We start from the raw sequence: 56112 nt of genomic DNA, 5'->3' as shown, positions 1-56112 counted from the left end.
CCACGCTGATGCCAATGGCACGGGTATCAATGGCGCTGACCACTCCCGACACGGGCGCCAGGACCGGGAGCACCACTTCGGCGCTCGGCAAGTAGGCTTCTGGTCGCTCAACCAGATCAGCCGGGCCGCCGAGGGCTTGGACCATGCGTGAGAAGCGGCGCAGGGCTTCACCGTTGCGCCAGACCGTGAGCAACTGCTCACGGGCCTGTTCGGCGGTCGTCGCCAGACCCGCACACAACAGCACCTGGATGGCCAGCGCCAGGGTGACTTCCCACAGGCGTTCACTGCGCACTTCGCCGCGCAACAGGGCGATGGCTTCCTCGACTTCCAGCGCATTGCCCGCCGAGCGTGCCAGGGGCTGATTCATATCGGTGATCAGTGCACGGGTTCGCACTCCGGCACCGTTGGCCACAGACACCAGTGCATCGGCCAGGGCCATGGCATTGTCGGCGGTGGACATGAATGCACCATTGCCCACCTTGACGTCGATCAGCAGCACATCAAGACCTGCGGCGAGCTTTTTGCTGAGGATCGAGGCGGTGATCAGGTCAATGGATTCCACAGTCCCGGTCACGTCGCGAATCGAATACAGGCGCTTGTCTGCCGGGGCCAGATCGCCGGTCTGACCAATGATCGCGCACCCGACGTCAGCGACGATGGCCTGCAAACGCTCAGGGGAGGGCAGGCTGTCGTAACCGGGGATGCTGTCGAGTTTGTCGAGGGTGCCGCCGGTGTGGCCAAGGCCGCGCCCCGAGATCATCGGTACGTAGCAGCCGCAGGCCGCCAGCAGCGGCGCCAGCGGCAGGCTGACCATGTCACCGACGCCGCCGGTGGAATGCTTGTCGACCACCGGACCCGGCAGGTTCCAGGTCATGACCTGGCCAGAGTCACGCATGGCCATGGCCAGGGCGACGCGCTCCTCGACATTCATGCCTTTGAGCATGATGGCCATGGCAAGCGCGGCAATCTGGCCTTCGCCGATGCTGTTGTCGGTAATACCGCAAACGAAACGCTGGATGTCGCCTTCACTCAGCGCCAGGCCTGCGCTTTTGCGGCGAATCACTTCTTGTGGCAACCAGTTCATCAGTACGCTCCTTGCGCTGGTGTTTCGGCACTCAGGCCTATGTGTTGAAGCATGTTGTCGAGCAGGCTGGAGGCGCCAAAGCGCAGGTGGCGCGGGCTGATCCACTCTTCGCCGAGAATGTCTTTGGCCAGGTGCAGATACTGCGCCGCATCGCTGAGCGTGCGCATGCCACCCGCGGGCTTGAGGCCGACCTCGGGGTTGGTGTCGGCGATGGCTTGCAGCATCAACTCAGCGGCCTGCTTGGTGGCGTTGACCTTTACCTTGCCGGTGCTGGTCTTGATGAAGTCGGCGCCTGCGTTGATAGCGTCGATGCTGGCCCGGTAAATCAGCTGCGCGTTGAGTTCGCCGGTTTCCAGAATCACCTTGAGCAGCGCACGGCCCTCGCACAGTGACTTGCAGGCCGCGACCAGTTCGCGTCCGGGCTGTTCGTCACCGGCAATCAGGGCGCGGTAGGGGTAAACCACATCAATCTCGTTGGCGCCGTTTTCCAGCGCTTCGCGGATGTGTGCCAGTACCTCGGCCAGCGGCAAGTTACCGCCTGGGAAGTTGCACACGGTTGCGACACTTACCGCGTCGCCACCCAAGGTATTCAGGGTGTGGCGGGCCAGACTGACGAACTGCGGGTAGACACAGACTGCCGTGACCGGGCCGACCGGGGTCAGTGCTTTGCGGCACAGCGCCTCGATGGTGGCGTCGGTATCGTCAGCGTTGAGTGAAGTCAGGTCCAGTAGGGCGATGACTCGGCGTGCCAAGGTGTGTTCGTTGTCATTCATGTCATGTCTTCGATCTTTCAGAGGCGCCAGGTCATTGGCTGGCGCCTGTTGGGGTAGTGGGCGCGTCAAAGGGAGATGAACACGCCCGCCAGTGCAGCACTCATAAGGTTAGACAATGTGCCGGCGGCGACTGCGCGAAGCCCCATGCGAGCCAGGTCTTGGCGACGGGAAGGGGCCATGACCCCAAGGCCGCCGAGAATGATGCCGATCGATGACAGGTTGGCAAAACCGCACAGGGCAAAGGTCACGATCACTTGGGTATGCGCCGACAGCACCGTGACGCCTTTGGCGGCGGCTTGCACCGGGTCCAGGTAAGCGGCGAAGTCCACATAAGCGACGAACTCATTGAGGACGAGTTTCTCGCCGATAAATCCGCCGGCAATGGTCGCTTCGCTCCACGGTACGCCCAGCAAGAAGGCCAAGGGTGCAAACAGGTGGCCGAGAACCAATTGCAGGCTCAGGTGTGGAAAGCCGAACCATGCGCCGCACCAGCCAAGAATGCCATTGAGCATGGCGATCAAGGCGATGAAGGCCAACAGCATGGCGCCCACGTTGAGTGCTAGGTGCAGACCGTTACTGACCCCCAGTGCGGCGGCGTCAATGACGTTGGCGGGCTTGTCGTCGGGGTACACCTCGACATCGCTGGGGTCGTCATGCGGCACGTGGGTTTCGGGCTCCATCAACTTGGCCATCAGCAGCCCGCCGGGGGCGGCCATAAAGCTGGCAGCAATCAGGTACTTGAGTTCGATACCCAGGCTGGCGTAGCCGATTAGCACCGAGCCTGCGACCGAGGCCAACCCGCCGGCCATGACCGCGAACAGTTCGGAGCGCGTCATGTTGGCCAGAAATGGGCGCACCACCATGGGTGCTTCGCTCTGGCCGACAAAGATGTTGGCGGTGGCCGACATCGACTCGGTGCGGCTGGTGCCCAGGACGCGCTGTAACCCGCCGCCGATGACCCGAATAATCACGTTCATCACGCCCAGGTAGTACAGGATGGCGATGAAACTGCTGAAAAACACAATCAGCGGCAACACCCTGATCGCAAACACGAATCCTTGATTGCCGAAGATCTCAAACATCTTTTCACTGGCCAGTGGGCCGAACAGAAAACTGATGCCTTCGTTGGCATAGCCTTGCAGCGATGACACCGCATCGGAAATCCCGGTTAACGTCGCTTGCCCCCACGGCACATACAGCGCGAAAGCGCCAACGCCTGCTTGCAGTAAAAAGGCTCCACCCACTGTTTGTAACTTGATCGCCCGCCGGTTGCTGGAGAGCAACACCGCCAGAAGAATCAATACCACTACACCCATGAAGCTCATTGACTACATCCCCATGTGTAACGCATCAAAGTCGCCTTCCGTTTCTTGAGGACGGTGTGGCGGGCAGGGCAGTGGGTCGTTAAAAACGAAAGGCGCCGGGCAGCAGTTGCTCGATGGTCCAGTCGCGGCTGGCCGATTCTTGATGCCCGACGCAATACACCGGGCAGTGAGCAAGCATGAGTTCGTGCATCACCTGGCGGCACGCGCCGCAGGGGGAAATCAGCGCCACCTTGGGCGCGTACACCAGCATGGCTTTGAAGCTGCCAGGCTTATGACCTTGGGCGATGGCACTGAACAATGCGCTGCGTTCAGCGCAATTGGTCAGGCCGTAGGACACATTCTCGACATTGCAGCCGCGAATGATCTGATCGTCTGCCGTTAGCAGGGCCGCACCGACAGGGAAGTCCGAATGCGGGCACCAGGCGGCTTTTGAGGCCGCGATGGCTTCGGGCAGCAAACGTTCGTAGAGGGCTTGCGCCTCCGGGGTACGGCTCATGGCTGGGTGCTCGCAGAGGCGTCGGCCAGGCCGTTGTCGACCCTTTGGATGCGCTTTTGCGGATTCAACTGGCCAACCGGTTCACCGGCACGGTCGCTGACTTGCAGGTAGTCGATCAGTGCGTCGAGGTCGTTGAGCCCGGTGTCCAGGCGCTCGCTGGCATCCTTGAAGACGGTGAAGTTATCGCCGCCGCCAGCCATGAACGAGTTCACGGTGACCTGGTAGCTCATTTCAGGCACCACCTGCACCCCATCAATACGTATGCTGCTGGCGACGATTCGCTCCCCTTGCGGCTTGCTGGGGTCCCAGCGGTAGGTCAGCGAAGACGAGGGCTGTAATGGGTAGAAACCGAAACCGTTGTTTTGCCATTGCTGTTCGAGCAGTTGTTTCAGTTGCGCGCCGCTCAAGGTCAGGATGTTCAGCGTGTTGTTGAACGGCTGCACCGAGGCCACTTGGCTGTAGGTGAGTTGTTCCTGGCCGGGTTCGAGAATCAGGTCGGTACGAATCCCGCCCAGGTTGATGAACGCTACCTGTGCACCCAGTGAGCGGGTAGCCTTCAGTTGCGCATCAGACACCAGATCGCCCATGGCGGATTCGCCTGCGGCATTGAGCGTGCGTTTCACTTCGGTATCAGCCATGCGCGCGATGGGTTTGCTCAGGTGCTCATGGCTGCGGGCTTCCACTTCGGCCTGTTGTGCGGCGATTTCCGGCAGCGGCGGGTAGCGCTTAGGGTCGGCCAGAATGTTCTGCGCCTTGGCATCCAGCAGTTGGTGCTTGACCGGATCGACCGTCAAGGTGAGGTGAGTCACCAGACGCCCGAACGAACTGCCCTGAGTGACCAGCTTGTCGCCGAGGCGGCACAGGTAGCCCTGGTGAGTGTGAGCCGTGATCACCACTTTGATTTCTGGCGCCAGGCGATTAGCCACGTCGATGATGTCGCCTTTTAGCTGACTGCAATCGGTCTGGTCGTAGGGTTCAACGGTTTCGCCGCCCTGGTGAATCACTGCGACGACGGCATCGACTCCCAGCTTGTGCAGCGCTGGCAGTTGCGCGTTGATGGCGTCGGCTTCGTCGATGGAGTACAGGCCGTTCATGCTTTGGGTGCTGACATAGGCCGAGACATTTTTAAGCACGGCGCCAACGAACGCGATTTTCGCGCCATTGGCCTCTTCGATCCGGTAGGCCGGGAACAGTGGTTTGCCGGTTTGTGCGTCCATCAGGTTGGCAGCTACATAGGGAAAGCGCGTGCCTTTGTAGTCTGTGCTGTACAGACAGGCTTTTTCGGGGCGAGGAGAGTCGCATCCGCCATTGATCTGGCGTTGCAGTTCGATCGTGCCCTGATCGAGTTCATGGTTACCGATAACGCTGAATCTGAGCCCCAGGGTGCCGAGTGCCGTCAGGGTTGGTTCATCCGCCCACATGGCTGACATCGGCGGGCTGCCCCCAATCATGTCTCCAGCGCCGACCAGCAGCAGTTGCGGGTCGCTTTTGCGCAACTCGCCGACCACGCCGCTGAGGGCGTTGATGCCGCCAGCCTTGAGTGTCACCTTGCCGCCCGGCGCCGATGCATCAGCGTAGGTAAACGGGGTGGCGGTGAGGTTGCCGTGAAAATCGTTGATCGCGGCAATGTTGACCTCGACCGGTTTACCGGGCGGGTTACAGGCGCCCAGCGCCAGCGCCACTGGAATAACTAGGCTGGCGTTGCGCAGGCGCGAGAATACATTCGACATGGGGGCTCCTAGGGGCGGCTCAGGCGGTACGTGGCTGGCCAGCGGTTGCCGCGCCAGATGCAGCAGCCGGGATGTACTGAGTGCCCAGGCCTGCGCGCAGCAGAAGCATTTTCAGGTTGTCGTTGATCGTTTCCAGACGGTCTTGCAGGTGGCTGTTGAACACCATGCCCACCAGCGCGATGGCAATACCCAGAGCGGTGGCGTACAGCGCAGTACCGATGCCGCGAGACACTTCACCCGGATCCGAAACACCGGCTTCGGCCAGGGCCTTGAAGGTATCGATGATGCCCATGATGGTGCCGAGCAGGCCCAGCAACGGCGCGCCGGCGACCACTGCTTCAAGGATCCACAAACTGTGTGACAGCTTGCCGCGGATCGAAATGTAAATAGCCTGGCCCAGGTCTTCGAGTTCCTGGTGCGAGTGCAGTTGACGGCGGCCGTCATAGATTTGCGAGAGCAGTTGCAGTGGTAGGCTGTCACGTTCGGTCAAGGCGGCTGGCAGGTCTTCGACGCTGCGGATTTTGCCGTTGATGGCCGGCAACAATTGACGTGCCTTGCGCAGTGAGTAGCTGAAGAAAATGCAGCGTTCAACGACCACAAAAGCGGCCAGTGCAGCGGCGCCGTACATGACATAGAAAGTGATGTCGTGCAGCAGGTTCATGTTCATCAGGTTCATCCTTTTATGAGGGCACAGCCCAGGCCCGCTGTTCAGGCGGGCCTGGCTTACAGGGTCAAGTCAAAGGGTTAGAAGCTGGCTTCGAAAGAAACCATGGCGGTACGTTCTTCACCGACGTTGTAGTACGGGGTGGCAGCGCTCACACCGTTGGCAGGTGCCGCGTTGACCACCACGGTGCGTGCCGACGACAAGTATTCCTTGTCGAAAACGTTGAGCATCGAGACGCGAATGGCAGCAGATTTGATGATCTTCTTGTCGACCGGCAGGCGTACACCAGCGTTAAGGTCGACCGTGGTACGGCCAGCGATCTTCTGATCGTTGGTCAAGTCGCCGAAGTAGCTGCCGACGTATTTGCCAGCGACGTTGGCGTAGTAGCGCTTGTCGTCCCAGCCGATGCTGGCGTTGAGCATGTTTTTGGGCACGTTAGCCAGTTGCTTGCCAGCGGTAGGCATGTCTTTGTTGCGGAAGACGATATCGTCTTTTTGCTCGGACTCGGTGTAGGTGTAAGAGGTGTAGTAGTTGAAGTTGTACGGCAGCAAGCCGCTCCACTCCAGTTCCAGACCTTTGTTGACGACGCTGCCGACGTTGAGCATTTCATAGTCGCCATCGGCGTTGGTGGTCGACAGCTGGCGGTCGGTGTACGAGATGCGGAACAGAGTTGCGCTCAGCGCCATGTTTTCTTGGGTGTAGCGCCAGCCCAGTTCCTGGTTCCAGCTCAGTTCAGGTGCGGTGCTGATCGAGTCGCCCGCGTTGTACAGCACGTAGTTCGGCGGGGTGCGCATGTTGCGGGTGACGTTGTAGAACGCTTGGTTTGTGTCGTTGATCTGGTAGCGCGCGCTGAAGCTCGGCAAGAACTGGTGGTACTTGGCATCACGCTTTTCAGGTTTGTTGTACAGGTCGCCGAGGTTGTCACCGTCACGCTCGACGTACTGATAGGCGATACCGCCGGTCAGGGTCAGGTCCGGGGTGAAGGTCCAAGTGTCCTGGATCCAGAGTTTTTGCGCCGGGGTCACGGTGTATTGATGGCGACCCTGCACGGTGACGCCATTGTTGTCCTTGACCTGATCGCTTGAGTTGTAGTCACCCCAGATGTCTGACGGTGCGCCATTTGAATTGATGCTGATAAACGGCTGAGTCTGACGCTGACGAGCACGCTCGTACCAGTAGCCGACGTCGACACTGTGGAATTCGTTCAGGTCCCATTTGAACTTGGTGTTGACACCCGAGCGCCAGGTTTCGGTCCATGAAGGCCGGTAGTAGGTGTTGTACGCAAGGCCCTTGAGGTCATAGTTGCCTGCCTTGCTGGAGGTCGACGACAGGCCGCTGGCCGTTTGGCCGCTGAAGCTGCCGCCGTTGGCCCAGAGGTAGTAGGGCGCAACAGTCAGCGCCAAGTCGTCGCGCAGCTGGAAGCGCTGGGTCAGGGTGGCGGATACGTTTTCAAACGGGTTGCGGTTGATTTTGTAGTACGAGGTCAACTGGCCGGTGCTGTTGTAGGTCGGTGTTTCTGCGTAGTCCAGGCGGCGGCCGGATTTGTCGAACTGGGCCTTGCTCAGTGTGTTGTAGTTATAGTTGTCTTGGCGGTTGTATTTGATGATGGCATTGGTGGAGTTGCCATTGCCATCTTCAAATAATGTGTTCCATTCAACTTTGTCGGCACGCACAACGCCTTTGCCACGCCATTTGTCACCTTCGGTGTGGGACGCCGACAAATAACTTTTAAAACCATTTATATCGCCGGTATTAATACGGATAAATGATTTGTCCAGGCTGTTCGAGCCGACTGATTGTTTAACAAAGACACCGAAGTCTTTGGTCGGGCGCAGGGTCACCAGACCTATGTTGCCGCCACTGGAACCAATATGCGGGCCGTCAATTTCCGAAGAGCCTTGAGTGGCGAACACTTCACTGTAGTTCTCAGGGTCACCGAGCAAGTTTGGATAGATGTTGTAATCGCCCGAGTCGTTGATCGGGATACCGTCAGCAGAAACACCGATCTGGTCGGAGTTCATGCCGCGCATGGTGAAACTGGTGCCGCTGAGGCCCGAGGCGTCGGTGCTGGAGACGTTGATGCCTGGTGTGTACTTGAGCTTGTCGATGGCGTTGGCAGTGGGCGCCATTTCGTCCATCGCTTCTTTGGTCACAGTCGAACGGCCCTTGGGCGAGTCTTCTTGAATCATGTGGCCATTGCCCAGACTTTGCCCGGTTACTTTAACGTCGCCCATATCAACTGTATCGTCCGCCAGGGTCGATAAAGTCCAGCCGCCAACCCCAACGGCCAGCAACGTTGCAAATAAAGTATTCAGTTTCAAAACGCTTTCCCCCTAAACATCATGAGTGGAGCTGAAGTGGCTTTAGTTATTGCTCTATGTTGTATACAAGCGTGGCGCTGAAGCGGTATTTGTCCTTGCCCGAGAAACTTTCTTCAGGAAAAGGAACCACTTGATCGAGGCGTTTCAAACTGGTTTGTGCTGCGCGATTGAGCAGCATGTTTGTCGCCTTCTTTTCAATGCCCGAATCGAGCACCTTGCCGCTTCGGTCAACCAGCAACCACACCACCACATTGCCTTCCGGGCGTTGTAATGAAGCTTCGCGACCTCGCGGGTATTGCTTGTACTTCTCAAGTTCGGCCAACAGGCGAGCGATGTAACGGCTCTCCAGATCAGCCGGATTGGCTCGTGGGGCCTGAGCTACAGGCCTGGCCACTGTAACCGGGGCTGGCGGCGCGGCTGCCGGGGCAGGCGCGGGGGCCTGAACCACGGGCTGTGGTTTGGGCGGTGTCGGTGCGGCCTTGACCACTTGCGGCTTGGGTTTGGGCGGCTGTGGCTTGGGGACGGGCGGCTTGGGCTTTGGCGGAGGTGGCGGCTCAACCACTTGCTCTTCGACCACTTCTACTTCCGGCGGTGGAGGCGGCTCTTCGACGACCGGCTCGGGTTCGGGCTCCGGTGGCGGCGGCTGCAACTCATCAGGATCAATCAACGCGATTTCGACCGTTGTGTCGTCGTACTTGGGCGTGATCTTCAGGCGAGAGTCCATGGCGCTGTGCACGGCCACGGCCAGCAGGCAGATCGCCGGCAGACACGCGATCGCTTTGCGGGATTTGAAAAAAACCGACATAGCTTAGAGCTTCCGGGTCGCGATGGAAACGGAGGAAAAACCGCTGCTTTTGAGCACGTCCATCACAGTCACCAGGCGCGCCACCTCAACACCTTCATCACTGTTGAGGATGATCACCATTTTCTGCTCAGGGTTTTCCATGGCCTTGAGCTGAACCACCAGTTCGGTCTGGTCCAGGTCTTTACCGTCCAGTTGCAAGCGATCGTCCAGGCCCAATGTGATCACGGCCTTGTTCTGCGGCTTGAGTTGTTGTGCGTGGGCAGCGCCTGGCAACTGAGTCTTGATCCCCAGCGCGGGAATCACGTTGAGACTGATCAATACGAAAAACACCAACAGGAACATCATCACGTCGATCATCGGAATGATCTCGATATGCAGGCGCTTTTTCTTCGGTTCTTCCCAGCTTCGCATCACATGTACTCCAGTCCACAGCGGGGATCAAAAAGCTGATCGTCCATTCAGATTCTCACTTGAGGTTTGCTGGGCACAGGGCATGCATAACCTGTCACAAGTGTCAGGTTGCAGAGAGTAAGGGAGTGGTGTTTCAGAATGGTTGCAGAAAAAAGTATTTTTAAACGTGTTTATATTTTTTATTTTGACGTGGTTTTTTTAGATTTAGAGCGATATAGCCCTGCAATTGAAGGGTTTTACACGATTATTCCGAGATGTGATGTGTGCGATGCGGTTTTTGAGTGAATCTTAATAAAACTGACATGTGTGACAGCTTTTGGGTTGTCTGCTCAAGGCCGGGGTAGGTGCTGTGGGTGATGCCGGTAACTGCGATCGAACCTGTGGGAGCGGGCTTGCCCGCGATAGCATCGACGCGGTTTAACAGAAAAACCGCATCGCCTGCATCGCTGGCAAGCCAGACTCCCACAGATTCTTTGTGGTATTTGAAACAGCGTTCGTTTCTCTGACTGGCGTCGGCTTATTCAGGATTGCCGTTTTGTGCCAACAAGATAGTGATCAAGGTCCGGATCACTGTGGGCAGCGCTTCCAGGTCTCGTACCAGAACGCTTCGCTCGCGCACCCGCCAGGGTTCGTCGAGTTCGATAAGCGACAAACCCATGGTGCGTTGATGACGGCGAGCTGAGGATTCCGGCAGGATGGCCAGGCCCACGCCCGCTTCGACCATTCGGCACATCGCTTCGAAGCTGTAGACCTTGATGCGCATGTTCAACGTTTGGCCGTGCAGGGCGACTTGTTCATTCAAGAAGCGCAGCAGGGTGGTGCCCTCGTGCAAGCCAATGTGCGGGTAAGCCAGTGTTTCTGACAGCTTGACCTTCTTGCGTCGGGCCAGCGGGTGTTCCTGGGGGGTGACCAGTATCAGTTGGTCGGTACTGAAGTGGATGACCTGCAAGCCGTCAGCCTTGACCGGGCCTGCGATGATGCCCATGTCTGTTGAGCCGTCCATGACCCCGCGCACGATATCCCGACTCAAGCGTTCTTGCAGGTCGACGGTTACCCCTGGGCGTTCGGCGAGAAAGCCGGCGAGGATTTCCGGCAAAAATTCCGTTGCTGCGGTGGTATTGGCAAAAATCTTGATATGCCCGGAGGCTTCGGCGCCGTACTCGGTGAACTCGTTTTTCATGTAGTCCACCTGACGCATGATCACCCGCGCATGCTGCAAGAACAGCTTGCCTGAAGGTGTCAGCTCGACGCCCCGGCTGTCACGGTACAACAGGCGATTGGCTAGGCTTTCTTCGAGGCTTTTGATCCGTGCGCTGGCCGCAGCGGCGGACATGCAGGCTTTGCGCGCACCCTGGGTCAGGCTGGGGGATTCGGCGATATGGATGAACAGTCGCAGGTCGACTAAATCGAAGTGCATGGCTGATTTCCGTTGAGCATGAACGCTGTTGTGTGGCGCCGGTGTTAAGCAAAGCCGAACGCCCCCTTACGAAAACGCAGATTCACAGACCGCCGGGCATTTGGCAATCATGGCCAAAATAACAAGCCACGGGGACATCACCGATGAGCGATGACGCACTGTCCGTTTGGATCGGTCGCACTGAAGAAGTTCATGATCATTTGAGTCTGAATCTGGTCACTCGTATCGCCGCCACCTTGGGCGAGAGTGCACCACAAGCCGGTGAGCCGTTGCCTGCGTTGTGGCAATGGTGTTTCTTCCAGTCGACGGTTGAGGCAGTAGGTTTGGGGGGCGATGGGCATCCGGCACGCGGGGGCTTCTTGCCACCGGCCGACAATCGCAACCGCATGTGGGCGGGCGGCCGTATCGAGTTTCACACAGCGCTTAAGGTGGACGCCGAAGCGACGCGTATCTCCACCATCACCGATGTTCAGCAAAAGCAGGGCAAGACCGGTTCACTGTTGTTTGTCACGGTCCAGCATGACTATTTGCAGGACGGGCAACTGGCGATTCGTGAAGAGCAGGACATCGTCTATCGCGAACCCAGCCCTCCCAAACTGACGGGCAGCGACCCGTTACCTGAAGGCGCTTGGCAGGCGTGCGTCACGCCCAGTCCAACCCTGCTGTTTCGCTATTCGGCAGTCACTTTTAATGGCCACCGCATTCACTACGACTGGCCCTACGCGACTCAGGTCGAGGGCTATCCGGGTTTGGTGGTGCATGGGCCATTAATCGCCACGCTGGCGCTGCGCGCGTTCTGTCGTGCGAACCCTGATGCGCGTCCCCGGCATTTCTCTTACCGGGGCATTCGTCCATTGATTGCTCCGCATCCGTTCGAAGTGGGAGGCCGTGTGGTCGCTCCCGGCAAGGCCGAACTGTGGGCCGGTAATGCAGACGGTGTCGCCCAACAGGCCGAAGTGAGCTTCGACTGATCACTGCGCGTCACCAGTGAATACGATAAATACAACAAGGATCTGCAATGAATCCGTATCTGAATGAAGACTACAACGCCATTCGCGAGGGTGTGCGCGCCCTGTGTGCGGAGTTTCCTGCTGAGTACTGGCGCAAGATCGACGAGGAAAAGGGTTTTCCTGAGGCCTTTGTCACCGCCATGACTGAGGCGGGTTGGTTGTCGGCGATGATCCCTCTGGAATACGGCGGCTCGGGTCTGGGTTTGGCTGAGGCCTCGGTCATTCTCGAGGAGGTGAACCATTGCGGCGGCAACTCCGGCACCGTGCACGGCCAGATGTACAACATGTTTACGTTGTTGCGTCACGGCAGCGAGGCGCAAAAGCGCTACTACCTGCCCAAACTGGCCAGCGGCGAGTTGCGTTTGCAGTCCATGGGCGTGACCGAGCCGAGTACCGGCACCGACACCACCAAGATCAAGACCACCGCCGTGCGAGAGGGCGACAGCTACGTGATCAACGGCCAGAAGGTCTGGATCTCACGGGTTCAGCACTCGGACCTGATGATTTTGCTGGCCCGCACCACGCCGCTGGCCGAGGTGGCGAAGAAAGCCGATGGCATGTCGATCTTCCTCATCGACCTGCGTGAAGCCATCGGTAACGGCCTGACCGTGCAGCCGATTGCCAATATGGTCAATCACGAAACCAACGAGTTGTTCTTCGACAACCTGCGCATACCGGCCAGCAGCTTGATCGGCGAAGAGGGCAAGGGCTTTCGCTACATTCTCGACGGGCTCAATGCCGAGCGTACGCTGATCGCCGCCGAGTGCATTGGCGATGGTCGCTGGTTCAATGAAAAGTCTGCCCAGTACGCCCGTGATCGCGTGGTATTTGGTCGCCCGATCGGGCAGAACCAGGGGGTGCAATTCCCGATTGCCGAAGCGCATATCGAGCTGGAAGCCGCCGACCTGATGCGCTGGCGCGCTTGCGAAGAATACGATAGCGGGCGCAGCGCCGGAGCGGCGGCGAACATGGCCAAATACCTGGCTGCCAAAGCCAGTTGGGAGGCGGCCAACGCGTGCCTGCAAACCCACGGCGGCTTCGGCTTTGCCAATGAATACGACGTGGAGCGCAAGTTCCGCGAGACCCGTCTGTATCAGGTCGCGCCCATCTCCACCAACTTGATCTTGTCGTACGTGGCCGAGCACCTGCTTGAGTTGCCGCGCTCTTTCTGAGTACGCCTTGACATCATCTTTCATGGAGAACGCTGAATGAGTCAGCACACTCAAGCACTCACTGAATTTTTGGCCAATCTCCAATACGAGCAGTTGCCCGAGAGCGTGATTAGCCGTACCGAAGACCTGTTTCTCGACTGGCTGGGCTCGGCGCTGGCCAGTCAAGGCTCGCATCCCATCCCGTTGTTCGAGCGTTATGCGGCCATGATGGGCCCGGCCAGCGGCCCTGCCGGTATTTTGGTCAGCGGTACCACCAGCTCCGCGTATTTCGCCGCGCTGGTCAATGGTGCCAGCTCGCATTTGGTGGAGCAGGACGACCTGCACAACAGCTCTGTGCTGCACCCCGCGACAGTGGTGTTCCCGGCGGCGTTGGCTGCCGCTCAAGACCTGGGCAAATCCGGACGTGAACTGATCGTCGCCGCTGTTGCCGGTTATGAGGCTGGTATTCGTATAGGTGAGTTCCTCGGCCGCTCGCACTATCGCATCTTCCACACGACGGCCACGGTTGGCACGTTGGCGGCGGCAGTGGCTGTTGGCAAGCTGATGGGCTTTGACCAGACGCAGTTCACCCACGTACTTGGCAGTGCCGGTACTCAGGCTGCGGGTTTGTGGGAGTTCTTGCGCGATGCCGCGGATTCCAAACAGTTGCACACGGCCAAAGCGGCGGCTGATGGACTTCTGGCGGCCTACCTGACCGCTGAAGGATTGAGCGGCGCGCAGAACATTCTCGAGGGCGAGCAGGGCATGGCCGCTGGAATGTCCAGTGATGCTGATCCGGGCAAATTGTCAGATGGCTTGGGTACGCGTTGGGCGCTGATTGAAACCTCGTTCAAGTTTCACGCCTCGTGCCGCCACACGCACCCGGCGGCAGACGCTCTGCTGGGCCTGATGCAGCGCGAAAAGCTGGTGGCCGAGGACATTGCCAGTGTTACCACGCGGGTCCATCAAGGGGCCATTGATGTCTTGGGTCGTGTGCAGATTCCGCAAAGCGTGCACCAAGCCAAGTTTTCGATGGGCACGGTGTTGGGCCTGATCGCCGTTTACGGCAAGGCCGGGTTGCCCGAGTTTCACCAGCACGCACTGACCGATTCCCGTGTCGGCGATTTTCGCGACAAGGTGCGCATGCTGCTCGACGAGGAAGTCGACGGCGCTTACCCGCAGCGTTGGCTGGGCCGGGTGGAGGTCGTCACAGTGGACGGGCGAATCGTGCATGGCCGCATCGACGAGCCCAAGGGCGACCCGGGCAATACCCTGAGCCGCCGCGAACTGGAAGACAAATTCCGCCGTTTGCTGGCCTTTTCCGGCGCGCGCAACGATCAACAGGCGTCTGAACTCATTGAGCAGGTTTGGCACCTGCGCAACCTGGACGACCTGAGTGTGCTGACCCGCCGCACCGCTGGTGCAGAGAGCGCATCATGAACGACACGACACCCAAGCCCCGCCCGCTGGACGGCATCACCGTCGTCAGTCTGGAACACGCCATTGCGGCACCGTTTTGCACCCGGCAACTGGCTGACCTCGGCGCTCGCGTGATCAAGGTCGAACGCCCTGGCTCCGGCGACTTCGCCCGTGACTATGACGAACGGGTCAATGGCCTGGCCTCGCACTTTGTATGGACCAACCGTTCCAAAGAAAGCCTGACCCTGAACGTCAAGCAGCAAGAGGCTGATCAGGTGCTCGACAAGCTACTGGCCACGGCCGATGTGCTGGTTCAGAACCTGGCACCGGGCGCAGCGCAGCGCATGGGGCTGTCTTTTGCAGACTTGCATGAGCGTTTCCCGAGGTTGATCGTTTGCGATATCTCCGGCTATGGAGAGGGCGGGCCTTACGAGCAGAAGAAGGCCTACGACCTGCTGATCCAGAGTGAAGGCGGCTTTCTGTCAGTGACCGGAGGATCCGGCGAGAGCGACATGGCCAAGGCCGGTTGTTCCATTGCTGATATTGCGGCAGGCATGTATGCCTACACCGGCGTGCTCTCGGCCCTGTTGCTGCGTGAGAAAACGGGCGAGGGCAGCCGCATCGATGTGTCGATGCTGGAAAGTCTGGTGGAGTGGATGAGCTACCCGATGTACTACGCCTATGCGGGAGCGCCGCCGCCTCCGAGGGCCGGTGCTGCGCACGCCACTATTTATCCTTATGGGCCTTTCCCTGCGGGCGACGGCGGCACGGTGATGCTCGGTTTGCAGAACGAACGCGAATGGCAGCAGTTTTGCGACAAGGTGTTGCTGAGACCTGAACTGGCGAGCGATTCACGCTTTAATGCCAACGCACGGCGCTCAGAGAATCGCAGCGATTTGCGAACCATCATCGTTGAGAGCTTTGCCCGGATGAGTGCCGAGGAGGTGATTGCACGGCTCGATGCAGCGTCGATAGCCAACGCTCATGTCAACGACATGGCAGGTGTTTGGGCTCATCCGCAGCTTCAGGCGCGTGATCGCTGGCGCGAAGTGGACAGTCCGGTTGGCAAGCTGGCGGCGTTACTGCCGCCGGGGCGCAACGCGGCTTTCGAGCCGCGAATGGAGGCGGTGCCGGATTTGGGCGAGCACACCGACAGTGTGCTGGTCGAACTGGGTTATGGCGCGGATGACATCCAGCGCCTTCACCAACAAGGAACGGTGTGAGGCTCGCGCCTCGCATCTTATGCACGGAGCATGCTTATGCAAGAAGCCATCGTTCGTTCGGCGTTGTTTGTTCCGGGCACTCGCCCGGAGCGTATTCCCAAGGCCCTGGAAAGTGGCGCCGATGCCGTTATCGTCGACCTTGAGGACGCCGTGGCGGAACACCTCAAGGTTGAGGCGCGGGACAATCTGGATGCATTTCTAGATGCCAATCCGCAGGCGCGGGTGTTGGTACGCATCAATGCGCCGCAGCATGAACAACAGACAGCCGATCTGGCTTTGTGCCGCCGCCAGCCCGGTGTGGTGGCGATATTGCTGCCCAAGGCAGAAAGCGTCGAGCAAGTAGATCAGGCGACGGCGTCCGGCAAGCCTGTCTGGCCAATCATTGAAAGCGCCAAGGGCTTGCTGGAGTTGCCGGCTATTGCTCTGGCCAAAGGAATTGAGCGCTTGAGTTTTGGCGCGCTGGATCTGGGCCTGGATTTAGGCTTGATCAGCGGCACCGCCGCATCGCAGCGCATGCTTGATCAGGCCCGTTACGCCATCTTGCTGCACAGCACTCTGGCCCGGTTGGCGCCGCCGCTGGACAGCGTATTTCCCGATATCAAAAACCCTGATGGTATGACCCGCATGGCCGCCGACGCCCGAGACATGGGTTTTGGCGGCCTGCTGTGTATCCATCCGAGCCAGGTCGCGCTGATTCACGCGGCCTTTATGCCTCGTCCTGAAGAGCTGGAATGGGCCCAACGGGTCTTGGCCGCGGTTGCCTCCGGGAACGGGGTGTTCGTGGTCGATGGGCAGATGGTCGATGCCCCGGTGATCGAGCATGCCCGACGCGTCTTGCGTCGGGCGGGCCCGCTGTCCGCCTGAGTCGAAAGACAACAGCTGTTGTGATTCAACGAGAAACAGGCACCCGCAGTACTACCTAACTATAAAAACAAGAGGTACAGACTTATGTTCAAACACACCCTCAAGGCTTTGGTTTGCGCCCTGCCTCTGTTCGCCGGTCTGGCGAGCGCAGCAGATCCCATCAGTATCAAATTCGCCCACGTCGTTGCCGAACACACGCCCAAAGGACAGGGCGCGCTGATGTTCAAAAAGCTGGCGGAGGAGCGTCTGCCTGGACGGGTCAAGGTCGAGGTCTATCCGAACTCTTCGTTGTTCGGTGACGGCAAAGAAATGGAAGCGCTACTGCTGGGCGATGTGCAACTACTGGCGCCGTCGCTGGCCAAGTTTGAGCACTACGCCAAGCCAATCCAGATATTCGATCTGCCATTCCTGTTCAACGATATCAATGCGCTTGACCGCTTCCAGCAGAGCCCGCAAGGCCAAGGCTTGCTCAAGTCCATGGAGAGCAAAGGTATTACGGGCCTCGGTTATTGGCATAACGGCATGAAGCAGTTATCCGCCAACAAAGCCCTGTACGAACCCAAGGATGCCCGCGGTTTGAAGTTCCGGGTGCAGTCGTCTGCCGTTCTGGATGAGCAATTCAAGGCCTTGCGCGCCGCACCCCGCAAAATGAGCTTTGCCGAGGTGTATCAGGGGTTGCAGACCGGTGTGGTCAATGGCACCGAAAACACGTGGTCGAACTACGAAAGCCAGAAGGTGAATGAGGTACAGAAATTTTTCACCGAGTCTAATCATGGCGCTATCGATTACATGGTGATCACCAACACCAAGTTCTGGAACAGCCTGCCCGAAGATGTACGCAGCTCGCTGGATGCGATCATGGCCGAGGTCACCGTTGAGGTGAACAAGCAGGCCGAAGCGCTGAATAAAAACTCCCGTCAGACCATCGTCGATTCGGGTACCAGCGAAATCATCACCCTGACGCCTGAGCAGCGCGAACAATGGCGTGAAGCGATGCGCCCCGTATGGAAAAAGTTTGAGAACGACATTGGTGTCGACCTGATCAAGGCTGGGGAGCAAGCCAACCAAAGCAGTTAAGACCCTGAGTGCTGTTGGTGATCCGGTGTGAGATCACCAGCGGCAACGTTTGCGGTGCGTACGACAGCCTTCAAAAAGTAGCTGTCGTGCCCTGACTTCATCGGTCTTATTCGTCGCTTTGCGACGGCTCTTTCAAGGGAGATAACCCATGCACGCTGTCCTTCGTGTCTGGAATCGCACGGAAGAAATGCTGGTGGCGTTCCTGCTTGCAGGAATGACCCTGGTCACTTTCGCGTATGTAGTGTTCAACAACCTTTATGGCATTTTCTATTCTTTGGGGGACTCGCTGCCGTTTGCCAACGCGGCCATGCACAGCATCGGCGACGGTATTCTCTTTATTGCACAAGAGATGACCTGGAGCGTGGCGCTGACCAAGGCCATGTTCGGCTGGCTGATCTTTGTAGGCTTGGCCTGGGGCGTGCGGATTGGTGCGCACATTGGCATCGACTTGCTGGTACGCCAGTTCAACCCCGCCAACCAGCGACGTGTGGCCTTGCTCGCGCTGGTTATCTGCCTTGGCTATTGCGCCCTGATGGCGTACTCCAGCGAGCAGTGGGTCGCCACGTTGTACAGCGTCGGTACAGGCGCTGAAGACCTGGATCGTTTCGGTATCCAGCAGTGGCATATCGTAATGATCGTACCGATCGGTTTTGCTCTGATGTTCTTGCGTTTTCTGCAAGTTTTCATTCGTGTTGTGCAAGGCAAACAGCAAGGGCTGGGCTTGCACAGTGAAGTGGATGACGCCGTAAAACTGGCTGAAAACGACCCATCGGAGACTGCCAAATGACCATCAGCTTCCTATTTGTCGCACTGTTCGTGCTGATGTTTATCGGCATTCCCGTGGCTATTTCCCTGGGCTTGTCCGGGGCCATGACCATCCTGTTCTTCAGTAACGATTCGGTTCGTTCGCTGGCGATCAAATTGTTTGAAACCAGCGAGCACTACACGCTGCTGGCCATTCCGTTCTTCCTGCTGTCTGGTGCCTTCATGACCAGCGGTGGCGTGGCCCGTCGGCTGATCGACTTCGCTAATGCCTGCGTTGGCCACATTAAAGGTGGGCTGGCCATTGCCGCGATCATGGCCTGTATGCTTTTCGCGGCGTTGAGCGGTTCATCGCCAGCCACAGTGGCGGCTGTCGGATCGATCGTCATTGCTGGCATGGTGCGCTCTGGCTACAAGCAGGAATTTGCAGCTGGCATTGTGTGTAACGCTGGTACTTTGGGCATCCTGATTCCGCCGTCGATTGTCATGGTGGTTTACGCCACCGCGACCGAGACTTCGGTGGGCAAGCTGTTTATGGCCGGTGTGGTTCCGGGGCTGTTACTGGGTGTGGTGTTGATGATCACCATCTACATCCTGGCCCGGATAAAAAACATGCCTGCGCTGCCGCGTGCCTCGTTCAAGGAAATCACGACCGCAGGCCGTAAAGCTGGCTGGGGCCTGATGCTGATTGTGATCATTCTCGGTGGTATCTACTCGGGCATGTTCACCCCGACCGAAGCCGCTGCAGTGGCCGCCGTATATGCGGCTTTCGTGGCGATCTTCATCTACAAAGACATGACTATTCGAGAATGCCCTAAGGTCATTGTCGAAGCAGGCAAGCTAAGCGTGGTACTGATGTTCATCATCGCCAACGCCATGCTTTTTGCTCACGTACTGACTACCGAGCAGATTCCACAGTCGATCACTGCCTGGGTGGTCGAACAAGGCTTCTCGCCGATTGAGTTCCTGTTGGTGGTGAACATCGTACTGCTGGTTGCGGGCACCTTCATGGAGCCATCGGCGATCATCCTCATCCTTGCGCCGATCCTGTTCCCGATCGCCATGCAACTGGGCATCGACCCTATCCACCTGGGCATCATCATGGTGGTGAACATGGAAATCGGACTGATCACGCCACCAACCGGACTCAACCTGTTTGTCACCTCGGCCGTGACAGGCATGCCGCTGACTCGCGTGGTGCGTGCAGTATCCCCGTGGCTGCTGGTGATGCTGGCTTTCTTGATTTTGGTGACCTACGTACCGTTCGTTTCACTGGCCTTGCCAAACTGGCTCGGAATGTAACAACAACGGGTTGTATAACGTTCACGTTCAGCGGGACGCTGAAGGAGGGGGAGAAGGGCTAATAGCAAGGGGCTTGCACGCGAATTGTGTGCAGGCCCTTTTTTTGTTCAGACGCACTCTTTGGCTGTCCGTACAAAGTCGGGGGCGAAGAGGCTGCGTTGATAAATAACGACCTTTGCCCCTGTGCTGGCTTTAAACGTTTCAACAATATTGTCGGCGGCCAGTGAGCTGGAGACTACGATTCTGTAGTGACGATTGGTCTGGGATAAGCTCGGATCAAACGCTTTACCCTGCAGCTTTGGTACTAAACAGGCGGCGTAGGCTTCAGGGCTTTTTTGAGTGTCCAGGGTCAAAGTAGGCTGGTTAGGGGCACTGGCGCACCCTGCGAGTGATGAAAGCAACAGTAAGACGCTGGTAATGGCAGCAACGCGCATGTGTAGAAACCTTTAATTTGCCGGCAAGTGGAATGGACGCAATTCAATGCTCGCTATTATCCAACTCCACCCGGCAAAACAAACTCAGCAGGCATGATGGTGACTATTGACTTGGCTGATGGGGCGTAAGCCTCATAAGGTCATCGAAAAAACAATCACGTTTCAAACCACCTTGAACGCGGCAACCTCTTGCGTCTAAGCATCAGGTCCGTTCGGGGACGCTTTACCGGAATAGCCAGCTTCGAGTTTTTATCTGCCACTACACAGAGGGAATTCTGACGCGACCTAACCACTAGTTACCTAGCTCTATGATTTTTCGATGGTTTTATCGTGAATGAGAAATAAAAAATATCACTTAAAAACCACTAAGCAACTTGCCTCATCGGCGCAGGCTCTATATATTCGTCCACCTGTCACGCAGGGTCATGATTGTTTTACACATCAAAACCTATCCTGCCTGACCCGCTTAACAGCGCTACCGCCCGAATGGCGAAATTGGTAGACGCATGGGACTTAAAATCCCCCGTTCGAAAGGACGTGCCGGTTCGATTCCGGCTTCGGGCACCAAACAAATCAAGGGCTTGCAAGGTTTTAACGCCTCGCAGGCCCTTTGTTTTTTCCGCAATTCACTTTGTCGGCGTGACCTTTTTACCTATTCGCTTGCGGATATAGTTCTCAGTCATGACGACAGTTGTGTGTCCTAATTGATCCCGCGCTTGCAGGATGTCTCCGCTCGATTCTGCCTTGTCGGTACCAGCCTTTGCGCGCAGGTCCCGCATTTGGAACTCAGCCTTTGCAACACCGGCCGCCTCCCTGGCCAAGTCAAACCTTCCACGTAGCATTGCCACTGACATTGGCGTGCCGTCTTCGCTAACGATCAGCCGCGTCGAGCGGACCTTATGCCCTGATTTTCGGGACATTATTCGATCTATTAAAACCTGAAACTCACCAGTTACTTCAATCCGGCGCTTGGCATTTGTCTTAGCTTGCAGCACCCATATTTGCCCCTCGCGAACGTCACGCTCATCCAGCAATCGAGTGTCAGTCACGCGATGCCCAGTCAAATAGGCAAGGTCCATCGCATCTTTCAGGCCAGCATCGGCCTTCTCGTACACGCGCTTGAACAACGCATCTTCGATGTAGATACCAGATGAAGCGAGTAGGGTGGGCTATGCGGAACTAAAATCGGTAATACCGTCTACATTTCAATGGATATTCCCTTTTGGAGAAAACGGTCATGTTTAAATCACGCTCGCTTATAGCCGCTGTTACCTGCTTTGCTTTGGCCGTTGGCTCGGTGGCGGCGTTGGCCGACCCCGGCAACGGGAAAGGTCAAGTCAATGAAAAGGGCAACTCACAGGGCGGCCAAGGGCAGGGCAATCAGGGCAATCAGGGCAATCAGGGCAATCAGGGCAATCAGGGTAATCAGGGTAATCAGGGTAATCAGGGTAATAAGGGTAATCAGGGCAAAGGTTCCGCCGGGAATGATTGGAATCATGGGCCCAGCATTGACCGAAGTAACGTATTGGGCGTGCTCGGCGGCCACCGCGACTATTGGCGCCCTGGTCCTTCGTTGCCACCCGGAACACAAAAGAACCTAGCTAGAGGGAAACCGCTCCCTCCGGGTATCGCTAAGAAGCTGGATGGCCGGTTGCTGGGCAGATTGCCCCATTACGACGGCTACGAGTGGCGACAAGCGGGGACTGATCTGGTACTGGTAGCAATCGCCTCCGGCATAATTTACGAGGTGCTCAACGGAGCGTTCGATTAAGGCGATGAGAGTTTGATGATCTCGTCGCCCGGATCTTTATGGATGGCAAGAAGGCTTTTATTGTGGAATTCCCACGCCACCATTTCAGAAGGCGCGAAAACGTGGCACGGCGGTTCAAGCAATGCCTGACTGCGAGTGGAGCCATGTGCATGCAGGTGATGAATCATCAAGGTCATCGCCTCGCCTTGCTACAGCCCGGCAGATCAGAACTAGCCCGGACACGCTGAAAAACTGGGAGCAGTCGAGGTCAAAGCCCAATGCCCAGGCAGTGCTACTGATTAAGTTGGTTCAGCGCTTTCCGGATATGGTTGATCGGCTCAACGCTGTTTAAGTTGACCTGTATATGAAAGCCCAGCCCCTGCGCTGGGCTTTTTGCATCTGGTGCTATCAGCTCTGGGCTCGCACTGCTACGCATCGACCGCGTTGGACTGCCCCCTGCACCATAGACATCGCCAGCCTATGCTAACTGGATCGCCAATAAAAGACTGACTGGCTGCAAGGCTGCTTGTAGCGGTATATCAAATTGTTCAAGGCCCGCTTCGGCGAGCTTTATTGCTCCAGTCATCGCTGGCAGCCAGCGCGGCGAGGCATTGCAAACCATTACCGGGGGCACTGTTGGTGCTGGCGTACCGTTTGGTTCAGCCTTGATCATGATGGGAGGCTCGATGGTGCTGGGCGGCGTAATCCAAATGCTCAGACCTCAAACCGGTGGCCTTAAACCAGCGCAGCCCTCGAGAACACTCCCGGCTACGCTTTTGGTAGCGCCAAGAACACCACGGCATCCGGCAACCCAATACCGCTTTGCTACGGCAAGCGCCGGGTAGGTGCCGGTGCGTGCATGAAAGCTGGACGCCGAAGGGTATCCCGATTTAAGCCAGCGGCCAGCGCGCCCGAGTTGATCGAGCCGCAATACTGAACCCCGCCGAATGAGGGTGTTTTTTAGCGGCGGATGCGGTTTTTTTGCCAAGTGGCATCACTGTGAAACGTTCCCGTATCACCTCGCATCACGTAAAGAGTCGCCCTATAAAACGAAGCAAGTGGGGAACATTGCAGGCCGCGGATTTTGCGGTATGCCCATGTCCAGCCGTGCTTTGTGGAGGTGCTCATCCTTCTTCCTGTTTTGTCATCAGTTATTTCCTAAGTGCTACGCATGGTTGATTGGTGTCTATTGGACTCACTCTCCTGTGGTAGTTCCCGCCTCAATTCAGGCTAATTGCATTGCAGCCTTCATTGCGCAGATCGGCCACGAGTCTGGCCAGTTAACGCGCCTGGTGGAAAACCTGAACTACAGCGCTGACGGACTGGCCAGTACATGGACCACTCGCTACGCCGGGCGCAAGGGCAACACCGCCCCGGGCGATGGCTGGAAATATCGCGGACGCGGCCTGATCCAGCTCACCGGCAAGACCAATTACCGCCTGTGCGGCGAAGCTCTGGGCCTGAGCTGCTGGAGAAACCGCAAAACGCCGGCATGACCGCTGAGTGGTTCTGGGGCAGTAACGGGCTGAACACCCTGGCCGAAGATCTCCAGGCGCTGTATGCCCGGGCGTTGAAGATGTTGGCGTGAAGCTCGATGCTTTTCAGCGAAGTTGCATGCCGCAAGAGCAAAGTTTGATCCGTGCCAGATTACAAAGAAGCTGCAATCGCCAGCGCGAGTTGCTGGTCGGACATAAGGGGGCGACTGTAGGTGGCTCGGTAGTAGCGAGAAGCCTGCTCAAACTCTGATCCACGTATCTCGCCATCCGAACCTATGAACGCCAGGGCGTCGCTCTTGGCTGACTTGAAAAGGTCGGGAATGCTGGAGGTGGCCGCTGTGGCCCCGGAGACGATTACACAGGGGACTATGGTGGTAATCATGAGCGCGGCCTGAAACGGGTTGTTGTTTTCTGCTGCCAGGGCTGTGGCGCTAATCATCGCCATAACAGCGATTGCGAGGGCCTTCGAAGAGTCCATTCTAAATATTTCCACTGCGTTGAGTGGGCGACACCTTAGCAGAGTAGGGCGCCCTCCATAAGCAACACGCCCGGCTATCGATAACAACGTCAAGGCAACCACAATCACGCAAAGTTCCAGTAATCCAGGGCTGAAGGTCCGTTTACTGTCAGAAAATAATTGCCTTCAGTGAAGCGTGGTAATTCTGCGTTTTTCGCCAATCCGGATCCTGTCCAATGCTCTGTTTAAACCATCCAGTGCATCTAGCAAGGCTTTAGCCTCTGCCTCTCGACCATCCCCCCATAGGCGTTCTGCCATTTTGTTAAGGGTCAGGATGGATCGTTCTATATCTGCAGCAGTCGCTTCGGCAGACTTTGCAGCTTGTTTCTTAGGCATTGTCAAAATTTCCGTAGTGGCAGATCAGTCAGGGTATCCATTTTTAATACACGGTTCGTCCTTGACGCTCTCGCGGCTGCCCTTGTAGCTTGATGAAATTGATTCTTAAAGGGACTGCAGGATGGAAAACGCATTTAAACAGCCATTTTTCGTCGTGGGGACAATATTTCTCACTGTAGGCATTAGCACAGAAAATCCTGCTTTTTGGATCCCGGGATGCGTTTTCATGATTATCGGATGGTCGCAGAGCGCTAAAGGTTGAAGCACGATGTTTCTTCTTGGTGGGTGTTTAAGGAGTGGGTGGATGAAAACTTTCATGGCTTTAACGTTTGTCGGCGTCTCGACGACATTGATGTTTTCTGATGCGTTGGCGGATCAATATCTGTTCGATATAGCGAGTAAAGAACCCTATAAAAAAGCCTATCAGGCAATGTTTACCTTTCCTGACTGGGTTCGTAGCGGGCAAGGCACTTCAAGCCCTGTTGAGGAAGTGCTCATTGGGGGAGATACCTACACATTAGGGCAAATGTGCAAACCTCATGATTGTGCCGACAATCAATTCATTGTTGTTTTCAGTCCAGACAAAACAAAGGCGTGGGGGCTATTGGCGACGCGTTCTGCAGATGATCGTTCTTTTAATACGCAAGTGTTGGGTGAGCCTGATAGCGCTATTCGGGATTTTCTGGATAAAACCCTGGCTGATAATAATCCCGAGGATTGATTGCACGTATTGAAACGGCTGCTTCCTCATCTGGAAACCCAGGTTGATTCTGTTTTAAATAAGCAAGTTTATATGTCACTGCGCGATCTTTATTTGATCTCCAGTGCTTTGCACCCTGGTCGAGCTGTCCCGCTGGGGTGTCTGCGAGAGGGTGATACGCATAGGGGTGTAATCTGTTAAAGGTTTATAACCCTGGATCACACTCCGATACGTCCTCTCCTGAGGGATCGGGCAGTTAGCGACAGGCTGTCGTTGGCGCTGGTTGTTCATGTCGTTATTGATAAGTGAAGCTCGGTTACATCGATTTGCACGTTTTTTCGCTGATTTATTTCATGGCGCTACCGTGCACTGCCGCCTGCTGCATTAAAAGGTGGCAGCTGTCACCCTCCGTTCAGATCCGTGTGAGTAAGCTAGGCTGCTGGCACGGCTGACGCAGAAGTGGGCGAGATGAATACAAGTGTGATTTATGCATTGGCAGCGGCGGCGCTGTTCGGCGCCAGTACTCCGCTGGCTAAAGTGTTGGGTACAGAGGTCCCGCCGGTGTTGCTGGCCGGGCTGCTGTATTTGGGCAGCGGCGTGGGCTTGTTGCTGGCGCGTTGTATTCGCGACCGTAGCTGGAAGCGCTCGGGGCTGAGTGTCGGCGAATGGCCGTGGCTGGTCGGGGCGATTGTATTTGGCGGGATATTAGGACCGGTTGCCCTGATGTTTGGCTTGACCCGAACCAGCGGTGCCACAGCCTCGTTGATGTTGAACCTTGAACCTGTGCTGACGGCGCTCTTGGCCTGGGTGGTGTTCAAGGAAAACGCGGACCGCAGGATTGTGCTGGGCATGCTGGCGATTATCGTGGGCGGGATTGTGCTGTCATGGCCGTCGGGGCAAGCCCCGGGCGTTTCGCACTCCCTGCTTGGGCCGCTCGCGGTGGCGTTTGCCTGCTTTTGTTGGGCGGTGGACAACAACCTGACGCGCAAGGTGTCGGCTTCTGATGCGTTGTATATCGCCGGGGCCAAAGGCTTGTTTGCCGGACTGGTGAATTGCACGATTGCGTTGATGCTTGGGGCGCAGTGGGTGCCTGTTCAGGTGTTGACCCCTACGTTGTTGATTGGCTTTTTAGGATACGGCGTAAGTCTGGTGCTGTTTGTACTGGCATTACGTGGCTTGGGGGCGGCTCGCACCGGTGCCTACTTTTCAACGGCGCCTTTCTTGGGGGCAGGCATCTCTATTCTGGTGCTGGGAGAATCGGTGTCGTGGCTGTTCTGGCTGGCCGCGGCGTTCATGATAATCGGCGTGTGGCTGCACTTGACCGAGTCGCATGACCACACCCATCAACACCAGCCGCTGGAGCACACCCATCGTCATATTCATGACGAGCATCATCAGCATGAGCACGTCGGGAATGAGCCTGCCGGCGTTGCGCACAGTCATACACATCAGCATTTGCCTATTCGGCATAACCATCCGCATTTTCCGGATATTCATCATCGCCACACGCATTGAGCGGGGCAGATGTCAGTGCACGCTCGGGTGCGTGGCAGTGTGCCCTTGCAGGAAACCGTAAGATTATTCGATAGCAGGGAGCGACAGAGCGCACATGTTTGAGCACATTGACTTCAACTACTTGCTGGCAACCTACGGCTACCTGGCCATTTTTATTGGCTGCTTGCTAGAGGGTGAAACCATCCTGATTTTGGGCGGCATGGCGGCTCACCAGCATGTCCTCAAGCTGTTGCCAGTGATTGGTTACGCCAGCCTGGCCGGGATGCTGGGGGATCAGTTGCTGTTCTGGGTCGGGCGTTACTTTGGAGCGCGCTTGATGCCGCGCCTGCACAGGCAGCAAGCCACCATTGAACGAGTGACGCAGTTGGTCAACCAACACCCGACAGTGTCGGTTTTTTCTGTGCGTTTTTTGTATGGCATGCGTCTGGTCGGACCGATGGTGATTGGCGCATGCAAGGTTTCACCCTTGAAATTCACCTGTATCAATCTGTTGGGCGCTGTGACGTGGGCAACGGTATTTGCCAGCGTTGGGTACTGGGCAGGCGAATTTCTGGAAGGTGTATTGGGCGACCTCAAGCCGTACCGCCTGCCGATTGTGTTGTGCGTGATTGTGCTGATGGTGGCGTTGGCGGTGATACGTCATTACCGGGCTAAAAGCCGGGCAGGGGTCAAATCACTTTGACGGCGCGGCCGATGAATTGAATCGGTCCGGTAGGCTTGCCTATTGGCGAACCCTCAGGGCCTTCAAGGGTCAGCTCAAAGAGTTGATTGGGCTCCAGCGGCGGCAGGCTGTCCAGCGGTACCGATAAGGTTTGCCCCGGTTTGACCAAACCCAGAGACACCGGGCCATCCCAGCCTTCGGCCTTGGTCCAGAACTCCAGCGCCTTGTCGGATGGGATTTGCGCGACGCCCAGCGGGATAAGCTGAATGTTCTGACGATTGCTGGCCTGAATGACCCAGCCCGGAGCCTGGCTCTGTGGTGCTACCAACACCACAACGTAGGCCGGCGGCGAAACCTTTGGTGACGCGGTGAGCAATACCGTGCCCAGCACCACCGTCGCAGCCAGTCCTGCTGCTGACAGGCCGCGCCAGAGCGGCAAGAGGTTCCACCAATGGATTGGGTTCTTGGCTTGAACGGGAGAGTTCGAGGCATTCAGGCTGCGCTCGATACGTGGCCACAGCCGGGCCGAAGGAGGGTGTGGCGGCACCAGATCGGTGAGCGGCAAAAGACGAGCTTCCCAACGATCGACGGCGGCTTGCAGCATCGGGTCTTGTGGCATGCGTTGTTCAACGGCTTGACGCTGTTCGGCGTCCAGAGTGCCCAGCACGTATTCACCTGCCAGTGCGTCGCGCGCGTTCGGGTTGTCTTCGTCAGGCTTGAAAGTCATCCCATGCACTCGCGCAAGGCGCTCAAACTGCGTTTGATCCAGGCTTTGACTGTGCCCAAGGGTGTGGCCAGTTTTTCGGCAATTTCGGCGTGGGTATAGCCGTCGACATAGGCGTGCACAATGCAACTGCGTCGAGCAGGTTCAAGCTGTTCAAGGCAGCCGTGAATGCGCTCGGCACCGGTTTGCCATTGCCGCTCATCCTGCGGCGCGGCGTGGCCATCCAGCGTGGCTAAAGGGTGCAGCAGCATCTCGCTGTCCTCACTGACTTGAAACGCGTGGCGATTGTTGCGCACGAAGTTCAAGGCCATATGTCGGGTCACGCTGAAAATCCATCCGCGTGCGGACCCGCGCTCAGGGTTGAAGCTGGCAGCGCGGGTCCAGATTCTGATAAAGACGTCATGCACGATGTCCTCAGCCAGTGCGTTGTCACGGGCGATCCGTTTGGCCACGCCCAGCAACCGTGCGCTCTCCTGTGCATATAAAGCCACCAGCGCCTGGCGCTCGCCGCGAGCGCAGGCGAGCAGGCAGGCTTCATAGTCAAAAAAAGACTCAGGTAACGTCACGGTTTTCAATCGTCATAGATGAGGCATTCCTTCGCGCGTAGAGGCTTCACGGGCTTAGCTGTTGGCCCAGAAGATGTAGTCCGCCTGATACTTGACCACGTGCTGCTGCCCCTTGTTGGCGGCTGAACATTCGCTGCTGGGCGCAACACCGCCTTTGAGCGCGACACGCTGGATGTAACTGACGCCGCTCATGGCGCCTTTGCCTTCGGCCGGATTGGCCTTGACCAATTGATACGGCAGGTTGCCCGCGCCTGCCGGAGCAACCGCGAGCTGGGTGCCTGTGACTTTAGATCCATCCAACGCTTGCCATGTGGCAGGAGGACCAAAATAGGTTCCAATTTGTTTACCATTTGTGTCATTCAACTGGGCTTTTGGGCCTACAAATGTCCACTCCATTTGGCTGGGGTCGTTGGCTTTTTGCTTACATTCGTAAGTTATTTCGCCGACACCCACTGTCTTCATCGTCACCTTGTGGCCCACGGGAACGCGGATGTTTTCCGGCAGTTGGGACTGCGCATAGGCGCTCGGAGCTGCCACACACATCGCGGCGGCCAGGGTCAGTAAGGTTTGGCTGAGCAAGCGTTTTGCGTTCATGCAATTCTCTCCAAAGGGTAGTCACACGCTTAACAGCAAAGGGGCTGTTACAGGTACTACCCTTGGGCGAGCGATTTGGATGCAGTTGCAAAAAATAAACATGGCGGGCAAAGTCCGAAGACCCGGTTGCGCGATGAAACCCTTGGCCTACGCTTTGTCCAAGAGGCTCAGCGTCAAGTGTTTCAAGCCCTTGGCGGTACGTTCGCGGACCCGGTCCGATAATAAAAGGAGATCTGGATGTTTATCCGTTTATTGATCCTCGCCAGTGTTCTGGTGACGAGTATTGTGCAGGCTGTCGAAGTGCCAAGCCCTCTTGAACAGGATCGCGGGAAATTTCGCCCATTGATCATCGTTACCCGTACAGAGGCTGATCCGACATTGGCCAATCTCAAAACAGCACTGAAAGACCCGGCCAATCGGCAGGGTTTTGACGAGCGCAATATGGTGCTTTACACGATTGCTGGAATTACCGGTAAACGCGAAGGCAAGGACCTCGAGCCGCAATCCACGATGTCGCTGATTCGCGGGCTCAAGCCGGGGATGATCATTGACAAGGCCAAAGTGATTTTGATCGGCAAGGATGGCGAGAAAAAGCTTGAAGACGAAGGTGACGTCGACCTCAAAAAACTGTTCGCTACCATTGATGCCTTGCCCGCCAGTGAAAAAGAAACCCAGGCGCAGGCTGAGGTGATTGCACCCGACAAGACGAGCGCCTCGAACAAGGCAGCCAAGCCTGCAAAACCCACCAAGGCCCCCAAAGCGCTGGATGACTGAAGACCTTAAATAGCAGACAAAAAAAAGGCCTGCTGGGGGGAGCGGGCCAAATGGGATTCACTAAAGGAGTGGATCCAATCTAGGCCTGTTGATGTGAAAGTGGCGTGAAAACCATGTAGTCAAAACGCAAACCAATCTCAAAGTGTTCGACAAGGTGTGTGGTCCAAATAACGCCCTTGCAACTCGTAAACTCCGCTTCCTCGCCTGTTCTCGCCTTGCCTAACCTTCGCTCGAAAACATTTCGTACAGCCTCTAAGGCTGAGCAGCGCTTTCGTTGAGCCACTCCTGGTTCAACGTCGGTGTGTCGCCCAGATATTCCAGCAGCCAACTCATGGCTGGGGAGTGATTGTTTTGAGCCCAGGCGATGCACGAAGGGCTGGCCGGGAAGGGGCGCTGCAACTGCAAGGCAACCAAGCGGCCTTGTTCAATCAGCGGTTGCGCCAAATGCGCAGGCACCATGCCGACGCACAGCCCGTCACTCAGGCAAGCCAGCCCCGCAGCCCAGTCGGGCACCATCATTCGTCGCTGGTTATCCAGGGTCCAGGTGTCGCGTTTGGGCAGGTTGCGTGACGTGTCGTCCATGCACAGTGACGGGTAGGGGCGCAGTTGTTCGTCGTGGAGCGTGCCTTTGATTGAGGTCAAGGGATGTGATGGGCTCGCCACGCACAACCAGTGCAGAGAGCCCATGTCGCGGAAGGCAAAACTGCCGGCTACCGGCACTGCGCGTGTGGCACCAATAACAATGTCAGTCCGCCCGTCGACCAGCGCATCCCACACGCCGTTGTACACCTCGTAATGCACAATCAGCTCCACATCGGGAAAGTGCCGATAGAAATCGAGCACCAATTGCCGACACCGCGGATGTTTAACGATCGAGTCCACGCCCACCCGCAACTGGCCACTCCAGCCATTGGCCACCTGCTGGCACAGGCGTCGGGTGCCCAGCATTTTTTTCATTACGTCGCGGGCTTCTTTGACAAAAACGTGCCCGGCGGGTGTCAGTTCGACATCCCGGTGACGGCGAACAAACAATGGCACGGCGAGCCACTGTTCGAGTTGACGCACGGTGTAACTGATGGCGGATGGCACCCGATGCAGCTCCTGCGCTGCGCCGCTGAAACTGCCGTGGCGAGCCACTGCATCGATCACGTCCAGAGAGTATTCGGACCACATAACTTGCCTTCAAAATATTTGATGCCTAAGGGCAATTATTCTCGCTTCACAAGCCAATGCTCAGATGGATAATGCGCGGCAGTCAACAAATTGTTTGATGGCAGATTTTGGATGCACATGAAGAATTCTTTTGGTTTTACCTGTTATCTCGCCGGACTGAGCATGCTGGGTTACTTGGCGATGGACATGTACCTGCCGGCTTTCGGCACATTGCGCAGTGAGCTGGGCCTGTCAGCCGGTGCAGTGGGGGCGAGTTTGAGCATCTTTTTGGCCGGTTTTGCGTTCGGTCAGTTGTTGTGGGGGCCGCTCTCGGACCGATTGGGGCGTAAACCCGTGCTGCTGATGGGCTTGTCGATGTTCGCGCTGGGCTGCCTGGGCATGCTGTGGGTCGACAATACTGGGCTGTTGCTGGGCTTGCGGTTTATCCAGGCCATCGGTATTTGCGCGGCAGCGGTCACCTGGCAAGCACTGGTGATTGACCGCTATCCGGCCGATCAGGCCAATCGAGTATTTGCTGGCATTATGCCGCTGATGGGTTTGTCACCTGCGTTGGCCCCGCTGTTGGGCGCTGTGGTGCTGAATCACTTGGGGTGGCAGGCCATTTTCGGCGTGTTGCTGGGGTTGTCGCTGTTGCTGATTATTCCGACCCTGTTGCTTAAAGAAAAAGCGCGCAGCTTCAACGTTGCCAAGCGTGCAACGGCGCAGGTGGGCTACTGGAAGCTGCTGTGTTCCGCCACTTTTAGCGGCAACGTGATGATTTTCGCAGCGTGCTCGGCCAGTTTCTTCGCTTGGCTGACGGCTTCACCGTTCATCTTGGGCGACATGGGCTACAGCCCAAGTGACATTGGTCTGAGTTACGCGCTGCCGACCCTGGCCTTTATGGTGGGTGGGTATGGTTGTCGCAGCGCCTTGCAGCGCATCAAGGGCCGCACGCTGTTGCCATGGCTGCTGCTGGCCTACTGCGCAAGCATGCTCGGGTTGTATGGGGTCGCCACGCAAACCGAGCCAACACTGGCAACCTTGCTGATTCCGTTTTGCCTGATGGCGTTGGTTAACGGGGCCAGCTACCCGATTGTGGTGGCCAACGCGCTGATGCCGTTCTCGGAAAATTCTGGCAAGGCAGCCGGATTGCAGAACACCTTGCAGTTGGGATTGTGCTTTCTGAGCAGTTTGCTGGTGTCGACTTACATCAGCCAGCCGCTGCAAATCACTGTCGAAGTGATGCTGGCCACGGCGCCGTTGGCAGTCTTGGGGTATGTGATTCAGCGGCGCAAGGCAAACGCCGAGGCTCTCGCCGTGTCCTGAAACCTACACAGGGGATGCTCTATCAGGCGACATCCACCAGTACGATTTCGCTGTCTTCAATCGCCGTTACCCGCAGCACGCTTTCGTCGACGACAGCCACGCCATCGCGGGCTTGTGCTCGCAGGCCGTTGACCTCAATCACGCCGGTCGCCGGAACCAGGTAGGCGCGACGGCCGCTGTCCAAGCGGTACTCAACGCTTTCTCCAGCCTTGAGGTTAGCCGCTACTAAACGTGCATCAGCACGAATGGTCAGGCTCTCGTGGTCGCCTTGCTTGCCACTGGCCAAGGTGACAAATCCTTCGCGCTGACCTTTAGGGAACGGCTTGGCGCCCCACGAAGGTGCATCACCTTCCTGATTGGGAATGATCCAGATCTGGAAGATTTTGGTCGGCGTCGACTCCATGTTGTATTCGCTGTGGGCAATCCCGGTGCCTGCGCTCATGACCTGCACGTCGCCAGCCTCGGTGCGGCCTTTGTTGCCCAGGTTGTCTTCATGGCTGATCGCGCCTTCACGTACATAGGTGATGATCTCCATGTCGCGATGCGGGTGCTTTGGAAAACCAGTGCCGGGGGCGATCACGTCGTCATTCCACACGCGCAAGTTGCCCCAGTTCATGCGTGTTGGGTCGTAGTACTCGGCGAACGAAAAGTGATGATGGGCATCCAGCCAGCCGTGGTTTGCGCCGCCCAGGGTGTTGAAGGGTCTGAGTTCAAGCATGATTCTTCTCCTGTTCAGGTCGCCCGTGCGCTGTGAACGGTTACCCGGTTGATGATGGAGGTGATTTTCCACCAAGAACATATCGATTAAAAATGCAAAAAATGCTTGAAACCAATCAACTAAGTTGATGTTTCTGTTTGCGAGTCAATGGCTATCTACCTTCACAAAGCAGCCTAAACAGCTGATGCTCAAGCAATTAGCTAGATCTCTGCGCGTAATGCAGCGACCATAGCCTTTCCGCCCGGACAGCCTCACACCCTGGAGTCAGCGTGCCGCAACACATTCCCGAACAGCCTGAACAACTTGTCCCTGATACCCAACTGCCATGGCTTAAGCGCCTGGCTGCGCGAATGTTTGGCAGCGGTTTAAGCCGCTTGCGCGCCCAGCATGCGGCTTCCTGGTTGCAAGGACAGGCTGACGGATTCCGTAGCGGGCACAGCGCCGGGGTCGATTATGGCTTTCAGGAAGGCCACGCCGAAGGGATAGAAGAGGGACGCCAAGTGCTGTTTATCAGTGACACGCGCCCGCAGGTGCTTCGTGCGCCCGGCATTGATGACAACCTGTTTGACGACTGGCGCCTGCCGCTGGGGCCCGAGCTGAAAAAGCAGATCAAAGCCGATGTCGCCAGTCTGTTGCCCGAGCACGCGCAACCAAGCGCGGCGCAGTGGAAGATGATTTTCAGTGATACCCCATCAACCTCGGTAGTCGCGGGTGCCGGGGCGGGCAAATCGACCTCGCTGGTGCTGCGAATCCTGTTGCTGACCCATTACTTGGGGTTTGAACTCAGTTCGATGACAGTGGTGACCTTTACCCGTGAGTCGCGCAAGGATTTCATCAGCAAGCTGCAAGAGATTTTCACCCTTTGGGGTCGCACCTTGAGCCTTAAAGAGGCCCGTGATGTGGTGCGTACTTTCCACTCACGCATTTTGCCGATGGTGCGCAGCTTGCCTGGCTATAGCCAGCTACAGGCTTTTGAAACCCTCAACACGCGCAGCCTGCTGAACGACGATGAAGGTGACAGCAACCCGTTTGACCTGCGCATCAACGATGCTCAGCGCCAACAGCTCAATACCTGCTATCACGCCCTCTATACCCGTGATGAACGCTTTCGTGAGACGTTGGCACCGCTTTGTCGGCATGCCCTGCAGCTCAAGGAGCTGGAGCGCGATCACCCGGATGTGCAAAAACGCATGGCGGTGACTGAGTTGGCCGCCAAGCGTGACGAAGAGCTGTGCGACACCCTTGAAGATCTCTGGTTTGCTGCAGGCGCGTGGCCCATTAAAGGCATTGAGCCCAACCGAGAAACGCTGGAGATCAATGGCTCGGCGTTTCATTGCCATGGCTATATTGCGCAACTGGATGCCTGGATCGTGCTCGGGTTTGACCCGCGTGAGAACCCGCAGATTTGCCGCCCGGGCGCCAAGTTAAGCGTGCGCGCTGAATGGGCTGTCAAGCGCACACTATTTCGAGCTTTCTGTAATAAGCCACTGATTTGGTTGGAAACCTATGCAGATGCAAAGCGCGTTATTGCCTCGTTGGCAGGCGATGCCAGCGCCGGTCCTGGCTTTGATTACAAGCTCAAGGGCGAACTGAGTTCAGCGCCATTGCTGGACTGTTTCGTCACTGCTGCGAGCTTTATCGAAAACCTGGGCCTGGACGTGGCCGCGGCTGTCGGTGACATGCGGTTCGCCAAGGATGACCCGGACCGGTTCTTTTTCGAGGCCTTGAGCCTGTTTTGGCGAGCGCTCGAAGACCATCTGTTGGCGCAAACGCCGCCGGTGATGACCTACAACCGCATGTTTTCGCTGTTCGGCGAAAACACCCCGCAAAACTTCAAACTGCTGAGCCACGAACAACTGCGGCCGTTGTCGCACTTGATGATTGACGAGTTTCAGGACGTGTCGCCGCAGATCGTCTCGTGGTTACGGGCCAGCTTGCGTGAGATTCGCAGCCGTGGTCCGGCGATGCATGTCGGGCGGGGCGCTCAGCGTTCATCGTTGCTGTGTGTCGGCGATGACTGGCAATCAATCTATGGTTGGCGTGGCAGTTCGCCGAAATTCTTTATGGAGTTCAACAAAGAATTCCCGTCGCCTGCCACTACGCGGGTGATGCTCAGCGACAACTTCCGCAGTCACCAGCACATCATCGACGCAGCGGAACACATCGTGCGTGCAGCGCCGTCCATTCCCGGAAAACGGGCCAAGGCCAGCGGCGAGCCGAAGGTGCCAGTGCCGGTGAATGTCTTGAGCCGGGACGATCAAGACCTGGCGGCGCGCTTGGCTGAGCACTATAACGCCGGCGATCGTATCTTGATGTTGTATCGAAAAAGTAGCGATAAATTATTGATTGAAAAGGATATACAGTCAGTAGTTAATGTGGATTCTAGATTGGCACCCGAAGACCGCAGACTCAAACAACTGACCTATCACAGCTCCAAGGGCTTGCAGGCGGATGCTGTTTTTCTGTTGGGTGATTGCCAGCACCTGACCTCGTCACCGTACAAGAATCAGGTCTACCGCATGGCGGGTTTGGGCAAGGACGGTGACCCGGATCCGTACGACAACGCGCAGAAAGACGAAGTCCTGCGCCTGGCGTATGTGGGCATCACCCGGGCGATCAAACATTGCTATTGGTATCTGGAAAACCAGGACGCTCAAGGGCCGAACATCCCCAAAGCGTCGGATCGGATCCCTAAGGGCAAGGCGTTTTTTGAAGATCTACGCGGTGCCAAGCTCGATGCCGGTTAGCCTTTGTGGGAGCTGGCTTGCCAGCGATACGGTTTCTGTTAAACCGCGCTGAAGCAATTGCTGGCAAACCAGGCTCCCACAGAGGAAAAGTTTAAGCCTGCCACGCCATCGGCGGTACGAAGCTTTCCAGTTCGTCTTCAACGGCCTGGATGATCCGTGCCACTTCGCCGGTACTCATGCTGGTTGCGCAGGGGATGCCTGCAATGGCAATCATGGTTTCGCCCGTGGCGCGGTCAAACAGCCGGGCCACCATGCTTTTGGGCGCATCCATGGTCGCTTCGAAGCCAATTGGGTGAAAGTGCCAGCGCATCAGTTGGCAGGCGTTGGGGAAGCTGAATTTATCGACGGTGCCTAGGGGTTTCATGAGAGCGATTCCTTTTGCTCTGGGGGGACGATAAGGAGTCAACCTTGTCGTGTGTGTTTGCGAGCCTTTCGTGTTTAACCTAGCACCCATGAGTGATGGCGGTAAGCCTTTTTTGCGTTTTGAGCATTTGATTGCAGCGGTTTTGATGCGAATCATGGAATGAATCGATTCAGTGTATGAATCAGCACGTTGGGCCTGTGCTTGAAGCCAGCCTTTAAACGCGACACTCTGTGTTTTTGCCAGTTGAGCGTTTTATGTCATTACCCGACGACGATGGCCCCGAGCAAACCCGCGCCACTGGCGAAACTGTCATGCGCTATCACTTGTGCTGGAAGCACAGGGATCTAGACGGGGTCATGGCGCTTTATCATCCCGGCGTGCGCTATCACGACTTCTTTCAAAACCGGGTCATGACCCTCGATGAGCTGCGCGAGTACGTGCAATTGTCGATGCCCAGAGCCCCGGATGAAGCCCTGGAACACAGTGACCGGATTCGTCTGGACGGCAACACGGCGTTTATTCAATACCGCATGACCTTGCGTGGTAGCCAGGGCTTGGTGTCGTTCCGTGCCAGTGAGGCCATTACCGTGCGCGACGGCTTGATCTGGCGGGTCAATGAATACGCCTCGCTGGTGCACGAGGCCGCTCCAAACAGCGACCAGCAACCTTCGCTGCGGCCTGCGGTCAGCCGCCTCGGGCTCTCGGCTCGGCAATTGAGTTTTATGGCGCAAGACCTGCAAAGCTACTTTCAACACCAGCAACCCTACCTTGACCCCAATCTGGACCTGCAACAGGTCGCCAACGCGTGTGGCTATACGCGCAATCAGATGTCGTATTTGCTCAATCAGGTATTGGGACAAAGCTTTTATCGCTATGTGAATCAGGCCCGGCTGCGGCATGTGCTGGCGGCGATGGATGCAGCGGTGACACCGATCAAAGTCGATGACGTGGCTTTTTCGGCGGGGTTCAATTCAATTTCGGCGTTTTACAGCTGTTTTCGCCAGCACACCGGCCAGTCACCCAAGGCTTACGCCAAACAAATTTCTTTGCGGGTACGCACGCAAGACGTTTCCTGAGGCCAGACGCTAGGATCGGCCCATTCTTGAACACAAGGTGGAGCCGGTAATGCCAGCATGGCGCGCGATCAGTTTATGGATGGACCAGCTTGAGGAGTCTCTGACGCCTCGGCCGTCGCTTGAGCACGACCTGGATGTCGACGTGCTGATCATTGGCGCTGGCTACACCGGGCTGTGGACTGCGTACTACCTTAAACGGCATGCGCCTGAGCTGAGCGTAGCTATTGTCGAGGCGCAGACTGCAGGTTTCGGTGCTTCGGGCCGCAACGGTGGCTGGCTGATGGGCAACCTGTTAGGCGAAGACCGTTTGCTCGCGGGTCTCTCTGCTGAGCAGCGTCGTGAGTCGTTCGATCTGTTGCACGGCATTCCCGATGAAGTGAAGCGCGTCATTGACCGCGAAGGCATCGACTGCGACTACCGCAAAGGTGGCGCCTTGTACTGTGCCGCGCGCTACCCCGAGCAAGAGGCCACGATGCGCAGCTATTTGGCCAAGCTGCATGCCCAAGGCTTGAATGACGCCGATTACCGCTGGCTGAGTCAGAGCGAGCTGGCGCAACAGATCCGGGTGGCCAAACCCTACGGCGGCATTTTCTCTGCGCATGTTGCGACCCTTCACCCGGCCAAGCTGGTGCGTGGATTGGCCCGCGCGGTTGAGCGCATGGGCGTGCAAATCTTTGAACAAAGCCCGGTCACCCAGTGGCAACCCGGTGGTGCCCGCACCACCAAGGCACAGGTGCGCAGCCGTTGGGTGGTACCGGCGGTGGAGGGTTATGCCAACACCCTGGCGCCGCTGGGGCGTTATCAGTTGCCGGTACAAAGTTTGATGGTGGCCACAGAGCCGTTGTCTGAGGCGTTGTGGGAGTCGATTGGCCTGTCGCAGGGCCAGGCTTTTAGCGAAAGCAGTCGCCAGGTCACCTATGGCCAGCGCACGGCCGATAACCGTCTGGTATTCGGCGCACGGGGTGGCTACCAGTTTGGTGGGCGCCTGCGCGAGAACTTCGACCTCACTGAGGGTGAAGTCGAGTTGCGTCGCTACCTGTTTGGCGAATTGTTCCCGCAATTGAAAAACGTCCAGATCAGCCATGCCTGGGGCGGCAACCTGGGCATGTCACGGCGTTTCCAGCCGCACATGCTCTGCGACCGCCAGCACGCTATTGCGCTGGCCGGGGGCTACGGGGGCGAGGGTGTTGGCGCCAGTCACTTGGGCGGCCGTACCTTGGCCGACCTGATTCTTGAGCGCGACACGCTGGAGGTAAAACAGCCGTGGGTGCTGACCAAGGGCGGACTGGACGCGCTCAAGGCCTGGGAGCCTGAGCCCTGCCGCTGGTTGGGTTACAACGCGATTATTCGCAGTTTTGTGTACGAAGACAAAACCCTGGCCAATCCCGACAGCCCGCCATGGCGTCGGCATTTTGCCAGTCGGGTGGCCGGTTTTATGGAAGGTTTTATGCAGTAACCCAATGTTGTCTTTATCAGGAAGTTTTCCATGAGCATCACGCATTTTAAAAACACCGCCCAAGTAACCTTGCAAGAGTCGTTTCCAGTCGCTGTACCGCTGGGCACACCTGTGGCGGTCACGTCGGTGACGTGCGTTGAACGCACCGACGGTGTCGAAACCGGCATTTGGGAATGCACGCCGGGTCGTTGGCGGCGGCAGATTGTGCAACAAGAGTTTTGTCACTTTATCCAGGGCCGCTGCACCTTCACTCCTGATGGTGGTGAAGCCATGACCATAGAAGCGGGCGATGCACTGATGTTGCCTGCCAACAGCACCGGTATCTGGGACATCCAGGAAACCGTGCGCAAGACGTATGTATTGATCTTTTGATCGCTTAAAGCTGCCGAGACCTGCCTATAAAAAAGCTGCCCAAAACATGCTAGGAATCGAATCATGAAGCGTATGACTACCCTGTTGCCCCTAATGCTTGTCGGTACGTTGTGTCAGGCCGCCGAGACGGTGAAGGTCTATAACTGGTCGGACTATATTGCGCCCGACACGATGAAGAATTTCCAACACGACACCGGCATCGGGTTTACCTATGACGTGTTTGACAGCAACGAGACGCTGGACGGCAAGTTGATGACCGGCAACTCCGGGTATGACGTGGTGTTTCCGTCTAACCACTTCATGGCGCGGCAGATTCAAGGCGGGGCATTGAAGAAGCTCGACAAGAGCCAGTTGCCCAACTGGAAAAACCTCAACCCGGTGCTGCTCAAGGCCCTGGAGGTCAACGACCCTGGCAACGAGCATGGGTTCCCGTATTTGTGGGGCAGCACCGGGATTGGCTACAACGTGGCCAAGGTCAAGGCAGTACTCGGTGATAACGCGCCGGTCGACTCCTGGGACCTGATCTTTAAGCCCGAGAATATGGAAAAACTCAGCAAGTGCGGCGTCGCCATTCTCGACAACGGCCCGGAAGTCTTGCCCGCGGCGCTGAATTATCTGGGTTTGCCGCACCACAGCAAAAACCCGGAAGACTACAAAAAAGCGGAAGCGTTGCTGCTTAAAGTCCGGCCTTACATCAGCTATTTCCATTCATCGAAATACACCAGTGACTTGGCCAACGGCAATATCTGCGTCGCGGTAGGGTTCTCGGGCGACATCCTGCAAGCCGCTACGCGGGCCAAGGAAGCCAACCACGGCATCGAGATCGGTTACTCGATCCCCAAAGAAGGCGCTGCCATCTGGTTTGACATGGTTGCCATGCCCGCCGATGCGCCTGACGAAAAAGCCGCCTACAGCTTCATGAACTATTTGCTGCGTCCAGACGTGATGGCCGGCATCAGCAACTACGTGCATTACGCCAATGGCAACCTGCAAGCAGATGCCTTGGTCAGCCCTGAAATCAAGGCTGATACCAAGGTTTATCCAACACCCGAAATGATGGGCAAACTGTTTGCACTTGAGGCCATGCCGCTGAACATCGACCGGGTGCGCACCCGCCTGTGGACCAAAATCAAGGCGGGCGAGTAATTGGCGTCCTGTAGGAGCGAGCTTGCTCGCGATCTTTTAAACGATCAAAAGATCGCGAGAAAAGCTCGCTGCTACACAGGTCGTTGGTCAGTTCACCAGGTTAGCCGGGCGTTTGCCCGACAGCGCAGCCAACAGGTTGTCCACGGCGCAACGGGCCATGGCTTCGCGGGTTTCAAAGGTGGCCGAGCCGATATGCGGTGTGGCCACTACGTTATCCAGTTGCGTCAGCGGCGAGTTCACATCCAGCGGCTCGCGCTCGAACACATCGAGCCCGGCGCCGCGAATCTGTCCTTGCTCCAAGGCCTTAATCAACGCGGCTTCGTCCACCACCTTGCCCCGTGAAATATTGATAAAAATGCTCTCAGGGCGCATCAGCGCAAATTGCTCTGCACCGATCAAGCCCTCTGTTTGCGCAGTCAAGGGCAGGGTCAGGCAGATAAAGTCAGCCTCTTTCAGCAGGTCGTTCAAGCTGCGGTAGTGCGCGTTGAAGCGCGCTTCGACCGCGGGCTTTGGCGAGTTGCTGTGGTAGATCACTGGCATCCCGAAACCAAAATGCCCGCGCTGGGCCAAGGCTTCGCCGATACGGCCCATGCCGATGATGCCCAGGGTTTTGCCATGCACGTCGGTGCCGAAATGCTCGGGGCCGATGTTTTTTTGCCATTGGCCATTACGTACTCGATTGGCTAACTCCACCACGCGTCGAGCGCTGGCCAGAATCAACGCAAACCCAGTATCTGCAGTGGTTTCAGTGAGCACGTCAGGGGTATTGGTGAGCATGATCTTGCGTTTGGTCAGGTAGTCGATGTCGTAGTTATCAACCCCCACCGATACGCTGGCCACCGCTTCCAGGTTGGGTGCCAGGTCCAGTAGCTGGGCATCCAGTTTCAGGCTCGCACCCAATAATCCCTGAGCCTGGGGCAGGGCGGCACGCAATTGCTCCAGCCCTTGTGCGTCCAGACGCTCGATCAGTGTGACGTGCGCGTGTTCTTCAAGGCGCTGCATCAGTGGGGCAGATAGTGCTTTGTACAGCACGACATGTTTTTTCAAGGGGATCACCGACGTTGAAATCAAGAATGAGCCAAGCGTTGTGGGGCGCTGGCTTTGGGGGTGACGGGGTCTTTGGCTGTGGGGGTAAGCATCAGGGTCAACAGCACCGAGATCAGCAACGCACCGCTCATCAACAGGTAGGAAGCCCCTGGCGAGCCGGTTTCGCTGTTCAGGTAACCCACTAGGTAGGAGCCGCCAAATGAGCCCAGCGCGCCCATGCTGTTAATCAGCGCCATGGCGCCACCCGCCACGTTGGCAGGCAGAATCTCTGGAATGATCGCGAAAAACGGGCCGTAAGGGGCGTACATGCAGGCACCGGCTATGACCAAAAGTGCGTAGGACCACCAGAAATGCTCAGCGCCCAGCGCGTAGGACCCATAGAACGCGATGGAGGCGATCAGCAGCGGTGGCCAGACGAAACGCTTACGCTTTTGCAGTTTGTCCGAGCCCCAGGACACCGCGAGCATCGCAATGACCGCTGCTAGATAGGGCAGAGCCGACAGCCAGCCGGCCTCGACCATGTCCATTTGCTGACCCTGTTTGAGAATCGACGGCAGCCACAGCACAAAGCCATACACCCCGATGCTCCAGCAGAAAAACTGCAAGGCCAGCAGGATGACTTTCGGCGAGCGGAAGGCTGCCGCGTAGTTTTTTACGGGCTTCATGCCGACCTGTTCGGCATCCAGCGCGCTTTGCAGGTCTTGTTTCTCTTGCTGGCTGAGCCATTTGGCGTCGCTTGGGCGGTCATCCGCCAGACGCCACCAGATAAACGCCCACACCACGGCAGGCAAGCCTTCGACAATAAACATCCAGCGCCAGCTGTAATGCTGAACGAGGTAGCCCGAGACCACCGACATCCAAAGCATGGTCACCGGGTTGCCGAGAATCAGGAAGGTGTTGGCGCGCGAGCGTTCGGCACGGGTGAACCAATGACACAGGTACACCAGCATGGCGGGCATGACGGCGGCTTCAACCACCCCGAGCATGAAGCGAATCACGATCAGGCTGTAGGCGTTGGACACCACGCCCGTGAGCGTGGCCAGGCCGCCCCAGAGGATCAGGCTGACAAAGATCAGCTTTTTAACGCTATTGCGTTGCGCGTAGACCGCCCCGGGGACCTGGAAGAAGAAATACCCGAGAAAGAACAGTGCGCCCAGCAATGACGACAAGCCTGGGGTGATGTTGAGGTCCTCTGCCATGCCTGAGGCCGCGGCAAATCCATAGTTGGCGCGGTCCAGGTAGGCCAGGCTGTAGGTGATAAAAACGATCGGCATGATGTACCACCACCGACGGGTGGCGAGTTTTAGCGCGTTCATGGTGTGGCTCCTGAGCTTGTTGTTTTTGTCGCAGCAGGTAACGGGTGAAGCAAAAAATCAGGCGGCAGCGGTGTGTTGGTTCAGTTCTGCGCGGGTTGGCAGGCCCTCCATATCGCCACGGCTTTGCACAGCGCGGCTGCCAATCCAGTTGCCGCGTTGAACGGCGTCGTTAAGGTCGAGCTTTTCCAGCAGGGCGCTGATCACGCCGACAGCAAAGCCATCACCCGCGCCGACGGTATCGACGACGTTGGCGACGGGGATGGCGGGTACCCATTGTTCTGTTTTTGCGGTGCGAAAGTAGGCGCCCTTGGCCCCCAGCTTGATAACCACCGCCTCAGCGCCTTGGTCGAGATAGAACGCAGCGATGTCGGCCGGGGCCTCGTAGCCGGTCAGCAACTGGCCTTCGCTCAACCCTGGCAAGACCCAGTGAGCGTGAGCGGCTAGGGCATTGATGTCGCGGATCATGTGCTGTTCGCTGGCCCACAGTGAAGGCCGCAGGTTTGGGTCGAATGACACGCTATTGCCCGCCGCGCGCATGGACTTCATCAGTTCAAACGACAGTTCGTTGCAACTGGCCGACAGCGCAGCCGGGATGCCTGTGGCGTGCAAATGGCGGGCGCTGAGCAATGGTTCGGTGATGGCAGAACAGTTCAGGTGGCTGGCGGCAGAACCTCGGCGGAAATACTCGACCTGTGGGTCGCTGCCGTCGTCCACGCGGGATTTAAGCTGAAAGCCGGTCGGATGCAGTGGGTCGATGTCGACGTGCTGGCAGTCCAGCCCTTGGGCTTGCAAAGCGGTGAGGATAAAGCGTCCGAGAGAGTCAGCGCCCACGCGGCTTAACCACTTCACGTTAAAGCCCAAGCGTGCCAGGCCAATGGCCACGTTGCTGTCAGCACCGGCAATGCGTTTATGAAACAGTTCGACCTGCGCCAGATCGCCGCTCTGCTCGGCGACCCACATGGCCATGGTTTCGCCAAACGACAACACATCCACGTTAGACATGGCTCAGCTCCTGCTGCGCGTGAGAGAGTCTGGCCAGCACCTGCACGTGTTGCCGGGTCAGCCAGGTCAGGTCGCTGCCTTGCATCGGGTATTCAACGGCGCGGGTCAAGCCATGCGGCATGTGGTTCATGAGGTCTGCCCACGCCTGCAAGTCCGTGGCCGTTGGCGGGGTGGCAATCAACTTGCCATCCGGGCGGCGGGCGACGCCTTTGCAGTGCAGATAGGTCACGTGGCGACCCAGCAGGCGGGCGGCGGTGCTGGCTGACTGGTCTTGCCACTGCCAGTTACCGATGTCGAACGTCATGCTGATGGGGGCTTGCTGCTGCTCGACCGCGTCGAAGAAACGCAGCATGGGTTCGATGCGCCCGCCCTGTGAGGTCTGATCGTTTTCCACCAACAGGCGCACCGGCTGTTGGTTAAGGCAGGCGCTAAGGTTTTGCAGGTCGCAGTGCTCGGTGAAATAGCCAAGCGAGACTTTCAGCCATTTGGCGCCAAAAGCATGAGCGCGCTGCAAGGTAGGAATCAGTTGCGGATTGGGCCGCGACTGTCCGGCTTCCCACAGTTCCAGAGGCGAAGAGAACACGCATTCCAGGCTGTGTTGCTGCACCGCCTGACTGAAACTGACCGGATCTTCTTCGGTCAGCAGTTCTTCGCGCAGTTCGATGCGTGTCGCCCCAGCCTTGGCCAGTAACTCAATGAAACTGCCTTGTCCGCGTTGGCGAACGAGGTCGGCGCCGTAGCTCGACAGGCTGATGGAAACGGGAAATGTGCTCATGGTCATTAATCTCTGAAACCGGTTTCATTTTTTGTTGTGAAATATAGAGCTGGTCACCGGGGAGCAGGTTGCCAGCCCTTAAAACGTCAAGTGGTAAGGCGCTGTGTCGAGCCGCGAATGATCAATTGGGCGCAATAATCCAGAGCCCGGACAGGTCCGGTATCGCCCTTCAGGCGTTTGAGCAGGCAGTCAAACGCGCTGGCGCCTATTTGCTGTGTCGGCTGGGCGAGGGCGGTGATGCCGCTGCCCACCAAGGGAAACCAGTCCAGATCATCGAGGGCAATCAGGCCGAGGTCTTCAAACAGGCGGCAGTTCAACTCGCGCAGCACGTGGGTACAGGCCAGGGCGGACACACCGTTTGAGCAAAAGACAGCTTTGGGGCCGGGGCCTGCTGCGTGCAGAAAAGACTGAATATCGGCGCGCAGGTGCGGGCCGGTAAACACAACAGCACCTTTTAGGGCGGGGTGTTGTGCCACATGCTGATTAAAACTGTGCATGCGCTCGCTGCGTGAGTGGGTGCCATCAATGGGCTCGCTCACCATCAGCAGGTCGCCATAACCTTGTTGTTGCAGATGCTCCAGCGCCATGCGCACCGCCCCGGCATTGTCGAGGCCGACCAGATCGATGTGCAGTTGCTCGACTTTGCGGTCGATGAGGACGATGGGCATTTCTTGATGCAGTTGTTGCAGCGCGTCGGGATGATGCCCAAGGGTGTTAAGAATCAGACCTTCGATGTTGTAAGCGCGCAAGGCAGCCAGGTGTTGGCGTTCTTGCTCATCATTGCGGTCGGTATTGCACACCACCAGGTTGTAGCCGTGCTGGCGGCAGGCGGTTTCAACGCCATGCATCACTGCTATCGAATAGGGGTTGCGAATGTCGGCCACCAGCATTCCGATCAGCCGCGTGCGTCCGCGCTTCAGGCCTCGGGCCATTTGATTGGGGCGATAACCCAGCTCGTTGATCGCCCGCTCGATACGCTCGGCAATGGCCTCTGAGAGCAAGGCGCGGTCTTCGCCAATAAAGCGCGACACGCTGGCTTTGGACACGCCGGCACGTTGGGCGACATCGAGCATGGTGACGCGGGTGCGTTGGGCTGCAGAAAAACTGTTCACGGCCTGAAACCTTTTATTGGAGTTATCACAGGCGGTTTCGCTGAAGAGCGATGAAACCGGTTTCAGGAAAACCCGAAAACCGGTTCTCGTCAAGTGCCGTGTGTAAATGCACGTTTAAAAATCAGCCTTGGCAACAATCAAATGGTGTAGACGCTGCCGAAGCTGCGATAGGGGCCGCAAGACCTTCGGTTAAGGCCTGCTTGGCGCCCCATCGCAGCTTGCGGCAACGATTACAGGTTTTTACACCTTGAATTGACGCAGCAAGCCATTGAGCTGAACGCTCAGATCTTTGAGATGAACGCTGGCAGCACTCGACTGTTCGGCAGCCTCGGCGGTGCTTTGTGAGAGCCCGGCGGCCTGAGTCACGTTTTGGTTGATGTCTTCCACGACATGGGCTTGCTGCAGGGTTGCACTGGCAATGGAGGCGTTGAGGCCATTCAGATTGTTCAGGGCCTGGCCAATGGTGGTCAGGCTCTGTCCGGCCTGGGTGGCTTGCTCGATAGTCAGTTGCGAAGCGTGGCTGCTGCTGGCGATCACAGTGACAGCGGCTTCGGAGTGTTTTTGCAGACTCTCGATCATGGTCTGGATCTCTGCCGTTGACCGTTGCGTGCGTTGGGCCAGCAATCGGACCTCATCGGCGACCACGGCAAAACCACGGCCTTGCTCGCCCGCCCGCGCAGCTTCTATCGCAGCGTTGAGGGCCAGCAGGTTGGTCTGTTCGGCAATTGAACGGATGACTTCCAGCACGCTGCTGATGCCACTGCTTTGGGTTGCCAGGGCGCGAATGACCTCGACCGCCTGATTGATGGTGCCCGATAGTTGGTCAATCTGTTGCAGGCTGTTGTCGATGTTTTGCTGGCCCAGTTCGGCTTGCGTCTGGGCACCACGCATCTCGCCTGCGGCGTGTTCAGCGTTTTTGGCCACTTCATGCACCGCGTAAGTGACTTCATTGATTGCCGTCGCCACCTGATCCATTTGCGAGGCTTGCTGCTGGCTGCGTTGCTGAGCGTCGGTGGCGCTGTTGCCCAGTGCCGTCGATGACTGTTCCAGTGCGGTCGCGGTGGACTGCAAGTGGCTGACCACCGTGCGCAGTTTGGCGGTAAAGGTGTTGAAGTGCTGCGCCAGTTCCGTGACTTCATCCCGACCATGGGTGTCGAGACTGCGCGTCAGATCGCTTTCGCCGCTGGCAATATTGGCCATGGCCTGCACTGCATCGCGTAACGGGCGGGCGATGCTGCGGGCAATCAGCATGACCAGAGCGGCCATGATGAGGGCAATTACCAGGCCCACCCAACTGGCTTGCCAGACTTGCGACTGGAACTCGGCTTGCATGTCATCGATGTAAACCCCGGAGCCGATGACCCAGCCCCACGGCTCGAACAACTGGACGTAGGAGGTCTTTTGCACCGGGGCATCAGCGCCCGGTTTTGGCCAACGGTAATTCATCATGCCCGCGCCTTTGCTTTTCGCCAGTGCGGCCATCTCGTTGAAAATCGCAAAACCGTCAGGATCTTTGATGGCGGACAAGTCTTTTCCGTCGAGCGCAGGGTTGGTCGGGTGCATGACCATGTAGGGACGCAAGTCATTGATCCAAAAGTAATCGCCGTGGTCATAGCGCAAGTTGCCGATCACCTTTAGCGCCTGCTGTTGCGCGGCTTCGCGGCTTAACGCGCCGGCTGTTTCAAGGCTGTGGTAATAGCCTAGAATGCCGCTTGCGGTTTGCACCACGTGCTGGGTTTTCTGCGCTTTTGCATCATACAAATCGTCATGTATCTGTTTTAGCATCAACAAACCCAACGCCAGCAGCATGGCCACGGCCACAATCAAGATCAGCCACAGACGTCGGCTGATGGACAACCTGCGTAAGGTATTCATACAACGGTCACTCCTTTGTTTTTCTTGTTGTCATCGCTGAGTACGACTACAGGGCGTAGTCATAGCAGCGAAAGTGGAACGTGTCTGATAGGATCTCGGCCGGAATTCAGAAAGCTGAATCTTTATTGATTTCCGACAGTTATTTCACATCACATTAGTGAGCATGACGCACCTGCGACCTACACTGCGGCAGCGGTTGCGCACACTCAAAATTAACGAATCAGTGCTGCAAGATGCAGCGCTTCAATGGGGGAATGATGGATCTTTGGACTGCCGCACAGGCGTTGATACTCGGCGTAGTTGAAGGCCTTACGGAATTCTTGCCGGTTTCAAGTACTGGCCACCAGATTATTGTGGCCGACTTGCTGAACTTTGGCGGCGAGCGCGCCATGGCGTTCAACATCATTATCCAGTTGGGTGCCATTTTGGCTGTTGTCTGGGAATTTCGCCGCAAGATCATCGATGTTGTCGTCGGTTTGCCTACGCAGCCCAGCGCTCGACGTTTTACCATCAACTTGATCATCGCGGTGATGCCCGCAGTGGTGTTGGGGGTGATTTTTGCCGACATGATCCACGAATACCTGTTCAACCCGATTACCGTGGCCACTGCGCTGGTCATCGGTGGTGTGATCATGTTGTGGGCTGAGCGTCGCCAGCATGTGATTCGTGCTGAAACCGTGGATGACATGACCTGGAAAGACGCCGTTAAAATCGGTTTTGCACAGTGTCTGGCAATGATTCCGGGCACTTCGCGTTCGGGCTCGACCATTATTGGCGGCCTGTTGTTTGGTTTGTCGCGCAAGGCGGCCACTGAGTTTTCATTCTTCCTGGCGATGCCAACCATGGTCGGCGCGGCGGTGTACTCAGGTTACAAATACCGTCACCTGTTCCAGCCTGACGATCTGCCGGTGTTCGCAATTGGTTTTGTGACGGCGTTCATCTTCGCCATGATTGCTGTGCGCGCGTTGCTGAAATTCATCTCCAACCACAGCTATGCGGCGTTCGCGTGGTATCGCATTGCGTTCGGTCTGTTGATTCTGGCGACCTGGAAGTTTGGCTGGATTGACTGGTCGGCTGCCGCGTGAAGAAAACGGCAAATGATCGGCGCGAGTCTGTCGGGATGCCGGGCCATGGCGCGCCGATCCGTGGCTTGAAATTCAAACTGCTGGTGCTGGCGCTGCTGTGCGCAATGCCGCTGGGTGGCTCATTGAGTGTGTGGTTCACGGGCATCACGCGGGTGCCCTTGCTGCTTTATGGGCTGGCCAGCACCGTGGCGTTTGGCATGTACTGGTACGACAAGCAACAGGCTAAAAATGGCCAGTGGCGCATCCCGGAGAAGGTTCTGCACGGGGTCGAGCTACTGGGCGGCTGGCCGGGGGCGCTGGTGGCGCAACAGGTGTTTCGCCACAAAACGCGCAAGGTGTCTTATCAAGTGTGGTTCTGGTTGATCGTTGCCGTGCATCAAGCGGTCTGGGTTGATGTGCTGTTCTTGAAGCTGACGTTTCTGAACCTGTAAGCGGACTGCGGAGGACGTCAGATCAACAAACCGATCTGACGTTTTTTCGGCAGTTTGCCGACCACCAACTGGTGGGAGCGACGCAACACGTCTTGCAGTTCCTCAGCGTCCATAGGGTAGGGCGCTTGCATATTGATCCAGTACGCTCGCGCCAGATAAGGCGATGGCCGTATGCCAGGACGGTCGATGTAACCCAAAAACAGCTCTTTTTCGACCTTGAAGGAGAGCCCGTTGCTGTTGAGGTTGAACAGGGCAAACATTTTGCTCTGATCGATATAAAACACCTCGACCCCGCCCCATTTCACATCCTCTTTCACGCCAGGCAGGCCGCGGCAAAACTCGGCGACATCGGCTTTGGTCATTATTTTTCGGGTATTCAACGTGCGAGTCATAGCGTTTTGTCTCCACAGCGCTCGAAAGCTGCGGCCAAATGATCGATCCAGGCACGCACGGCTGGCATGACGCCGCGACGGTGAGGGTAAACGGCGTGTAACCAGCCGCCGGGCAGTGACCATTTGGGCAGCAGTTGCACCAGTTGGCCATTTTCCAATTCCTGTTCGCAATACAGCATGGGCAGTACGGTAAAGCCAAGACCGGACAGGGTGCAGGCTTTGCGTACCACGAAGTCATCAATGCCCAATCGCGCTTCCAGCACCAGATCACAGGCTTTGCCCTGCTCATCGAGCATGCGCAGGTGCACCATGCGATCCGCCTCAACCGCCCCCAGAACCGGGACATTCTTAAGGTCGTCGGGGGTGTTGATCGTCCATTGCCGGGCAAACTCGGGGCTGGCGACCATTACGGTGACGGCCTGGCGTAATCGCCGGGTGACCAGCAGCGGGTCTTCATCCCCCAGTTCGCGTACGCGCATGGCCACATCAATGCCTTCGGTGACCAGGTCGACGCGTCGGTTAAGCAGGCTGACTTCCAACTGAACATGCGGGTAGGCACGCAGAAAAGAACTGATGACTTCGGGCATAAATTCATGAGCCAAGCCCACCGGGCATGACACTCGCAGGCGGCCTCGCGGTTCGCTGGACATACTGGCAACGGCCTCGTCGGCCATTTCGGCCTGGAGCAGCATGGCCTGGCAATGGCTCAAGTAGCGTTCGCCCACGGCGGTGAGTTTCAGCTGGCGCGTAGTGCGCTGTAACAGGCGGGCGCCCAGACGCTCTTCGAGCTCAGCCACTCTGCGCGACAAGCGTGACTTGGGGATGCCCAGAGCACGCCCGGCGGCGGCAAACCCACCGGCTTCGACCACTTTGGCGAAGTAGTACAGATCGTTAAGGTCCTGCATGGGTATTCTCACTGTCCTACTGATGGGACGAACTATCGCATACGGGCTAACTTATCGTCGATTGCTTTGATAGGTAGTATCGCCTTCACTTGATCGCCCAGTGGCGGTCTTCATTTGGAGATCAGCATGAAACTTTTGCATATCGATTCGAGCATCTTGGGCGACAACTCGGCTTCGCGTCAGTTGAGCGCTGAAGTCGTCAAGGCTTGGCAGGCGGCTGATCCAAGCATCGAAGTGAGCTATCGCGATCTGGCCAGCGAAGGCATTCAGCACTTCTCGGCGGCCACCCTGGTGGCGGCGGGTACACCGGCTGAACTGCGTGATGCGGCGCAAGCACTGGAAGCGCAGTTGAGTGCCGACACCTTGGCCCAGTTCCTGGCTGCCGACGCCCTTGTGATCGCAGCACCGATGTACAACTTCACTATTCCTACACAGCTGAAAGCCTGGATCGACCGTATTGCGGTCGCCGGTCAGACCTTCCGCTACACCGAAACCGGCCCTGTAGGCCTGTGCGGTAACAAGAAAGTCGTGGTGGTCTCGACCTCGGGTGGTCTTCATGCTGGCCAAGCGAGCGGCGTAGCGCACGAAGACTACTTGAAACTGCTGCTGGGCTTCTTGGGTATCACGGACATTGAATTTGTTCGCGCCGAAGGTCTGGGCTATGGCGAAGAAGTTCGCAGCAAAGCCCTGAGCGATGCACATCAACAGATTAAACAGGATCTGTTCAGCGCCGCGTAAGCCTTCACGCAACGCTACACCGACTAAACTCTGTATTCTGGACAGCGAAAGTGGCCAGAGTACGGAGTTTTTTGCATCTGGCCTTAAAGGTGCTGGCTTGGGTTATGCAGGGGAACTTCTGTCATTGCCTGCTGCAAGTTGCCCGCTCTTAAAGGTAAGCCATCATGATGCGTTTGTGCGCTGTTGTGTTTCTACTAATGGCAAGTTGCCCTGTGGTGGTGCAGGCCGAACCTGCCAATCAGTGGAGTGTGGGCTTTCATCGCCTGAGTTTTCTCGACCCGGTTGATGGGCAGCCGATGCACGCCATTGCCTTCTATCCCTCGACGGATGATGACGCGAGCAGCAAGATGGGCATCTATGACATTGATGCAACTGAAGACGCAAAAATCGCCATGGGTCATTACCCGATGCTGGTGCTGTCGCATGGCAATGTCGGCACGCCGCTGGCGTTGCACGATCTTATTACTGAGCTGGCGCGCAAAGGGTTTGTCGTCGTGGCGGTGCTGCACCCCGGCGATAACTTCAAAGATCACAGCCGTTCCGGGACGCTGAGCAACTTGTATGGTCGGCCTATGCAAATTTCGGCGGCCATCAGTGCCGTCCTTGGCGAAAACACCTTGTCCCCCTACGTGAATGCAGAGCAGGTCGGTGTCATCGGTTATTCGGCGGGGGGCGAAACGGCGCTGATTTTGGCGGGTGCCGAGCCCGATCTGGAGCGTCTGCGGCGTTACTGCCAGGAGCGCCCGGATGACCGCGATGCGTGTACCACTCAAGGTGAGCTGATTGCAGACCGTGATGACTTGCTGCCGACTGCTGACCCGCGCGTACAGGCGTTGCTGCTTATGGCACCGCTGAGCCTGATGTTCGGGCGGCAGACGTTGACGGATGTGCAGGTGCCGGTACTGCTGTACAGCGGTGATGGCGACAAAATCGTGTTCCCGGATAAAAATGCCGAAGCCTTGGCGCGCAAATTACCCGTCGCCCCTGAGTTCAATCTGATACCTGGCGCCGGGCATTTTGTGTTTATGGCGCCGTGCACCGATTCACAGTTGGCAGCCATGCCCGGATTGTGCACAGATGCGGAGGGGGTCGATCGCGAAGATATTCACCGTGATTTGATTTACGAAGCGGGGCGTTTTTTCAGCAAGGCACTCGAAAGCAATCCGCACACAGGGCTGCGCACGGTCAATCAATAATCTATTCGGGGTGTCGCCGTGACAGCCCGAGCGTCAACAGCAAGCCCAGTACGCAGAGCAGTGCGGCGCTGAAGAATATCCAGGGGTAACCCAGGTTCAAGGCGATGGCCCCCATGATGGGGCCCGCGATGGCCAGCGCCAGATCGAAAAACACCGCATAAGCACTCAGTCCGGCGCCTCGGCTGGACGTCGGCACCTGCTTGACTGCTTCCACGCCCAGAGCCGGGTACACCAGCGACAAGCCAAACCCTGTCAGTCCTGCACCTATCAAGGCGTAGGCCGTTGAGGGTGCAAGCCACAGCAACGTCAGGCCAACGGTTTCCATGGCCATGCAGGTCATGGCGACGGTGTAGCCGCCCAAGCGGTTGATGCTGTTGGTGAACACCAGGCGGGCGAGAATAAAGCAGACGCCAAACACGGACAGGCAATAGGCTGCGCCCGTCCAGCCGCGGTCAATGTAAAACAAGGTGATAAAGGTGGTCAGCGTGCCGTAGCCAATGGAGGCCAGCGTCAGGCTGACGCCGTAGGGCGCGATTAGGCCGAACACTGACCAAAAAGACAGGCGGACGCCGGTGATAACGGGAATCGATGTTTTTTTGCGGATGATCAACAACGCCAGCAGTGCCAGCACGAGCAGCGCAAAACCCAGGCTGATGAAGCCCAGTTTGTCGATCATCACAACACCCAAGGGGGCGCCAATGGCGATGGCGCCATAAGAGGCGATGCCGTTCCAGCCAATGGCTCTGGCCGTATGATGTGAGCCGACTTGCGCGATCCCCCAACTGATCGTCCCGACCCCGATCAGCCCTTGGGCAATACCCAGAAAAATGCGCCCGGTGATCAAAACCCCCAGACTCAGCAACGGCGAGCTTTGCAGCATCACGGCCAGCGCCGTGAGCGCGCCGCTGATGGCAATCCCGATCAAGCCATACACCACAGCTGGCTTGGTGCCGTGCTTGTCGACGATGCGCCCGGCAGAAGGGCGGCTGAGCAGGGTGGCGAGGTATTGCGAAGCGATCGTCAGACCCGCAACCACGGCGCTGAAGCCCAGTTGGTCATGGACATAGCCGGGCAAAACCGCGATAGGCAAACCAATGCAGATAAACGCAATAAAGGTATAAAACACGATCGACAGAATGTGCAGGGTAACCGACAGAGAACTCTCGTGAGGAGGGTGTTGCGCAGGCATGAGCAGCGGTTCCGGCTGGTGGTCGATGCCCGGCATGATGGCGCGACTGTGAAGTAAAAGAAAGCAGGCTAACGATATTGGCAGCAGGTGGAAAACTGGCACAAGGTTGAGGGCGTTTCAGGTGCCGATCAGCAGGCGTGGATCACCGCTTCATCACGATGTTCTATGTGATTGTGTTTGACGAATTTGGCCATGCTCAGTTGGAGCAATGCCGACCTCGACGGGCTGAAATCTTTTGCTCCAGCTGCATCTCGAACTGGACGCTAATGCCTGCTTTTCTTTCTGAGAGTTTGGTGGATAGCCAGCCTTCACCGTTCCGCCATCCTGGCACTACGGCTATCGAATTTATCATCGATAGATAGAGTTAGCTGATCAATATTTAGTGTTGTTTTCGATTACTTCCTATCAATAGCCTTGCCATACACTCGGTTGCGACAGCCGACAGATGATCGTGCATATCATCCGAAAGGCCCTGCTAACTGGGGAATCGCCGTAATGACATTCAAGGCCGTAGAGAACGTAATCGGACAGACCGTGCGCCGAGACATCAGCCGCATGGTGGAGTTTGCGAAAGGAAATCTCGAGCGAGCAGCTCAATCGATCATGGGGACGCCAAACGCGCACGTCGGAATCGTGACTGGTTTTTTTATCCGTAATGCTGTGCCTCCTTCACCTGAAACCGACGGCTTGGGTGGCATGGCACACCTTGCCGCTGGGTTGGCTCACGCGGGCGTTCCGGTGACGGTGATAACCGACGCTCCATGCAGCAAAGCGATTTGGGCAATTACCCACGAGCTACCGAAGGCCGTAGAGCTTGAAATCACATCGGTCAGCGATGTCTCGGTTCGCTCCTTGAGAGCGCGCCTTGCCACTCAAGTACGACCTATCACCCACCTTATTGCGATCGAGCGGGTGTCGCCTGGTAGCGATGGGAAACCGCATCGTGAGTACGGTGCGGACATGACATTGGACACCGCTCCATTGCATCTCCTGTTTGAAGACCCAGCTTGGCAGCGGCCGTGGGTCACCATTGGAATTGGTGATGGTGGAAACGAGATCGGGATGGGCGTACTACCCCCCGAAATCGTCCAGCGCGATATTCCGAATGGTGAGCTCATTGCTGCAAGCACTGGAGCTGACTATCTGATCGTTGCTGGTGTGTCGAACTGGGGCGGCTGGGGCTTGTTGCAGGCCTTGGCGATGGTGCGTCCTGACTTGGCAGATGCCTTGCTCCAAGACTTCGTTCCTGAGAAAGACCATGCATTTCTGCGAGCGGCGGTAGAAGTAGGGCAGGCCGTAGACGACAGTCGTCTTGATAAAGCGGCTACCCCAATGATGAGTGTTGATCGCTTGCCATGGGAAACCCACGCAGCGGTGTTGCGCGAATTGCGAGGTGTAACCGAAGCATTTCTAAACGAGCAGGCAGCCGATCGCTAACCCTTGCGATTGTGACCGTTCACTCATGTACGCATCAGGTACTCACCATGTTCAACACTCTAATTGATGCTCCAAAATTCAGCCCACAATGGGCAGTCACAATGCCGCCGGGGGTGCAAACGCCAGCTTTTGTCATCCACGAACAGGGGGTGGTGCAGAACCTGCGGGCCTGCGCCCAAGCGTGTGGTGGAGTAGATCGGCTGATGCCGCATGTGAAAACCCATCGTGCTGGATGGGTGGTGAAGCTATGCCTGAATGAAGGCGTGAAGGCATTCAAAGCCTCCACCGTCGCTGAAGTGGAGATGGTGCTCGCTAGCGGTGCACCCTATGTGGTTTGGGCATACCCAACCGTAAACAAGGCCAATATCAACGCTGTGATTCAGGCCGCAGCAAAATATCCGCAGGCTAGAGTCGGTGCTCTGGTTGACTCTGTTCATGGTGCGGCTATATGGCGAGAGGCGCTCGCACACGCCGACTCTGCTGCACCTAACCTCAAGCTGATCGTAGATCTTGATCCTGGCATGGGCCGCACTGGTGCTCCAATCAATCAAGTTGGGCTGGACTTGGCTCTCGAACTGCATGAGCTAGGCAGGATGTCGGGCTTCCATGTCTACGACGGGCACATTCAAGGCGATGACCTCCAGCTACGTACAAAGAGAATCGATCTAGTCATCGAACAGGTCGAGGATTTCTTGGCCCGAGCAGCCGAGGCGGGGTTGGCAACCGAACTTATTGCTGGAGGCAGCTACAGCTTCAACGTGTGGCCGGACTCGCTAGCACGTTACGTCGGGCCAGGTAGCTGGACGTACTCAAGCGATCAACATGATCTTGAACTCGGGCCTCTGGGGTGGGAACCAAGCGCTTATGTATTGGCCACGGTTATCGCCACAAAAGGCGATACCGCCACGCTGGACGCTGGCGCCAAGGCTATTTCGCCCGACAAACCTCTACCTCAGCGATTTCGCTGGCCCGCAAGGATACTGATGATGAGTGAGGAGCATGTGGTGGTTGAAAACACTGGCCTTATGGTGGGAGATCGAGTGCTGCTGATGCCGCGCCATGCATGCACGACGGCATACCTTTATGACACTGCGTTGGTGTTGACGACATCGGGCGAGTGGAGCCAGCGCGAACAATTGGGTAATCGTCGCTAACACGCGGCAAAGCCTCACGAGGAACTTGTTATGACACCCACTACTTCTCCACTGCTTCAGCCAATAAATGTTTCAAGCATCAGCGCTGGTGGCCATTATTCCAGCGCGATCGTGGCTGGCGGCTTTGTGTTCACTGCCGGGCAAACGCCACGCGATGCCAGTCGGCGCGTGATCGGAGACACTATCGAAGCTCAAACCGA

General features: G+C 57.2%; 55 protein-coding genes, 1 tRNA gene and 4 pseudogenes (2 of these 60 only partly in view). 30 read left to right on the top strand and 30 right to left on the bottom strand.

The features are described 5' to 3' along the window. The 10 genes from deoA to RHM56_RS13635 form a co-directional block, all read right to left on the bottom strand. Positions 1-1084 carry the 5' portion of a thymidine phosphorylase gene (gene deoA / locus RHM56_RS13680; protein ID WP_322232910.1) on the bottom strand. 239 nt of this gene lie to the left of the window's left edge, so the window shows 1084 of its 1323 coding nt (coding positions 1-1084); the start codon lies at positions 1082-1084; its stop codon lies beyond the left edge, outside the window. Beyond that, positions 1084-1857 (bottom strand): deoxyribose-phosphate aldolase, encoded by a 774-nt coding sequence (gene deoC, locus RHM56_RS13675; RefSeq protein WP_322232908.1) that lies wholly within the window; start codon positions 1855-1857, stop codon positions 1084-1086. Before deoC ends, deoA begins: the two co-directional genes overlap by 1 nt. Positions 1858-1922: 65 nt before the next feature. Next, positions 1923-3182: a NupC/NupG family nucleoside CNT transporter gene (locus RHM56_RS13670; RefSeq protein ID WP_322232906.1), complete on the bottom strand. Its 1260-nt coding sequence runs from the start codon at positions 3180-3182 to the stop codon at positions 1923-1925. Between the two features lie 79 nt (positions 3183-3261). Continuing rightward, positions 3262-3678: a cytidine deaminase gene (gene cdd / locus RHM56_RS13665; RefSeq protein WP_322232904.1), complete on the bottom strand. Its 417-nt coding sequence runs from the start codon at positions 3676-3678 to the stop codon at positions 3262-3264. After that, positions 3675-5408, bottom strand: coding sequence for a bifunctional metallophosphatase/5'-nucleotidase (locus RHM56_RS13660; RefSeq protein ID WP_322232902.1), 1734 nt, complete (start codon positions 5406-5408; stop codon positions 3675-3677). Before RHM56_RS13660 ends, cdd begins: the two co-directional genes overlap by 4 nt. A 19-nt stretch (positions 5409-5427) precedes the next feature. After that, positions 5428-6075: a MotA/TolQ/ExbB proton channel family protein gene (locus RHM56_RS13655; RefSeq protein ID WP_322232900.1), complete on the bottom strand. Its 648-nt coding sequence runs from the start codon at positions 6073-6075 to the stop codon at positions 5428-5430. A 77-nt stretch (positions 6076-6152) separates the two neighbouring features. Then, the gene (locus RHM56_RS13650) at positions 6153-8393 is read right to left on the bottom strand and encodes a TonB-dependent receptor (RefSeq protein WP_322232898.1); all 2241 of its coding nucleotides are present in this window, start codon (positions 8391-8393) and stop codon (positions 6153-6155) included. A gap of 46 nt (positions 8394-8439) precedes the next feature. Beyond that, complete coding sequence (locus RHM56_RS13645; protein ID WP_322232896.1) at positions 8440-9198, bottom strand: energy transducer TonB; 759 nt, start codon at positions 9196-9198, stop codon at positions 8440-8442. Between the two features lie 3 nt (positions 9199-9201). Further along, the gene (locus RHM56_RS13640) at positions 9202-9609 is read right to left on the bottom strand and encodes a biopolymer transporter ExbD (protein WP_322232894.1); all 408 of its coding nucleotides are present in this window, start codon (positions 9607-9609) and stop codon (positions 9202-9204) included. A 517-nt stretch (positions 9610-10126) separates the two neighbouring features. Beyond that, positions 10127-11026, bottom strand: coding sequence for a LysR substrate-binding domain-containing protein (locus RHM56_RS13635; protein WP_322232892.1), 900 nt, complete (start codon positions 11024-11026; stop codon positions 10127-10129). A 143-nt stretch (positions 11027-11169) separates the two neighbouring features. Between RHM56_RS13635 and RHM56_RS13630 the strand changes: the two genes are divergently transcribed. The 8 genes from RHM56_RS13630 to dctM all read left to right on the top strand — a co-directional run bounded on the left by RHM56_RS13630 (position 11170) and on the right by dctM (position 19834). Further along, on the top strand, positions 11170-11997 hold the full coding sequence (locus RHM56_RS13630) for an FAS1-like dehydratase domain-containing protein (protein ID WP_322232890.1): 828 nt from the start codon (positions 11170-11172) through the stop codon (positions 11995-11997). Between the two features lie 47 nt (positions 11998-12044). Continuing rightward, entirely contained in the window at positions 12045-13208 is a 1164-nt protein-coding gene (locus RHM56_RS13625) for an acyl-CoA dehydrogenase family protein (protein ID WP_322232889.1), read from the top strand. 36 nt (positions 13209-13244) lie between these two features. Then, positions 13245-14627, top strand: coding sequence for an MmgE/PrpD family protein (locus RHM56_RS13620; RefSeq protein ID WP_322232887.1), 1383 nt, complete (start codon positions 13245-13247; stop codon positions 14625-14627). Further along, a complete protein-coding gene (locus RHM56_RS13615) occupies positions 14624-15829 on the top strand; it encodes a CaiB/BaiF CoA-transferase family protein (RefSeq protein ID WP_322232885.1) in 1206 nt (401 codons plus the stop codon). The genes RHM56_RS13620 and RHM56_RS13615 overlap by 4 nt, the downstream gene beginning before the upstream one ends. 36 nt (positions 15830-15865) lie before the next feature. Next, entirely contained in the window at positions 15866-16693 is an 828-nt protein-coding gene (locus RHM56_RS13610) for a CoA ester lyase (protein WP_322232883.1), read from the top strand. An 84-nt stretch (positions 16694-16777) separates the two neighbouring features. Further along, positions 16778-17770 (top strand): TRAP transporter substrate-binding protein, encoded by a 993-nt coding sequence (locus RHM56_RS13605; RefSeq protein ID WP_322232881.1) that lies wholly within the window; start codon positions 16778-16780, stop codon positions 17768-17770. A 148-nt stretch (positions 17771-17918) separates the two neighbouring features. Continuing rightward, on the top strand, positions 17919-18557 hold the full coding sequence (locus RHM56_RS13600; protein WP_322232879.1) for a TRAP transporter small permease: 639 nt from the start codon (positions 17919-17921) through the stop codon (positions 18555-18557). After that, on the top strand, positions 18554-19834 hold the full coding sequence (gene dctM / locus RHM56_RS13595) for a C4-dicarboxylate TRAP transporter large permease protein DctM (RefSeq protein WP_322232877.1): 1281 nt from the start codon (positions 18554-18556) through the stop codon (positions 19832-19834). Before RHM56_RS13600 ends, dctM begins: the two co-directional genes overlap by 4 nt. A gap of 107 nt (positions 19835-19941) precedes the next feature. Here dctM and RHM56_RS13590 read toward each other — a convergent pair whose 3' ends face one another. Beyond that, entirely contained in the window at positions 19942-20268 is a 327-nt protein-coding gene (locus tag RHM56_RS13590; RefSeq protein WP_322232876.1) for a hypothetical protein, read from the bottom strand. A 480-nt stretch (positions 20269-20748) separates the two neighbouring features. Here RHM56_RS13590 and RHM56_RS13585 point away from each other — a divergent pair. Further along, a tRNA-Leu gene (locus tag RHM56_RS13585) sits at positions 20749-20835 on the top strand. A gap of 59 nt (positions 20836-20894) precedes the next feature. Here the strand turns inward: RHM56_RS13585 and RHM56_RS13580 are convergent. Then, a pseudogene (locus RHM56_RS13580) lies at positions 20895-21410 on the bottom strand (tyrosine-type recombinase/integrase); the annotation flags it as partial. A gap of 95 nt (positions 21411-21505) precedes the next feature. Between RHM56_RS13580 and RHM56_RS13575 the strand changes: the two are divergent. Then, on the top strand, positions 21506-22039 hold the full coding sequence (locus RHM56_RS13575) for an anti-virulence regulator CigR family protein (protein WP_322232872.1): 534 nt from the start codon (positions 21506-21508) through the stop codon (positions 22037-22039). On the opposite strand, the gene RHM56_RS13570 is transcribed toward RHM56_RS13575, so the two are convergent. After that, on the bottom strand, positions 22036-22215 hold the full coding sequence (locus RHM56_RS13570; RefSeq protein ID WP_322241872.1) for a hypothetical protein: 180 nt from the start codon (positions 22213-22215) through the stop codon (positions 22036-22038). The genes RHM56_RS13575 and RHM56_RS13570 overlap by 4 nt on opposite strands. Positions 22216-22232: 17 nt before the next feature. Between RHM56_RS13570 and RHM56_RS13565 the strand changes: the two are divergent. From RHM56_RS13565 to RHM56_RS13555, 3 pseudogenes are all read left to right on the top strand, one after another. Then, positions 22233-22370, top strand: a pseudogene (locus RHM56_RS13565) (transcriptional regulator); the annotation flags it as partial. Positions 22371-22590: 220 nt separating this feature from the next. Continuing rightward, positions 22591-22955: pseudogene (locus RHM56_RS13560) on the top strand (hypothetical protein); the annotation flags it as partial. Positions 22956-23223: 268 nt separating this feature from the next. Further along, a pseudogene (locus tag RHM56_RS13555) lies at positions 23224-23606 on the top strand (glycoside hydrolase family 19 protein). Positions 23607-23665: 59 nt separating this feature from the next. On the opposite strand, the gene RHM56_RS13550 reads toward RHM56_RS13555, so the two are convergent. Both RHM56_RS13550 and RHM56_RS13545 read right to left on the bottom strand, forming a co-directional pair. Beyond that, positions 23666-23992: a DUF2388 domain-containing protein gene (locus RHM56_RS13550; RefSeq protein WP_322232870.1), complete on the bottom strand. Its 327-nt coding sequence runs from the start codon at positions 23990-23992 to the stop codon at positions 23666-23668. A gap of 165 nt (positions 23993-24157) precedes the next feature. Further along, entirely contained in the window at positions 24158-24367 is a 210-nt protein-coding gene (locus tag RHM56_RS13545; protein WP_322232868.1) for a hypothetical protein, read from the bottom strand. 304 nt (positions 24368-24671) lie between these two features. On the opposite strand from RHM56_RS13545, the gene RHM56_RS13540 reads away from it, so the two are divergent. The 3 genes from RHM56_RS13540 (at position 24672) to RHM56_RS13530 (ending at position 27264) form a co-directional block, all read left to right on the top strand. Further along, the gene (locus RHM56_RS13540; protein WP_322232866.1) at positions 24672-25088 is read left to right on the top strand and encodes an Ivy family c-type lysozyme inhibitor; all 417 of its coding nucleotides are present in this window, start codon (positions 24672-24674) and stop codon (positions 25086-25088) included. Between the two features lie 447 nt (positions 25089-25535). Next, positions 25536-26582 carry a DMT family transporter gene (locus RHM56_RS13535; RefSeq protein ID WP_322232864.1) on the top strand — a complete coding sequence of 349 codons (1047 nt, stop codon included), beginning with the start codon at positions 25536-25538 and terminating at the stop codon, positions 26580-26582. Between the two features lie 94 nt (positions 26583-26676). Continuing rightward, positions 26677-27264, top strand: a complete 588-nt coding sequence (locus RHM56_RS13530) for a DedA family protein (protein WP_322232862.1) — start codon at positions 26677-26679, stop codon at positions 27262-27264. Here the strand turns inward: RHM56_RS13530 and RHM56_RS13525 are convergent. From RHM56_RS13525 to RHM56_RS13515, 3 genes are read right to left on the bottom strand one after another with little or no spacing between them, the layout of a single operon-like run. Beyond that, complete coding sequence (locus tag RHM56_RS13525; protein WP_322232860.1) at positions 27251-27970, bottom strand: anti-sigma factor domain-containing protein; 720 nt, start codon at positions 27968-27970, stop codon at positions 27251-27253. The two genes, RHM56_RS13530 and RHM56_RS13525, sit on opposite strands and share 14 nt — an antisense overlap. Further along, positions 27967-28533, bottom strand: coding sequence for a sigma-70 family RNA polymerase sigma factor (locus tag RHM56_RS13520; protein ID WP_322232858.1), 567 nt, complete (start codon positions 28531-28533; stop codon positions 27967-27969). Before RHM56_RS13520 ends, RHM56_RS13525 begins: the two co-directional genes overlap by 4 nt. Before the next feature lie 54 nt (positions 28534-28587). Continuing rightward, positions 28588-29127: a DUF3455 domain-containing protein gene (locus RHM56_RS13515; RefSeq protein WP_322232856.1), complete on the bottom strand. Its 540-nt coding sequence runs from the start codon at positions 29125-29127 to the stop codon at positions 28588-28590. Positions 29128-29364: 237 nt separating this feature from the next. On the opposite strand from RHM56_RS13515, the gene RHM56_RS13510 reads away from it, so the two are divergent. Then, the gene (locus RHM56_RS13510; protein WP_322232854.1) at positions 29365-29901 is read left to right on the top strand and encodes a DUF4174 domain-containing protein; all 537 of its coding nucleotides are present in this window, start codon (positions 29365-29367) and stop codon (positions 29899-29901) included. Positions 29902-30153: 252 nt separating this feature from the next. Here the strand turns inward: RHM56_RS13510 and punR are convergent, their stop codons facing one another. Further along, positions 30154-31074: a DNA-binding transcriptional activator PunR gene (gene punR, locus RHM56_RS13505; RefSeq protein ID WP_322232852.1), complete on the bottom strand. Its 921-nt coding sequence runs from the start codon at positions 31072-31074 to the stop codon at positions 30154-30156. Positions 31075-31191: 117 nt separating this feature from the next. Between punR and punC the strand changes: the two genes are divergently transcribed. Continuing rightward, on the top strand, positions 31192-32379 hold the full coding sequence (punC, locus tag RHM56_RS13500) for a purine nucleoside transporter PunC (RefSeq protein WP_322232850.1): 1188 nt from the start codon (positions 31192-31194) through the stop codon (positions 32377-32379). A 22-nt stretch (positions 32380-32401) separates the two neighbouring features. On the opposite strand, the gene RHM56_RS13495 is transcribed toward punC, so the two are convergent. Next, positions 32402-33097, bottom strand: a complete 696-nt coding sequence (locus RHM56_RS13495) for a pirin family protein (RefSeq protein ID WP_322232848.1) — start codon at positions 33095-33097, stop codon at positions 32402-32404. Positions 33098-33366: 269 nt separating this feature from the next. Between RHM56_RS13495 and RHM56_RS13490 the strand changes: the two genes are divergently transcribed. After that, entirely contained in the window at positions 33367-35844 is a 2478-nt protein-coding gene (locus RHM56_RS13490) for a UvrD-helicase domain-containing protein (RefSeq protein ID WP_322232846.1), read from the top strand. A gap of 91 nt (positions 35845-35935) precedes the next feature. Here RHM56_RS13490 and RHM56_RS13485 read toward each other — a convergent pair whose 3' ends face one another. Then, positions 35936-36208 (bottom strand): DUF1652 domain-containing protein, encoded by a 273-nt coding sequence (locus tag RHM56_RS13485; RefSeq protein WP_322232844.1) that lies wholly within the window; start codon positions 36206-36208, stop codon positions 35936-35938. Between the two features lie 254 nt (positions 36209-36462). Between RHM56_RS13485 and RHM56_RS13480 the strand changes: the two genes are divergently transcribed. The 4 genes from RHM56_RS13480 (at position 36463) to RHM56_RS13465 (ending at position 40258) form a co-directional block, all read left to right on the top strand. After that, a complete protein-coding gene (locus RHM56_RS13480; protein WP_322232842.1) occupies positions 36463-37284 on the top strand; it encodes a helix-turn-helix domain-containing protein in 822 nt (273 codons plus the stop codon). A gap of 49 nt (positions 37285-37333) precedes the next feature. After that, positions 37334-38740 (top strand): FAD-dependent oxidoreductase, encoded by a 1407-nt coding sequence (locus RHM56_RS13475; protein ID WP_322232840.1) that lies wholly within the window; start codon positions 37334-37336, stop codon positions 38738-38740. Positions 38741-38770: 30 nt separating this feature from the next. Further along, positions 38771-39112, top strand: a complete 342-nt coding sequence (locus RHM56_RS13470) for a cupin domain-containing protein (RefSeq protein WP_322232838.1) — start codon at positions 38771-38773, stop codon at positions 39110-39112. A 63-nt stretch (positions 39113-39175) separates the two neighbouring features. Continuing rightward, on the top strand, positions 39176-40258 hold the full coding sequence (locus tag RHM56_RS13465) for a polyamine ABC transporter substrate-binding protein (RefSeq protein ID WP_416194853.1): 1083 nt from the start codon (positions 39176-39178) through the stop codon (positions 40256-40258). A gap of 87 nt (positions 40259-40345) precedes the next feature. On the opposite strand, the gene RHM56_RS13460 is transcribed toward RHM56_RS13465, so the two are convergent. The 6 genes from RHM56_RS13460 to RHM56_RS13435 form a co-directional block, all read right to left on the bottom strand. Then, positions 40346-41305, bottom strand: a complete 960-nt coding sequence (locus RHM56_RS13460) for a D-glycerate dehydrogenase (protein WP_322232836.1) — start codon at positions 41303-41305, stop codon at positions 40346-40348. 20 nt (positions 41306-41325) lie between these two features. Next, positions 41326-42621 carry an MFS transporter gene (locus RHM56_RS13455; protein WP_322232834.1) on the bottom strand — a complete coding sequence of 432 codons (1296 nt, stop codon included), beginning with the start codon at positions 42619-42621 and terminating at the stop codon, positions 41326-41328. 57 nt (positions 42622-42678) lie between these two features. Further along, entirely contained in the window at positions 42679-43623 is a 945-nt protein-coding gene (locus RHM56_RS13450; protein WP_322232832.1) for a sugar kinase, read from the bottom strand. Continuing rightward, complete coding sequence (locus RHM56_RS13445) at positions 43616-44398, bottom strand: sugar phosphate isomerase/epimerase family protein (protein ID WP_322232830.1); 783 nt, start codon at positions 44396-44398, stop codon at positions 43616-43618. Before RHM56_RS13445 ends, RHM56_RS13450 begins: the two co-directional genes overlap by 8 nt. Positions 44399-44484: 86 nt before the next feature. Continuing rightward, entirely contained in the window at positions 44485-45510 is a 1026-nt protein-coding gene (locus tag RHM56_RS13440) for a LacI family DNA-binding transcriptional regulator (RefSeq protein WP_322232827.1), read from the bottom strand. A gap of 240 nt (positions 45511-45750) precedes the next feature. Further along, positions 45751-47385, bottom strand: a complete 1635-nt coding sequence (locus tag RHM56_RS13435; RefSeq protein ID WP_322232825.1) for a methyl-accepting chemotaxis protein — start codon at positions 47383-47385, stop codon at positions 45751-45753. Positions 47386-47642: 257 nt separating this feature from the next. On the opposite strand from RHM56_RS13435, the gene RHM56_RS13430 reads away from it, so the two are divergent. Next, positions 47643-48470 carry an undecaprenyl-diphosphate phosphatase gene (locus tag RHM56_RS13430; RefSeq protein ID WP_322232823.1) on the top strand — a complete coding sequence of 276 codons (828 nt, stop codon included), beginning with the start codon at positions 47643-47645 and terminating at the stop codon, positions 48468-48470. A gap of 35 nt (positions 48471-48505) precedes the next feature. Then, positions 48506-48901 carry a DUF1294 domain-containing protein gene (locus tag RHM56_RS13425; protein ID WP_322241774.1) on the top strand — a complete coding sequence of 132 codons (396 nt, stop codon included), beginning with the start codon at positions 48506-48508 and terminating at the stop codon, positions 48899-48901. A gap of 17 nt (positions 48902-48918) precedes the next feature. On the opposite strand, the gene RHM56_RS13420 is transcribed toward RHM56_RS13425, so the two are convergent. Together RHM56_RS13420 and RHM56_RS13415 are read right to left on the bottom strand one after the other, a co-directional pair. Then, a complete protein-coding gene (locus tag RHM56_RS13420) occupies positions 48919-49263 on the bottom strand; it encodes an MmcQ/YjbR family DNA-binding protein (protein WP_322241772.1) in 345 nt (114 codons plus the stop codon). A 26-nt stretch (positions 49264-49289) separates the two neighbouring features. After that, entirely contained in the window at positions 49290-50198 is a 909-nt protein-coding gene (locus RHM56_RS13415; RefSeq protein ID WP_322232821.1) for a LysR substrate-binding domain-containing protein, read from the bottom strand. 126 nt (positions 50199-50324) lie between these two features. Here RHM56_RS13415 and RHM56_RS13410 point away from each other — a divergent pair, with 126 nt between their 5' ends. Together RHM56_RS13410 and RHM56_RS13405 are read left to right on the top strand one after the other, a co-directional pair. Then, positions 50325-50936, top strand: coding sequence for an FMN-dependent NADH-azoreductase (locus RHM56_RS13410; RefSeq protein ID WP_322232819.1), 612 nt, complete (start codon positions 50325-50327; stop codon positions 50934-50936). 164 nt (positions 50937-51100) lie between these two features. Continuing rightward, positions 51101-52132, top strand: coding sequence for a dienelactone hydrolase (locus RHM56_RS13405; protein ID WP_322232817.1), 1032 nt, complete (start codon positions 51101-51103; stop codon positions 52130-52132). A 1-nt stretch (position 52133) separates the two neighbouring features. Here the strand turns inward: RHM56_RS13405 and RHM56_RS13400 are convergent, their stop codons facing one another. After that, complete coding sequence (locus RHM56_RS13400; RefSeq protein WP_322232816.1) at positions 52134-53321, bottom strand: MFS transporter; 1188 nt, start codon at positions 53319-53321, stop codon at positions 52134-52136. A 495-nt stretch (positions 53322-53816) separates the two neighbouring features. Here RHM56_RS13400 and RHM56_RS13395 point away from each other — a divergent pair, with 495 nt between their 5' ends. The 3 genes in view from RHM56_RS13395 to RHM56_RS13385 are tightly spaced (at most 47 nt apart) and all read left to right on the top strand, a layout consistent with a single transcriptional unit that may run on beyond the window. After that, positions 53817-54758 carry a glutamate cyclase domain-containing protein gene (locus RHM56_RS13395; RefSeq protein WP_322232814.1) on the top strand — a complete coding sequence of 314 codons (942 nt, stop codon included), beginning with the start codon at positions 53817-53819 and terminating at the stop codon, positions 54756-54758. A gap of 47 nt (positions 54759-54805) precedes the next feature. Continuing rightward, positions 54806-55912 carry an alanine racemase gene (locus tag RHM56_RS13390; RefSeq protein ID WP_322232811.1) on the top strand — a complete coding sequence of 369 codons (1107 nt, stop codon included), beginning with the start codon at positions 54806-54808 and terminating at the stop codon, positions 55910-55912. A 30-nt stretch (positions 55913-55942) separates the two neighbouring features. Beyond that, positions 55943-56112, top strand: the 5' portion of a protein-coding gene (locus RHM56_RS13385; RefSeq protein WP_322232809.1) for a RidA family protein. It continues 229 nt past the right edge of the window; the window shows 170 of its 399 coding nt (coding positions 1-170); the start codon lies at positions 55943-55945; the stop codon falls past the right edge of the window.

This window comes from Pseudomonas sp. CCC3.1 (assembly GCF_034347405.1).
Lineage (GTDB): Bacteria > Pseudomonadota > Gammaproteobacteria > Pseudomonadales > Pseudomonadaceae > Aquipseudomonas.
This window is presented reverse-complemented; position numbering and strand designations above follow the sequence as displayed.

Excerpts from the sequence above, each read along its gene's own strand:
- deoC (WP_322232908.1), bottom strand. The coding sequence starts at position 1,857 with ATGAATGACAACGAACACACCTTGGCACGCCGAGTCATCGCCCTACTG.
- RHM56_RS13670 (WP_322232906.1), bottom strand. The coding sequence starts at position 3,182 with ATGAGCTTCATGGGTGTAGTGGTATTGATTCTTCTGGCGGTGTTGCTC.
- cdd (WP_322232904.1), bottom strand. The coding sequence starts at position 3,678 with ATGAGCCGTACCCCGGAGGCGCAAGCCCTCTACGAACGTTTGCTGCCC.
- RHM56_RS13660 (WP_322232902.1), bottom strand. The coding sequence starts at position 5,408 with ATGTCGAATGTATTCTCGCGCCTGCGCAACGCCAGCCTAGTTATTCCA.
- RHM56_RS13655 (WP_322232900.1), bottom strand. The coding sequence starts at position 6,075 with ATGAACATGAACCTGCTGCACGACATCACTTTCTATGTCATGTACGGC.
- RHM56_RS13645 (WP_322232896.1), bottom strand. The coding sequence starts at position 9,198 with ATGTCGGTTTTTTTCAAATCCCGCAAAGCGATCGCGTGTCTGCCGGCG.
- RHM56_RS13640 (WP_322232894.1), bottom strand. The coding sequence starts at position 9,609 with ATGCGAAGCTGGGAAGAACCGAAGAAAAAGCGCCTGCATATCGAGATC.
- RHM56_RS13635 (WP_322232892.1), bottom strand. The coding sequence starts at position 11,026 with ATGCACTTCGATTTAGTCGACCTGCGACTGTTCATCCATATCGCCGAA.
- RHM56_RS13630 (WP_322232890.1), top strand. The coding sequence starts at position 11,170 with ATGAGCGATGACGCACTGTCCGTTTGGATCGGTCGCACTGAAGAAGTT.
- RHM56_RS13625 (WP_322232889.1), top strand. The coding sequence starts at position 12,045 with ATGAATCCGTATCTGAATGAAGACTACAACGCCATTCGCGAGGGTGTG.
- RHM56_RS13620 (WP_322232887.1), top strand. The coding sequence starts at position 13,245 with ATGAGTCAGCACACTCAAGCACTCACTGAATTTTTGGCCAATCTCCAA.
- RHM56_RS13615 (WP_322232885.1), top strand. The coding sequence starts at position 14,624 with ATGAACGACACGACACCCAAGCCCCGCCCGCTGGACGGCATCACCGTC.
- RHM56_RS13610 (WP_322232883.1), top strand. The coding sequence starts at position 15,866 with ATGCAAGAAGCCATCGTTCGTTCGGCGTTGTTTGTTCCGGGCACTCGC.
- RHM56_RS13605 (WP_322232881.1), top strand. The coding sequence starts at position 16,778 with ATGTTCAAACACACCCTCAAGGCTTTGGTTTGCGCCCTGCCTCTGTTC.
- RHM56_RS13600 (WP_322232879.1), top strand. The coding sequence starts at position 17,919 with ATGCACGCTGTCCTTCGTGTCTGGAATCGCACGGAAGAAATGCTGGTG.
- dctM (WP_322232877.1), top strand. The coding sequence starts at position 18,554 with ATGACCATCAGCTTCCTATTTGTCGCACTGTTCGTGCTGATGTTTATC.
- RHM56_RS13590 (WP_322232876.1), bottom strand. The coding sequence starts at position 20,268 with ATGCGCGTTGCTGCCATTACCAGCGTCTTACTGTTGCTTTCATCACTC.
- RHM56_RS13575 (WP_322232872.1), top strand. The coding sequence starts at position 21,506 with ATGTTTAAATCACGCTCGCTTATAGCCGCTGTTACCTGCTTTGCTTTG.
- RHM56_RS13570 (WP_322241872.1), bottom strand. The coding sequence starts at position 22,215 with ATGACCTTGATGATTCATCACCTGCATGCACATGGCTCCACTCGCAGT.
- RHM56_RS13550 (WP_322232870.1), bottom strand. The coding sequence starts at position 23,992 with ATGGACTCTTCGAAGGCCCTCGCAATCGCTGTTATGGCGATGATTAGC.
- RHM56_RS13545 (WP_322232868.1), bottom strand. The coding sequence starts at position 24,367 with ATGCCTAAGAAACAAGCTGCAAAGTCTGCCGAAGCGACTGCTGCAGAT.
- RHM56_RS13540 (WP_322232866.1), top strand. The coding sequence starts at position 24,672 with ATGAAAACTTTCATGGCTTTAACGTTTGTCGGCGTCTCGACGACATTG.
- RHM56_RS13535 (WP_322232864.1), top strand. The coding sequence starts at position 25,536 with ATGAATACAAGTGTGATTTATGCATTGGCAGCGGCGGCGCTGTTCGGC.
- RHM56_RS13530 (WP_322232862.1), top strand. The coding sequence starts at position 26,677 with ATGTTTGAGCACATTGACTTCAACTACTTGCTGGCAACCTACGGCTAC.
- RHM56_RS13525 (WP_322232860.1), bottom strand. The coding sequence starts at position 27,970 with ATGACTTTCAAGCCTGACGAAGACAACCCGAACGCGCGCGACGCACTG.
- RHM56_RS13515 (WP_322232856.1), bottom strand. The coding sequence starts at position 29,127 with ATGAACGCAAAACGCTTGCTCAGCCAAACCTTACTGACCCTGGCCGCC.
- RHM56_RS13510 (WP_322232854.1), top strand. The coding sequence starts at position 29,365 with ATGTTTATCCGTTTATTGATCCTCGCCAGTGTTCTGGTGACGAGTATT.
- punR (WP_322232852.1), bottom strand. The coding sequence starts at position 31,074 with ATGTGGTCCGAATACTCTCTGGACGTGATCGATGCAGTGGCTCGCCAC.
- punC (WP_322232850.1), top strand. The coding sequence starts at position 31,192 with ATGAAGAATTCTTTTGGTTTTACCTGTTATCTCGCCGGACTGAGCATG.
- RHM56_RS13495 (WP_322232848.1), bottom strand. The coding sequence starts at position 33,097 with ATGCTTGAACTCAGACCCTTCAACACCCTGGGCGGCGCAAACCACGGC.
- RHM56_RS13485 (WP_322232844.1), bottom strand. The coding sequence starts at position 36,208 with ATGAAACCCCTAGGCACCGTCGATAAATTCAGCTTCCCCAACGCCTGC.
- RHM56_RS13480 (WP_322232842.1), top strand. The coding sequence starts at position 36,463 with ATGTCATTACCCGACGACGATGGCCCCGAGCAAACCCGCGCCACTGGC.
- RHM56_RS13475 (WP_322232840.1), top strand. The coding sequence starts at position 37,334 with ATGCCAGCATGGCGCGCGATCAGTTTATGGATGGACCAGCTTGAGGAG.
- RHM56_RS13470 (WP_322232838.1), top strand. The coding sequence starts at position 38,771 with ATGAGCATCACGCATTTTAAAAACACCGCCCAAGTAACCTTGCAAGAG.
- RHM56_RS13465 (WP_416194853.1), top strand. The coding sequence starts at position 39,176 with ATGAAGCGTATGACTACCCTGTTGCCCCTAATGCTTGTCGGTACGTTG.
- RHM56_RS13455 (WP_322232834.1), bottom strand. The coding sequence starts at position 42,621 with ATGAACGCGCTAAAACTCGCCACCCGTCGGTGGTGGTACATCATGCCG.
- RHM56_RS13450 (WP_322232832.1), bottom strand. The coding sequence starts at position 43,623 with ATGTCTAACGTGGATGTGTTGTCGTTTGGCGAAACCATGGCCATGTGG.
- RHM56_RS13445 (WP_322232830.1), bottom strand. The coding sequence starts at position 44,398 with ATGAGCACATTTCCCGTTTCCATCAGCCTGTCGAGCTACGGCGCCGAC.
- RHM56_RS13435 (WP_322232825.1), bottom strand. The coding sequence starts at position 47,385 with ATGAATACCTTACGCAGGTTGTCCATCAGCCGACGTCTGTGGCTGATC.
- RHM56_RS13430 (WP_322232823.1), top strand. The coding sequence starts at position 47,643 with ATGGATCTTTGGACTGCCGCACAGGCGTTGATACTCGGCGTAGTTGAA.
- RHM56_RS13425 (WP_322241774.1), top strand. The coding sequence starts at position 48,506 with ATGCCGGGCCATGGCGCGCCGATCCGTGGCTTGAAATTCAAACTGCTG.
- RHM56_RS13420 (WP_322241772.1), bottom strand. The coding sequence starts at position 49,263 with ATGACCAAAGCCGATGTCGCCGAGTTTTGCCGCGGCCTGCCTGGCGTG.
- RHM56_RS13415 (WP_322232821.1), bottom strand. The coding sequence starts at position 50,198 with ATGCAGGACCTTAACGATCTGTACTACTTCGCCAAAGTGGTCGAAGCC.
- RHM56_RS13410 (WP_322232819.1), top strand. The coding sequence starts at position 50,325 with ATGAAACTTTTGCATATCGATTCGAGCATCTTGGGCGACAACTCGGCT.
- RHM56_RS13405 (WP_322232817.1), top strand. The coding sequence starts at position 51,101 with ATGATGCGTTTGTGCGCTGTTGTGTTTCTACTAATGGCAAGTTGCCCT.
- RHM56_RS13400 (WP_322232816.1), bottom strand. The coding sequence starts at position 53,321 with ATGCCTGCGCAACACCCTCCTCACGAGAGTTCTCTGTCGGTTACCCTG.
- RHM56_RS13395 (WP_322232814.1), top strand. The coding sequence starts at position 53,817 with ATGACATTCAAGGCCGTAGAGAACGTAATCGGACAGACCGTGCGCCGA.
- RHM56_RS13390 (WP_322232811.1), top strand. The coding sequence starts at position 54,806 with ATGTTCAACACTCTAATTGATGCTCCAAAATTCAGCCCACAATGGGCA.